45 protein-coding genes, 4 tRNA genes, 3 pseudogenes and 1 riboswitch (1 of these 53 running past the window's edge) are annotated in these 57671 nt (G+C 63.7%); of the genes and pseudogenes, 25 read left to right on the top strand and 27 right to left on the bottom strand.

The window, feature by feature from the left end; translation table 11 throughout:
• From J5Y21_RS05860 to J5Y21_RS05850, 3 genes are all read left to right on the top strand, one after another.
• Window positions 1–337, top strand: partial view of a DUF3566 domain-containing protein gene (locus J5Y21_RS05860; protein ID WP_210573611.1) — the 3' portion only. 5 nt of this gene lie to the left of the window's left edge; 337 of the gene's 342 nt are visible here — the last part of the coding sequence; its start codon lies beyond the left edge, outside the window; its stop codon occupies window positions 335–337.
• 161 nt (window positions 338–498) lie between these two features.
• Window positions 499–575: transfer RNA gene (locus J5Y21_RS05855), tRNA-Ile, on the top strand.
• Window positions 576–587: 12 nt separating this feature from the next.
• Window positions 588–660 (top strand) — tRNA-Ala (locus J5Y21_RS05850).
• A 540-nt stretch (window positions 661–1200) separates the two neighbouring features.
• Here J5Y21_RS05850 and J5Y21_RS05845 read toward each other — a convergent pair.
• Window positions 1201–2079: a polysaccharide deacetylase family protein gene (locus J5Y21_RS05845; protein ID WP_349236954.1), complete on the bottom strand. Its 879-nt coding sequence runs from the start codon at window positions 2077–2079 to the stop codon at window positions 1201–1203.
• 128 nt (window positions 2080–2207) lie between these two features.
• Between J5Y21_RS05845 and J5Y21_RS05840 the strand changes: the two genes are divergently transcribed.
• The 5 genes from J5Y21_RS05840 to J5Y21_RS05820 all read left to right on the top strand — a co-directional run bounded on the left by J5Y21_RS05840 (window position 2208) and on the right by J5Y21_RS05820 (window position 9635).
• Window positions 2208–2280, top strand: a tRNA-Ala gene (locus tag J5Y21_RS05840).
• A 468-nt stretch (window positions 2281–2748) separates the two neighbouring features.
• Window positions 2749–6810 carry a hypothetical protein gene (locus J5Y21_RS05835; protein WP_210573610.1) on the top strand — a complete coding sequence of 1354 codons (4062 nt, stop codon included), beginning with the start codon at window positions 2749–2751 and terminating at the stop codon, window positions 6808–6810.
• A gap of 174 nt (window positions 6811–6984) precedes the next feature.
• Window positions 6985–7080, top strand: a riboswitch (TPP riboswitch).
• Between the two features lie 36 nt (window positions 7081–7116).
• Entirely contained in the window at window positions 7117–8139 is a 1023-nt protein-coding gene (locus J5Y21_RS05830; protein ID WP_210573609.1) for an ABC transporter substrate-binding protein, read from the top strand.
• Window positions 8120–8929: an ABC transporter permease gene (locus J5Y21_RS05825; protein ID WP_210573608.1), complete on the top strand. Its 810-nt coding sequence runs from the start codon at window positions 8120–8122 to the stop codon at window positions 8927–8929. Before J5Y21_RS05830 ends, J5Y21_RS05825 begins: the two co-directional genes overlap by 20 nt.
• Window positions 8922–9635 carry an ABC transporter ATP-binding protein gene (locus J5Y21_RS05820; RefSeq protein WP_210573607.1) on the top strand — a complete coding sequence of 238 codons (714 nt, stop codon included), beginning with the start codon at window positions 8922–8924 and terminating at the stop codon, window positions 9633–9635. Before J5Y21_RS05825 ends, J5Y21_RS05820 begins: the two co-directional genes overlap by 8 nt.
• Before the next feature lie 29 nt (window positions 9636–9664).
• On the opposite strand, the gene J5Y21_RS05815 is transcribed toward J5Y21_RS05820, so the two are convergent.
• Complete coding sequence (locus tag J5Y21_RS05815; RefSeq protein WP_210573605.1) at window positions 9665–11812, bottom strand: YhgE/Pip domain-containing protein; 2148 nt, start codon at window positions 11810–11812, stop codon at window positions 9665–9667.
• Window positions 11809–12597 (bottom strand): hypothetical protein, encoded by a 789-nt coding sequence (locus tag J5Y21_RS05810; RefSeq protein ID WP_210573604.1) that lies wholly within the window; start codon window positions 12595–12597, stop codon window positions 11809–11811. Before J5Y21_RS05810 ends, J5Y21_RS05815 begins: the two co-directional genes overlap by 4 nt.
• 90 nt (window positions 12598–12687) lie before the next feature.
• Here J5Y21_RS05810 and J5Y21_RS05805 point away from each other — a divergent pair, with 90 nt between their 5' ends.
• The gene (locus J5Y21_RS05805) at window positions 12688–13284 is read left to right on the top strand and encodes a TetR/AcrR family transcriptional regulator (RefSeq protein WP_210573603.1); all 597 of its coding nucleotides are present in this window, start codon (window positions 12688–12690) and stop codon (window positions 13282–13284) included.
• Here J5Y21_RS05805 and J5Y21_RS05800 read toward each other — a convergent pair.
• Entirely contained in the window at window positions 13281–13955 is a 675-nt protein-coding gene (locus tag J5Y21_RS05800; RefSeq protein WP_210573602.1) for a hypothetical protein, read from the bottom strand. The two genes, J5Y21_RS05805 and J5Y21_RS05800, sit on opposite strands and share 4 nt — an antisense overlap.
• A 342-nt stretch (window positions 13956–14297) precedes the next feature.
• On the opposite strand from J5Y21_RS05800, the gene J5Y21_RS05795 reads away from it, so the two are divergent.
• Both J5Y21_RS05795 and metE read left to right on the top strand, forming a co-directional pair.
• Complete coding sequence (locus tag J5Y21_RS05795) at window positions 14298–15266, top strand: methylenetetrahydrofolate reductase (protein ID WP_246874995.1); 969 nt, start codon at window positions 14298–14300, stop codon at window positions 15264–15266.
• Window positions 15267–15285: 19 nt separating this feature from the next.
• Complete coding sequence (gene metE / locus J5Y21_RS05790; RefSeq protein WP_210573601.1) at window positions 15286–17532, top strand: 5-methyltetrahydropteroyltriglutamate--homocysteine S-methyltransferase; 2247 nt, start codon at window positions 15286–15288, stop codon at window positions 17530–17532.
• Between the two features lie 269 nt (window positions 17533–17801).
• Here the strand turns inward: metE and J5Y21_RS05785 are convergent, their stop codons facing one another.
• The 3 genes and pseudogenes from J5Y21_RS05785 to J5Y21_RS05775 form a co-directional block, all read right to left on the bottom strand.
• Entirely contained in the window at window positions 17802–19028 is a 1227-nt protein-coding gene (locus J5Y21_RS05785) for an acyl-CoA dehydrogenase family protein (protein WP_210573600.1), read from the bottom strand.
• A gap of 29 nt (window positions 19029–19057) precedes the next feature.
• Window positions 19058–20233: a CoA transferase gene (locus J5Y21_RS05780; RefSeq protein ID WP_210573598.1), complete on the bottom strand. Its 1176-nt coding sequence runs from the start codon at window positions 20231–20233 to the stop codon at window positions 19058–19060.
• An 81-nt stretch (window positions 20234–20314) separates the two neighbouring features.
• A pseudogene (locus tag J5Y21_RS05775) lies at window positions 20315–20461 on the bottom strand (aminotransferase class III-fold pyridoxal phosphate-dependent enzyme); the annotation flags it as partial.
• A gap of 141 nt (window positions 20462–20602) precedes the next feature.
• Between J5Y21_RS05775 and J5Y21_RS05770 the strand changes: the two are divergent.
• Window positions 20603–22075: a PucR family transcriptional regulator gene (locus J5Y21_RS05770; RefSeq protein WP_210573597.1), complete on the top strand. Its 1473-nt coding sequence runs from the start codon at window positions 20603–20605 to the stop codon at window positions 22073–22075.
• Window positions 22076–22110: 35 nt separating this feature from the next.
• Here J5Y21_RS05770 and J5Y21_RS05765 read toward each other — a convergent pair whose 3' ends face one another.
• The 3 genes and pseudogenes from J5Y21_RS05765 to J5Y21_RS05755 all read right to left on the bottom strand — a co-directional run bounded on the left by J5Y21_RS05765 (window position 22111) and on the right by J5Y21_RS05755 (window position 24456).
• Window positions 22111–22797, bottom strand: coding sequence for a methionine ABC transporter permease (locus J5Y21_RS05765; protein ID WP_210573596.1), 687 nt, complete (start codon window positions 22795–22797; stop codon window positions 22111–22113).
• A gap of 70 nt (window positions 22798–22867) precedes the next feature.
• A pseudogene (locus tag J5Y21_RS05760) lies at window positions 22868–23614 on the bottom strand (ATP-binding cassette domain-containing protein); the annotation flags it as partial.
• A 14-nt stretch (window positions 23615–23628) separates the two neighbouring features.
• Window positions 23629–24456, bottom strand: coding sequence for a MetQ/NlpA family ABC transporter substrate-binding protein (locus tag J5Y21_RS05755; protein ID WP_210573594.1), 828 nt, complete (start codon window positions 24454–24456; stop codon window positions 23629–23631).
• A gap of 135 nt (window positions 24457–24591) precedes the next feature.
• Here J5Y21_RS05755 and J5Y21_RS05750 point away from each other — a divergent pair, with 135 nt between their 5' ends.
• Window positions 24592–25116: a peptidylprolyl isomerase gene (locus tag J5Y21_RS05750; protein WP_210573593.1), complete on the top strand. Its 525-nt coding sequence runs from the start codon at window positions 24592–24594 to the stop codon at window positions 25114–25116.
• Window positions 25117–25764, top strand: coding sequence for a rhomboid family intramembrane serine protease (locus tag J5Y21_RS05745; protein ID WP_210573592.1), 648 nt, complete (start codon window positions 25117–25119; stop codon window positions 25762–25764).
• A gap of 6 nt (window positions 25765–25770) precedes the next feature.
• On the opposite strand, the gene J5Y21_RS05740 is transcribed toward J5Y21_RS05745, so the two are convergent.
• The 10 genes from J5Y21_RS05740 to J5Y21_RS05695 all read right to left on the bottom strand — a co-directional run bounded on the left by J5Y21_RS05740 (window position 25771) and on the right by J5Y21_RS05695 (window position 36728).
• The gene (locus J5Y21_RS05740) at window positions 25771–26427 is read right to left on the bottom strand and encodes a hypothetical protein (protein WP_210573590.1); all 657 of its coding nucleotides are present in this window, start codon (window positions 26425–26427) and stop codon (window positions 25771–25773) included.
• An 83-nt stretch (window positions 26428–26510) separates the two neighbouring features.
• The gene (locus J5Y21_RS05735; RefSeq protein ID WP_246874994.1) at window positions 26511–27104 is read right to left on the bottom strand and encodes a hypothetical protein; all 594 of its coding nucleotides are present in this window, start codon (window positions 27102–27104) and stop codon (window positions 26511–26513) included.
• Between the two features lie 343 nt (window positions 27105–27447).
• Complete coding sequence (gene crgA / locus J5Y21_RS05730) at window positions 27448–27726, bottom strand: cell division protein CrgA (protein ID WP_210573589.1); 279 nt, start codon at window positions 27724–27726, stop codon at window positions 27448–27450.
• A gap of 160 nt (window positions 27727–27886) precedes the next feature.
• The gene (pknB, locus tag J5Y21_RS05725; RefSeq protein ID WP_210573587.1) at window positions 27887–29806 is read right to left on the bottom strand and encodes a Stk1 family PASTA domain-containing Ser/Thr kinase; all 1920 of its coding nucleotides are present in this window, start codon (window positions 29804–29806) and stop codon (window positions 27887–27889) included.
• A gap of 21 nt (window positions 29807–29827) precedes the next feature.
• On the bottom strand, window positions 29828–31315 hold the full coding sequence (locus J5Y21_RS05720) for a serine/threonine-protein kinase (RefSeq protein WP_210573586.1): 1488 nt from the start codon (window positions 31313–31315) through the stop codon (window positions 29828–29830).
• Window positions 31315–32778, bottom strand: coding sequence for a penicillin-binding protein 2 (locus tag J5Y21_RS05715; RefSeq protein WP_210573585.1), 1464 nt, complete (start codon window positions 32776–32778; stop codon window positions 31315–31317). Before J5Y21_RS05715 ends, J5Y21_RS05720 begins: the two co-directional genes overlap by 1 nt.
• A complete protein-coding gene (locus J5Y21_RS05710; RefSeq protein WP_210573584.1) occupies window positions 32779–34110 on the bottom strand; it encodes an FtsW/RodA/SpoVE family cell cycle protein in 1332 nt (443 codons plus the stop codon).
• Window positions 34110–35447: a protein phosphatase 2C domain-containing protein gene (locus tag J5Y21_RS05705; protein ID WP_210573583.1), complete on the bottom strand. Its 1338-nt coding sequence runs from the start codon at window positions 35445–35447 to the stop codon at window positions 34110–34112. Before J5Y21_RS05705 ends, J5Y21_RS05710 begins: the two co-directional genes overlap by 1 nt.
• Window positions 35444–35902 (bottom strand): FHA domain-containing protein, encoded by a 459-nt coding sequence (locus J5Y21_RS05700; RefSeq protein ID WP_210573582.1) that lies wholly within the window; start codon window positions 35900–35902, stop codon window positions 35444–35446. The genes J5Y21_RS05705 and J5Y21_RS05700 overlap by 4 nt, the downstream gene beginning before the upstream one ends.
• A gap of 16 nt (window positions 35903–35918) precedes the next feature.
• Window positions 35919–36728 carry a DUF3662 and FHA domain-containing protein gene (locus J5Y21_RS05695; RefSeq protein WP_210573581.1) on the bottom strand — a complete coding sequence of 270 codons (810 nt, stop codon included), beginning with the start codon at window positions 36726–36728 and terminating at the stop codon, window positions 35919–35921.
• 161 nt (window positions 36729–36889) lie between these two features.
• Between J5Y21_RS05695 and J5Y21_RS05690 the strand changes: the two genes are divergently transcribed.
• From J5Y21_RS05690 to J5Y21_RS05670, 5 genes and pseudogenes are all read left to right on the top strand, one after another.
• Window positions 36890–36973 (top strand) — tRNA-Leu (locus J5Y21_RS05690).
• Between the two features lie 84 nt (window positions 36974–37057).
• Entirely contained in the window at window positions 37058–37705 is a 648-nt protein-coding gene (locus tag J5Y21_RS05685) for an aquaporin (RefSeq protein ID WP_210573580.1), read from the top strand.
• A gap of 24 nt (window positions 37706–37729) precedes the next feature.
• Window positions 37730–38983 (top strand): annotated as a pseudogene (locus tag J5Y21_RS05680) (glutaminase); the annotation flags it as partial.
• A 416-nt stretch (window positions 38984–39399) separates the two neighbouring features.
• Entirely contained in the window at window positions 39400–40596 is a 1197-nt protein-coding gene (locus J5Y21_RS05675) for an alpha-amylase family protein (RefSeq protein ID WP_210573579.1), read from the top strand.
• A 157-nt stretch (window positions 40597–40753) separates the two neighbouring features.
• Window positions 40754–41824 (top strand): HNH endonuclease signature motif containing protein, encoded by a 1071-nt coding sequence (locus J5Y21_RS05670; RefSeq protein WP_349236953.1) that lies wholly within the window; start codon window positions 40754–40756, stop codon window positions 41822–41824.
• An 81-nt stretch (window positions 41825–41905) separates the two neighbouring features.
• On the opposite strand, the gene J5Y21_RS05665 is transcribed toward J5Y21_RS05670, so the two are convergent.
• From J5Y21_RS05665 to J5Y21_RS11785, 3 genes are read right to left on the bottom strand one after another with little or no spacing between them, the layout of a single operon-like run.
• Window positions 41906–43408, bottom strand: coding sequence for a succinic semialdehyde dehydrogenase (locus J5Y21_RS05665; RefSeq protein ID WP_210573578.1), 1503 nt, complete (start codon window positions 43406–43408; stop codon window positions 41906–41908).
• A 56-nt stretch (window positions 43409–43464) separates the two neighbouring features.
• A complete protein-coding gene (locus tag J5Y21_RS05660) occupies window positions 43465–44823 on the bottom strand; it encodes a M20/M25/M40 family metallo-hydrolase (protein ID WP_210573576.1) in 1359 nt (452 codons plus the stop codon).
• A complete protein-coding gene (locus J5Y21_RS11785; protein ID WP_210573574.1) occupies window positions 44820–45740 on the bottom strand; it encodes a hypothetical protein in 921 nt (306 codons plus the stop codon). Before J5Y21_RS11785 ends, J5Y21_RS05660 begins: the two co-directional genes overlap by 4 nt.
• A 50-nt stretch (window positions 45741–45790) precedes the next feature.
• Here J5Y21_RS11785 and amn point away from each other — a divergent pair, with 50 nt between their 5' ends.
• The 3 genes from amn (at window position 45791) to J5Y21_RS05640 (ending at window position 49451) form a co-directional block, all read left to right on the top strand.
• Complete coding sequence (gene amn / locus J5Y21_RS05650) at window positions 45791–47173, top strand: AMP nucleosidase (RefSeq protein ID WP_210573572.1); 1383 nt, start codon at window positions 45791–45793, stop codon at window positions 47171–47173.
• The gene (locus J5Y21_RS05645; protein WP_210573570.1) at window positions 47170–48138 is read left to right on the top strand and encodes a Sir2 family NAD-dependent protein deacetylase; all 969 of its coding nucleotides are present in this window, start codon (window positions 47170–47172) and stop codon (window positions 48136–48138) included. The genes amn and J5Y21_RS05645 overlap by 4 nt, the downstream gene beginning before the upstream one ends.
• A gap of 74 nt (window positions 48139–48212) precedes the next feature.
• A complete protein-coding gene (locus tag J5Y21_RS05640) occupies window positions 48213–49451 on the top strand; it encodes a glycosyltransferase 87 family protein (protein WP_210573568.1) in 1239 nt (412 codons plus the stop codon).
• 11 nt (window positions 49452–49462) lie between these two features.
• Here J5Y21_RS05640 and J5Y21_RS05635 read toward each other — a convergent pair whose 3' ends face one another.
• Window positions 49463–50542 carry an ROK family transcriptional regulator gene (locus tag J5Y21_RS05635; protein ID WP_210573567.1) on the bottom strand — a complete coding sequence of 360 codons (1080 nt, stop codon included), beginning with the start codon at window positions 50540–50542 and terminating at the stop codon, window positions 49463–49465.
• 147 nt (window positions 50543–50689) lie between these two features.
• Here J5Y21_RS05635 and J5Y21_RS05630 point away from each other — a divergent pair, with 147 nt between their 5' ends.
• Window positions 50690–52342 carry a DUF885 domain-containing protein gene (locus J5Y21_RS05630; RefSeq protein ID WP_210573566.1) on the top strand — a complete coding sequence of 551 codons (1653 nt, stop codon included), beginning with the start codon at window positions 50690–50692 and terminating at the stop codon, window positions 52340–52342.
• A gap of 10 nt (window positions 52343–52352) precedes the next feature.
• Here the strand turns inward: J5Y21_RS05630 and J5Y21_RS05625 are convergent, their stop codons facing one another.
• A complete protein-coding gene (locus tag J5Y21_RS05625) occupies window positions 52353–53408 on the bottom strand; it encodes an AbrB family transcriptional regulator (RefSeq protein ID WP_349236952.1) in 1056 nt (351 codons plus the stop codon).
• Between the two features lie 26 nt (window positions 53409–53434).
• Here J5Y21_RS05625 and J5Y21_RS05620 point away from each other — a divergent pair, with 26 nt between their 5' ends.
• Both J5Y21_RS05620 and J5Y21_RS05615 read left to right on the top strand, forming a co-directional pair.
• Window positions 53435–54184 carry a TSUP family transporter gene (locus tag J5Y21_RS05620; protein ID WP_210573565.1) on the top strand — a complete coding sequence of 250 codons (750 nt, stop codon included), beginning with the start codon at window positions 53435–53437 and terminating at the stop codon, window positions 54182–54184.
• Between the two features lie 76 nt (window positions 54185–54260).
• Window positions 54261–54587 (top strand): hypothetical protein, encoded by a 327-nt coding sequence (locus J5Y21_RS05615; RefSeq protein WP_210573564.1) that lies wholly within the window; start codon window positions 54261–54263, stop codon window positions 54585–54587.
• Here the strand turns inward: J5Y21_RS05615 and J5Y21_RS05610 are convergent.
• Together J5Y21_RS05610 and J5Y21_RS05605 are read right to left on the bottom strand one after the other, a co-directional pair.
• Complete coding sequence (locus tag J5Y21_RS05610; RefSeq protein WP_210573563.1) at window positions 54562–56043, bottom strand: amino acid permease; 1482 nt, start codon at window positions 56041–56043, stop codon at window positions 54562–54564. The two genes, J5Y21_RS05615 and J5Y21_RS05610, sit on opposite strands and share 26 nt — an antisense overlap.
• Before the next feature lie 47 nt (window positions 56044–56090).
• Window positions 56091–57671, bottom strand: a 1581-nt coding sequence (locus J5Y21_RS05605) for an ATP-dependent helicase C-terminal domain-containing protein (RefSeq protein ID WP_210573562.1), incomplete at its 5' end; no start/stop codon positions are given.

Raw genomic sequence — 57671 nt, 5'->3', positions numbered from 1 at the left:
CGCACGCAACGTCACCGTCACGCGCATCCGCGCCGGGAGCGCCTTCAAAATAGGCATCCTCATGGCGCTCATCGGGTTCGCCGCGTGGCTGATCGCCGTCTCCGTGCTCTACTTCGCCGTCGATGCCGCCGGTGTAGTGGAATCCATCAACTCCCTCATCGGCGGCGTGGGCGGGGAGACCATCATCGACTTCCCGCTCGTGATCGCTCTCGCCGCCCTGGCCGGCGCCATCGGCGTCGTGGCCGTGGCCATCATGGCCCCGCTCACCGCGTTCATCTACAACGCGCTTGCGGACCTGGTCGGCGGCCTCGGCGTCGAGTTGACCGACTACCGATAAACAGCCTGGTCGGCCCCGCCTAGGCGGCATGCCCCGTCTGGAACGTGTTCGAACGATTTCCAGACGGGGTTTCCTTTGCTTTACGTCATCTTGAATCGGGGCGTGACCAGGCGATTTGGTTTTAACGTAGACTCGTGGGTAATGTTCTAACAGTTCCGAGCGGGCCTATAGCTCAGTCGGTTAGAGCGCATCGCTGATAACGATGAGGTCGCAAGTTCGATTCTTGCTAGGCCCACCAGTTCGGAACAAAGGGGCATTAGCTCAATTGGTAGAGCGCCTCCCTTGCAAGGAGGAGGTCAGGAGTTCGATTCTCCTATGCTCCACAGCATAAGTACAGATCAGACCCTCTTTCCGGAACAGGAGAGAGGGTCTTCTGCTTTTCTGGTGTGCTCCCGGTGCACACTGTGATTACTTCTCCCGCAAAGTCTGACTTTGATTCACACTTTGACATTTAGACTCATAAACCGCAGGTCAGCGAAGTGAGAAACTGAGAAAATGGTTCCTTATTTCACACTTTGATTTCGCACTTTCGGAGGGTGAGGGTGAGATCCAGTGGGGCAGAGGTTTCAGATCTCCGCGTGACCGGCGGGCTATCGATGGAGAGGCGCCGGTGAATTTGTTTACATTTCGGTCTTTTCTTCAGGTGACGGAAAATGCGTTGAACTAGTGATATAAGAAGCCTTGAATGTGGCGAGTGTAAACAGATTCACTCCTGGCCGCGGCTCACCTTCCAGGACCATCAGCTCGGTCCATTAGGAGTGTCGAGCTTTCGCGCTTTTGATGTGCACATTCGCACTTTCGTAGTTTGGATTCGCACTTTCGCAGCGTAAGTGTGAGTTGCAGCGGTCGTGCGGATGTCAGTGTCAGAGGTCTGCGGGAGCGGTGCCGTCGACGAAGACGAAGCGGTGGGTGCCTCCGCGCATTTGCTCGAGGGCGGCGCGGACGCCGGCTGCGGTGCCGGATGAGGGCTGGTTCATGTGCGCGAGGACGATCGTGCCGTCGGGGGCGTCCATGATCGCCGCGGCGACTTGATCCGCGGGGGAGGTGGCGCCGTAGTCGGCGTTGACAGTGAAGCCGGCGATCTTCACTCCCCGGTCCCGGGCTATTTCCACCGCGACATCGTCGTAATGTGCGGTGCCGGAGCGGAACCAGTCGGACTCGACGCCGTAGGTGCGCAGCAATTCGCGGTTGTCCTCTATTTCAGCGATCGCCGCGGCAGGATCTGCCGTGCCGGCAATTCCGTAGGCGGATTGGCCTGTCACAGATAAAGGAGCATGCAGGGTGCCGTGGGAGTGGATGAGGAAGAGGGGGTCGTCGATAAGCGATTGCGTTTCGTGCGGGTGAACGTCGATCCAGCGCGAATTGAGGAAGAGCGTCGCGGGGACGCTGAATTCGCGGAGCGTATCGACGAGCCCCTGGTCCACCCCTGAACCCGTCGGCCCGCCGCATGCGTCGAATGTGAGGGCGACGGTCGTCGTGCCGGGCGTGGTGGGGACGGTGTCGGTGATGCCGTCCATGTGAAGGCCGAATTCGCGCGGGACGCGGCCTTCGTAATGTTCCGCCGGCGGTGGGGGAGGGGCAGTGGTCGTTGTGGTGCTGCTTCCGGGCTGTGTGCCCGTGGTTGTTTCGCTGGTCGTGCTTGAGTGTTCCTCGCGCTGCTGCGTGCAGCCAGCGAGTAAGGCTGAGCCAGCGACGGCGAGTGCGCCGGTGAGGAATTGGGCGCGGGTGAGGTGGTGGTCCACGCGACGTATATTTCCGTGCCGGGCGTGTGGCCGCAACAGGAGCAAACCTTGGTGAAACCTGGCCACCCGTGGGTGCCCAGGGAGTTTTGCTCACACGAGTGACAGGCGTAACGTCATAAAAGCCTTCAGGGGCATTAGCTCAGTTGGTAGAGCGTCGCGTTCGCAATGCGAAGGTCAGGGGTTCGATTCCCCTATGCTCCACAAAAAATGCTCTTATCATGCCTTTTGCATGCTTTCCGGGTCCGTTCTTGGTGACGGGCCCGGTTCTTTTTTGGCGACATGGAATTACGTTGCGGACATGTCACCAAGCCTATGAATACCCCCTAATGGGGGTAAAAATCATGTCCGAATATGCCCGTTTGTTGAGCTGACCACAAAACCGTTCCCGAGAAAACGTTAAGGATTGCGTGTCGCGGCAACCAGTGAAATTTCAAGTTTCGTCCAGAAACCGGTCAACGGATACTAAGGAACGCCTCATAAATCGGTCTAGCTTATGCAAAAAGCACTATAGGAAAATCTACCTATCTATCGCCTACTGTTCTCCGACGGGTTCGAACTCGTTCCCCATTGCTGGGCAGTGGACTGCCCCGAAAGTCCCCTTCGGGCAATTAGCGAGCAATGCGAAGGACGCCGTCACACGACGGCCATCAACGAGGAGATAAAGAGAAATTGGCTCACATTAGCCTGAAGAAGAAAGTCATGGCCGCGACCATCGCCATGACCATGGGTCTCGGCGCAACCACGGTGGTTGCGCCTGATGCTGGTGCGCAGACACTGCAGCTGCTGCAGTCTAAATCCCCAGAGGTCCGCGCGGCTTATGAACCGCTGCCGGACGACGTCAAGCAGCAGACTGAAGAGGCGCTGCTTGCTCGTAACAACGAAGAGAACAGAGGAGTCAACCTTCTTGGCTCTGGCAAGGGGCCGGGTTGGTGCATCGACTTCGCGATTCCTTCGCCGTCGAATAACCCGGCTGACTATGAGCTGCGTAAGCTGACCGGTCAGTCCGGCAACTACGGCGATAGCATCTCGATCAACGAGGACATCGAAACCGCAGCGATCCACGTCGCGAAGATGATGGTCAAGGAATATAACCTTCCAGCCACTGAGCGAAACAGCGGGAAAATCCAGAAGCTCAACTACGTTCTTCAGGCATTGCTGACGAATAACTTGTCAGCGCTGAATCAGGTTCGCGCGGATATCAAGGAAGGCAAGTATGTCGGTACTGCCGATTTCCGCGAAATCACCGGTTTTGATATCAACTACGTTCGCGTAGCCCCTAAAGACCGTCGCAACGGTCTTGCCGACTACCGTTTGGTGAAGAATGATGCTGCTTTCTCCAAGGTGGCGCAGGACGTTAGCGATGCCGAATACGTGACGGTCCTCCTGCCCAAGGATTACACCCTTAATCCGAACAAGATGGACAATTTCACGACGCAGCGTCTCTTGACCGTCGAGCAGCCGGGCCTGAACCTCGAGCCGAAGCCGTCCGAGACGCCGACGCCGCAGCAGAGCACGACTCAGGAGCAGCCGGCACCGGCACCGAAGCCGACGCCGGAGCAGTCCACCGAGCAGACGACGTCGGAAAGCACGACGACGGAGACTACGACGGAAAAGTCCTCTGAGCCGTCCACCTCCAATGAGACCACCTCCAAGGAGACCACTACGTCGAAGTCTTCGGAGCCGACTTCGGCGAAGGAGACTACCTCCACGGCGACGACTACTCGCACCGAGGTTAGCCGTGTGACTGAGGTCAACCGTGTGACCGAGGTCGTGAAAGAGTACCACCACCACTACACCTACATTTACAACTACAACGAGTACGAGAGCACGATCGACGTCAGCTCGAACGTCTCCGGTAGCTGGAAGTTTGAGGTGAAGGAGGGCGGCGACCTCGCAGAGGTCGTCAAGGAAAACGGCAAGCTCGTCATCAAGCCGAAGCCGGGCGCCAAGGGCACGGTGACCATCGTGGTCACTGACGCTAAGGGCACCACCCACGAGTACACGGTGGACGTCGACTACACCGACATCAACAAGAATGACTCCAACCACAATGTGGTCGTCAACGGTGGCGGCTCCAATAACCGTTCGGTGACGATCACGCTGCCGTCCGACGGCAGCCACAAGGTCGTTCGCGGTGGTGAATGGGCCTCTGTTAAGGAAGAGAACGGCAAGCTCATCGTCACCCCGAAGCCGGGTTCGAACGGTAAGACCGTTGTCGTCGAAATCCTCGACGGAAACGGCAACACCGTTGACACGGTGAACGTGAACATCACGGTCAACACGAAGACCGAGACCCACGTTGAGAACATCGTCGCTGGCGGCAAGATCCGCATCGAGAACAAGGGAAGCTTCGAGTTCACCAAGGGCAAAGACCTGGTCAACGTCGAGGAGAAGAACGGCGAGCTGATCATCACTCCGAAGCCGAACACGAAGGGCCAGACTGTCCTCGTGGTCACTGATGAGTGGGGCAACAAGGATCAGTACACGATCAACGTCGACACCAAGGTGAACGTCGATGAGCGCACGATCACGCTGCAGGACGGCGGTAAGTCGGAGATCACCATCTCCGGCGATTGGACCCACCGAGTTGTTTCCGGTGACGACAACGTCAAGGTCACCAAGAACGGCAACACTCTCGTTGTCGAGGGTGTGCCGGGCAAGAACGGCCAGGCCGTCATTGAGATCCTCGACGAGAACAACCAGGTCATCGGCCGTTACACCTTTGTGGTCACCACGACTAAGCAGAAGGTCACCACCAATGTCGTGCGTAAGTCGATCGATGATCTCACCGATTTCTCCATCACCCCCGGCGCCTCGAGCAACACCCTGAAGATTGTTCAGGGCGGCAATCTCGTCACCACTGACGAGAACAACGGCAAACTGTTGGTCAAGCCCAAGCAGGGTTCCAAAGGCACGGTCGTTGTAGAGGAGCGCACGTCGGATAATCAGCTTCTGACGAAGTGGGAGATCACGATCACCCCTGCCGACATTCCTGAGGAGCGCAGGGAGATCACGGACAACGGGTCCATCACGATCACCGGTGAGAACCTCACGGTCACCAAGGGTGAAAAGCTCGTCAACGTCACGAAGGACGGCGATAAAACGCTCTTCAAGCCCAAGGCCGGAGCTAACGGCGAGTTCGTCATCGAGGTTCGTGACGAAGAAGGACGCACCACGCACCGCTTGATCGTCACGGTCAAGCCGACCCAGCCGAAGACCACCGATATCAACGTGAAGCTCGAAAACACGAGCTCGAGCAGCGCGACTATCACTGTCGACCAGAACTCCAAGCACACCGTTATCGAAGGCGAGAAGAAGGTCGAGGTCACCCGTGAAGGCGGCCAGCTGATCATCAAGCCGAAGAACGGTGAGACCGGCAAGGCCGTCATCGAGGTCAAGAACCCAGATGGCAGCACGACCAATTACAAGGTCGACATCACGGAGGGTAAGGTCCCGCAGCGCAATGTGACCATCGTCAACACCAGCGGCGACAGCTCGAACGGTCGCGTCCAGTCCGGTGAGCTCACCGTCGACGTCAAGCCCGGCAACGATGTGAAGGTCGTCGAAGGCGACAAGGACCTGGTCGTCATCGACAAGCAGGACGACAAGGTCGTTGTCCGCCCGAACGAGGACAAGCCGGGTCAGTCCGGCAAGCTCATCATCGAAGAGCGCGATCCCAACGGCAATCCGGTCAAGCGCTACGAGATCGTGATTGAGGGCAAGACCCCGAGCAACAACGATGGCGACCAGTCCGGCACCATCACCGTGACTGACAAGGACCCGAACAAGGGCACCCTGACGATCGAGACCCCGGGCAAGGGCGGCGAGATCACCATCAAGGATGGCAACGGCAAGGACGTCACCGGTGAGTACACCGTCAAGGACAACGGTGATGGCACCTACACCATCATCCGCAAGGACGGTAAGCCGCTGAACGGCAAGCTGGACATCACCTGGACCAGCGAAGACGGTAAGAACACGTCCAGCACGGGCACCATCGTCATCGAGGGCAACGGCGACAAGGGCGGAAACGCTGGCACCATCACCGTGACCGACAAGGACCCGGAGAACGGCATCGTCGAGATCACGGCTCCGGGCAAGGGCGGCGAGATCACCATCAAGGACGGCGACAAGGATGTCACCGGTGAGTTCGATGTCAAGGACAACGGTGACGGCACCTGGACGCTGACCCGCAAGGACGGCAAGCCGCTGAGCGGTAACCTGACCATCAGCTGGACCAGCCCGGACGGCAAGACGTTCACCAACAACGTGAACATCACCGTCAACACCGGCAGCAGCAAGGTCCGCGGTGGCGGCTCCTCCAACCCGGCTTGCATCGGCGCGATCTCCCTGCTGTCCCTGCCGCTGCTCCTCGCTATCCCGGCAGGCATCCTGTCCCAGGTCCAGGTCCCGGGCTTCGAGCACGTCAGCGCACAGCTGAACGCTGCGATCCAGCGAGCTAACACCGATCTGCAGAAGGGTCTCGGTATCTTCAACGAAGACCGTGCAGCGAACGCAGCAGGTATCGATGCCGCTGCATCTCAGATCGCACCGCTGATCGGTGCCGGCGCAGCAGCAGTCGCAGCTATCGCTGTCATCGCCGGTATCGGTGCAGGCGTCCTGCACGCATGTGAGGTTGTCGACCTGAACGAGGCTTCCTCCAACGGCTCTAGCTCTAACTCCAACGGTGGCTCCAGCTCCAAGGAAGCCGCCAGCTCCCGCGAGCAGTAGTCGAATCTCCGATTGAGAGCCTGAAGCGGGCGAACTCCTTTGATGGGGTTCGCCCGCTTTGCTGTTTGTCGTCAAGGAATTTTGCGCTTTGAGGGGGATGGAGAACCAGGGTTGTTTTTTCGTCGATAAGCGGAAGCCCTTAAGAACCTGGAAACCACCCTGGTATACCCTTAAAGGCGTGACACGGGGTGCCTTCGACGAAGGCTGAGATGACACCCGTTGAACCTGATCCAGTTAGTACTGGCGGAGGGATGGTCGCGAAGAATGCATGCACCTATGCCTCCGCCCGGAGAAAGGCCGAGGTAAATGGGCATTAGCAAGAAAATCGCCGTTTTTCTGACCGCGTTGGCATCGACGATGATGCTTGCGGCGTGCGGTGGCGGCGCTGATGATTCGGACGGCATGACTAAGGTCCGTTTCGCACTCGACTGGACCCCGAATACGAACCACACGGGCCTGTACGTGGCCATGAATAAGGGCTACTTCAAGGAAGCGGGCCTGGACGTGGAGGTCGTGCCGTACAACGACAGCAACCCGATCCTGCTGACGGACTCCGGCAATGCCGAGTTCGCCGTCGACACGCAGGACCGCATGACGATGGCCAAGGCGGCCGGCGCAGATGTGCGTTCCGTTCTGGCGGTCGAGCAGACGTGGACCACCGAAGTCAGCGTCCTGGCTGAGCGCGACGACATCAAGAGCCCGGCCGACCTGGACGGAAAGACGTTCGGCGGCTTCGGCTCCCCGTCGGATCACGCGATTTTGAAGGGTGTCATCCGCGGTGCCGGCGGCAAGGGCGAATTCGAGGAAGTCACCCTGGGTACCTCCGCATACGAGGCGCTGTACAACCACGACGTCGACTTCACCGTCCCGTACGTCGCGTGGGAGGGCATCGAGGCCGCCGACCGCGGTGTCGAGCTGAAGAACTTCGCCTACACCGACTACGGCTTCCCGGACTGCTACCAGATGCTCGTCGTGGGCAGCAATAAGTGGATGGAGGAGAACCCGGAGGACACCAAGAAGTTCGTCCAGGCCATCCAGCGCGGCTACCAGGACGCCGTGGATAACCCGGACGAGGCGGCGGAGATCCTGCAGAAGGAGAACCCGGAGATCCTCACCGACCTCGAGTTTTTGAAGAAGAGCCAGCGCATGCTCTCCGAGCAGTACATGCTCGACGAGAACGGCAAGTTCGGTCACCAGACCGAGAAGCACTGGGCGGACCTGGGCCAGTTCCTCTTCGACAACGAGCTGCTTGTCGACGATGCCAACAACCCCCTGAGCGAAGCCCCGGACTGGAGCACCTACTTCACTAATGAGTACATCTCCGAGTAGTCCCGCCGCCGGCGGCGCCCGCGGGCTGAGCAGCAACCTCTGGGTGCCGCTGCTCTTCGTGCTCGCCGGCCTCGCTGTGTGGGAGGCGGCCGTGCGTGCCACGGGCGTGCGTCCGCAGGTGCTGCCGGCGCCGTCGCAGGTCGCGCGCTCTGGATGGGCGCAACGCGAAATCCTGGGCACACACGCACTGGCGACCTTGCAGGTCACGCTCATCGGCTTCGCGTTGTCGCTGGTGTGCGCGTGGATCATCGCCATCGCGATCGATTTCTCCCCGACGCTCAAGCGTGGGTTGACCCCGCTGCTGGTGGCGTCGCAGACGATCCCGGTGGTGGCCATCGCCCCGCTGATGATCATCTGGTTCGGCTTCGGCCTGCTGCCGAAGACGCTGGTGGTCGCACTTGTGACCTTCTTCCCCATCTCCATCGGCCTGATCGAAGGCTTCGCCCGCACCGACCGCGAGGCATCGAACCTGCTGCGCAGCATGGGGGCGTCGAAATGGCGCGAGTTCTGGATGGTGCGCCTGCCGTCGGCCATGCCTGAATTCTTCACCGCGCTGCGTATCGGCATCACGTATGCGGTCACCGGCGCGATCTTCGCTGAATACGTCGGCGCGAAGAAGGGCCTGGGCATCTACATGAGCGTGCAGAAGAACGCCTTCCGCACCGACCTCGTGCTCGCCGCGGTGGTGGTCACGGCCATCATCAGCGTGGCTTTGTACCTGTCCACCTACCTCATCGAGCGTGCGGTGATTCCGTGGCACATCAAGGAAAGGAAGGCCGAGCGTGCTTGAGCTTAACCAGATCAGCCGCGCATTCGGCGACCGCCAGGTGCTCGACAGTGTGAGCTTCGACGTCGCGCCCGGCGAGTTCGTTTCGCTCATCGGCCCGTCCGGCGCGGGCAAGTCGACGCTGTTCAACATCATCGCAGGGCTGGACAAGCCGGACTCGGGCGAGCTGCGTTTCGACGGCACCACCGCCTACATGCCCCAAAAAGACCTGCTCTTTCCGTGGCGCACCATTGAAGCGAACGCCGCGCTCGGCCTCGAGGTCCAGGGCGTGCCCAAAAAGGAAGCGCGCGCCCGCGCGCGTGAATGGTTCCCGCAATTCGGCCTCGAGGGATTCGAAAAGTCCCTGCCGTTCCAGCTTTCGGGCGGCATGCGTCAACGCGCCGCGCTTTTGCGCACCGTTGTGCAGGAAAAGAGCACATTGCTTCTCGACGAGCCGTTCGGCGCCCTCGATTCCCTCACCCGCTCCGAATTGCAGACGTGGCTGCAGGGCATGTGGGCCGAGCACGACTGGACCGCCATGCTGATCACCCACGACGTGCGCGAGGCGATCATGCTCTCCGACCGGATCGTGGTGCTCAACCCCCGCCCGACCAGCGTCCGCGAGATCATCGACGTGGACCTGCCGCGCCCCCGCGGTACCGAGGTGCTCAGCTCGCCTGAGTTCGGCGGATTGGAGCGCCGTATCCTCGAGCACCTGCAGGCCCGGTAGTCCGGGGGTGCGCCTGCTGCACCCGCCCGCTAGACGTCGAGCTCGGGGTGGATGTCCTTTTCCATGAGCACGCGCTCCTTCCAGAAGCCGAGCATGGCTAGCAGGAAGGATGCCACGCCCAGGGCACCGAGGACTGCAACGGCGATTCCCACGCGATTGTCGCCCGGCAGGGTGCCGAACAGCGTGTGGCGCATCAGGTCGACGGAGAAGCGCATCGGGTCCCAGGAGTGGACCCACTGGATGAAGTCCGGCTGCACCTCCGGCGGGTACAGGCCGTTGGAGGCCACGAGCTGCAACGACATCAGCACCATCGTGATCAAGCGGCCCACTGATGGGCCGAAAAGCGAGTAGATCGCCAGGATCGCGGTGTTGAACACAGCGGCGATGAAGCCCAACGCCAGCAGCATCTGGAACGGGTGCTGCGGATTCACATCCAGGACGAAGTGCTGCACCGCCCACAGGTTGAATGCCTGCACTAAGCCGACCAAGACGGCGGGGATCCAGGAGCCCATCACCACGCGCGCCGGGTTGGTGCCCGAGTCGATGGCGCGGCGTGAGATCGGGTTGAAGATCATGAAAAGGATCAGGCCGCCGAACCACAGGGATAGCGACAAGAAGAACGGGGAGAGACCCTGGCCGAAAGTGGTCAGGTCGTCGCCGGTGTTCTGCATGCGCACAGGGGCACCGGCCACGTCTGCGGCCTCGTCGAGCTTGCTGCCCTCGAAGCTGGGGACTTGTTCGGAGCCCTCGGTGATTTTCAGCGCCAGCTCGCCGGAACCGTCGTCGAGCTGGACCAGGCCGTCGTTAAGCTCGTCCATGCCCACGACGAGCTGCTCGGATCCGTCGGCGAGCTGGGTGGTGCCGTCGGCGAGTGTGCGTGCGCCGACGACGAGCTTGGACGTGCCGTCGGTGAGGCGCGCGGTGCCGGCAACGAGCTGGCCCGAACCGTCGTGCAGCAGGTGCAAGGCGTCGGAGAGACGCTGCGCGCCGTCCGCTGCGTCGTTGATGCCGGTGACGAACTGGGCAGCCGGGTTGTTCAGCTCGTCCGCGAGCTGGGCCGCGCCGTCGCGCAATTCCTTGAGCTGGTCGATCGTGGCCGGGTCCAGTGCAGTGTCGATCATCTCCTGGGTCTCTGGGTCGACGACGGAAATTCCCGCATCGTCCTGGATTTGGCGCAGGCGGTCAACCAGACCGCGGGCGGCGGGGCCGCCGACATTCTCCAGGTCCGAAATGGCCTGGTCGATCGAGGAGTTGAGGCGGTCGTTCGCCGCCTGGATCTCCTCCAGCGTGTCGCCGATGCCGGTCACCTTGTCCACGCCCGCGGACACGGCGGCGGCGCCGGCGCCGAGGGTGTTCACGCCGTCGCGCAGGCGGCCCATGCCGTCGGCGAGCTCGTCAGCACCGTCAGAGGCCTCGCCGAGACCGTCGTTGAGGCGGTTGGCGCCGTCGTCGAGATCGGTCGCGCCGTCGTCAAGCTGTTCGATGCCGTCGACGAGCTCTGGCGTTTTGTCCTTGGCCTGCTGGAGACCGTCGTTGAGCTTGCCCGCGCCGTCGCCGATCTGCTCGCCGCCGTCCTTGGCTTTGCCCGCGCCGTCGTGGAGCTGATCCGCGCCGTCCGCGGCCTTGTCCATGCCGTCGCCGATGGTGTTGAAGCCCATGAAGAGCTGGCGTGAAATCTGCTCGCCCACCGTCTCACCGATCACCGACGTCATCACACGCGTGACCTGGTTGCCCAGCATCGTGGGGATGAAACCGTTCGTGTTATTCAGCGTGACATTGATCTTTGCCGGGTGAGGGTGGTCCGAATTCACGCTGACGGACGACTCGGAGAAATCCTTCGGAATCTCCACGCCGAGGTAATACTTGCCCTCGGCAATGCCTTGGCGGGCATCCTCGGCACTGACCTCGACGAAGTTCATCGGCTCAATTTCGAGCAGTTTCTCCGCCACCTGGTCGCCGGCGTGAATCTCCTCCCCGTCGGGCCCCTCGGCACCTTCGTCGGAATTGACCAGCGCCACCGGAATCTTATTCAGGTTGCCCAGCGGGTCCCAGTAACTCCACACGAACAAGCCGCCGAACAGCAGCGGCAGCAACATGACGGCGATGAGCGCCAGGGGTGGCAGCTTGCCGTTCAAGAGCTTGCGGAAGTGCGAGCCGATGTGAAGTCCGGAAATCATCGGGAGACCTCCTCAATCTCTTCGGTGTCGGGGTTATCTGGGCCTGTGCTTCTGTCCTGGCTGTCTTCGTCCTTGCTCCACGGGTCCTCGGCCGCGGCGGCGAGAACGGAGTCTTCGTCGAGCTCGGCATCCGGGGCGGGCCCGGCACCGTAGCGCAGGTCGATGATGTGGTCGACGTGGCCTTCCTCGTAGTCGTTGACGGTGGTGGCCAGTACCGGAACCTGCTGCGAGAGCGTGGCCAGGTCCTCGATGACCTCGTTGCGAAGCTTCACGCTGCGGATCTGGTCCAGGTCGTCGACGATGACCAGGTCGGCGTCCGGCCGGGCGATGAGCGCCAGCATGACGCGAAGGCGGAAACGGTCCTCCACATTGAGCTTGCCCACGTCCAGCGACGGCTCCAGGTGAGTCAGGCCGAGCGGTTCTAACCACGGCTCCACCTTCGGGTGGTTGAGAATGTCGCGGCGGACCGGGATGAAGAACATCTGGCTCCACGCGACCTGCTCGCGGATGAACTCGCGGACATCCACCTGGCGCTCGAGGCTGTCGATCAGATCCACGCCAGCCAGCGCGACGCGCTTGAAACGCTGGCGCGGGGAGGTGGTCTCGCCGCCCAAAAGCACCTCGCCGCCCATGGGGCGGAAACGACCGGCCAGCGCCATATTGCGGGTCGACGCACCGGACTCACGCTCCGCGATCAGGAGCGTGAGCCCTTCATATACGTCGAAGCTCAATGGCGCGTCCCCGCGGCGAACAACGAGGTCACGGGCACTGATAATTGGTTCCACTGGGGTACCCCTCGGTTAAGTGGAGGTTAGACTATCGTTTATTCCTAGCGTATGGTCCCCTTTGACGGGCAATTAGTCAAGGCGGAGACCATGAGATCAGACGCGAAAATCAGGCGCGAGCGGATTATCGACGCTGCTTGCGACCTCTTGCGCACGACTCCAGAATCTTTAGTTACGTTGGAAAGTGTAGCGGCGCGCGCCGATGTCGGCATCGCCACCTTGTACCGCAATTTCCCCACCCGCTCCGATCTCGACGTCGCCTGCGGCTTGCGGTTGCTGAGCATCTTGGGGGAGAGGATCGAGAAAACACGCACGCTTATCGACGCCGACCCTAAAACCCACTGGGACCACTTCGTCTGGGGCCTCCTCGACTACGGAGTCGGGCCTTTAGTCAACGCCATTACCGCCGAGCACTGGCATAACGACCCTGAATTGGCCGCCAAGCGCGAAGAGACCATCGAGGCTTTCCAATCCGTTCTGGACAAAGCCGCCCCCGCCGGTCTCGTCCCGCAGGGACTCGACCCCCTCGACTTCGCCGCTGAGGTCTTCGTGGTCACCCGCCCCCTCGACGGCAAGCTCGTCCAGCACGCCCCCGGGGTCCAGCGCCGCCTCCTCGGTCGCCTACTTACCGCCTGGCGGTGCGAAAGCGAGCACGAACTGGCCGGCCTTTCTGACGCTGCTGTTTAGCGCGGGTCGGGGCCGCCGCGCTGATCGTCGTCAAGCGTGTCCAGCGTGGACAGCTGCTCGTCGATGGAGGTGAGCAGCTCCTCGTCGCGCTCGGCCGGCTCCTCGCTCAGCGGGCCGTGGTCGGCGGCCGTTTTGCTCGTGGTCACCGTGGTCACGCGGGTAGAACCCTTTGTGGGCGGCTGGGTGCGCTGGACGTTCGGCTTCGTCGTCGTGGGCGCGGTGTTTTTCTTAGTCTTTTTGGCCGCGGCGGGGGAGTCCGTGCCGAAGAGGAAGTAGTAGACGCCGCCAGCGACCGCCGCGAGCAGAGCCAGAATCAGAGCGCCGAGAGCGATGCCGCCCTTCTTCTTTTTCTTGGCGGACTTCTTCTGCTTCTTCAGAGTCTTCTCCAGCTCCTTCTTCTCTTTCTTATCCAGCTGGTCAGCCTCGAACAGAGCGCGGCGGCGGTCCAGGCGCGCGTGTGCCGCGCGGGTGATGTCGCCGGCCTGCAGGCGGGCATCGCTGTAGTTGGAGGTGTCCTCTTCCTCGGCGTTCGTGCCTTCACCCTCGCCGCCACGGGCCATGATGCGGACGGCCTCGTACACGTCGCGCTTCTGCTCGTTATTCAGCTCGCGGTAACGGTTGAACAGGGTGCCAGCCACCTTGGAGGCGAGGCGGATATTGCGGAGATTCATGTGCGTTCAGGCCTTTCTTCTTTGTTCGGGTCGGTGTCGTGCAGGGCTGTGGTGCCACCCACAGTAGTGAAGTGAGCGTCGGCTGGCGCGGGCTTTCGGCGGTACGTGATCACACCCCACCGCTTGGTCCGCCGCCGCGCGCAAAAAGTGGACAGCTCGGTTCATTCGCGGCGAATTTTCGGCTTTTATATTCACGAGACGTAGCGCTGTGAGCTGCAGAAACAATGTATGAAATAGCGCAAGTGATTGAACCTTCAAACGAGCCCGGGTTACATTCCAACCAGTTTCCAAGTGCTGAGCCCAGCCAATCCATGAAACCGACGAGACGAAAGGACTCCTTCGTTGACTGAAGGACACTTTTCGTCGAGGCTGTCGGCGTCTGCGCCCTTGGACCACCTCGACGAAGCACCCGACACCGGTGCCCGCCCCGCTGTGAAGCGGCAGCAGAGGACCGCCCTGAGCTTCGAGCTCATCCCGCCCCGCCACGACGCGGACGAAGCGAAGCTCAACGAGCTCATCGCCGGGCTCGCCGATTACAACCCGGACTACGTCGCAGTGACCAGCTCCCGCCGCTCCGGCTGGCTCGAAGGCACCGCCGACTTCATCTCCCGGCTCAACGAGTCCACCAACTTGCGCACCATCGCGCACCTGTCGTGCACCGCTGGCCCCGTCGACGAGCTCGCCGACTGGATCCGCACCCTGATCGACTCCGGCGTCCGCGGCTTCCTCGCCCTGCGCGGCGACCTCCCGGAGGGGGAGACCAGCCTGCCGGAGGGCTACCTCCAGTACGCCACCGAGCTGCTCACCCTCATCCGGGAGATCGAGGACGAGAACGCATACCGCCTCGCCGCGGGCAAGCTCGCGCTGTCCGTGGCGTGCTACCCGTCGGGCCACGCCGAATCGCCCACGCCCGACCTGGACTTGGACGTCCTGCTTTCGAAGCAGCGGCTCGGCGCGGACTTCGCCATCACGCAGCTGTTCTTCGAGGCAGACGACTACCTGCGCTTTGCCGAGCAGTCGCGGATGGCGGGCGTGCGCATCCCCCTGATCCCCGGCATCATGCCTATGACAAGCCTGAAGCGGGCACTGCGCATGGGCGTGCTGTCGGGGATCGAGGTGCCGCAGCGTGTCGTCGATAAGCTCTCGGCGGCGCGCGACCCCGACGAAGAGTACGAGGTGGGCATGCAGCTCACCGCGGAACTCGCGGGCACGCTTCTCGACGCCGGCGTCGGCGGCCTGCACATCTACACCCACAACAACCTGGCGGTGACGCAAGACCTGCTGTCGCGGCTCGGAATAGAACCCAAATAACAAACCCCAAGGAGTAACAGTGAGCACTTTCCCTAAGGCCACGATCGAGGGCTACCCGCGCATCGGCGCGAACCGCGAGCTCAAGCGCGCGCTGGAGTCCTACTGGGCTGGGCGTATCGACGCCGAGACCTTCCGCACCACCACCCGTGCGCTGCGCATTGACACCTACAACCACCTGCGCGACCTCGGCCTGGACGAGGATTATGCGATTCCGGCAGACGTCGCCTACTACGACCAGGTGCTCGAGACCGGCCTGACCGTCGGCCTGATCGCCGGCGGCACCGACCTCGACGAGGAATTCGCCCTCGCCCGCGGCAACGACACCCGCGTGCCGCTCGAGATGACCAAGTGGTTCGACACCAACTACCACTACCTCGTGCCCGAGGTTTCCGCTGGCCAGGACATCACCCCGGCGCCGGAGCGCATCGTCCGTCTCGTCGAGGAAGCCCGCGAAGCCGGCCACAAGGTGCGCCCGGCACTCGTCGGCCCGGTCACCCTGCTCGCCCTGTCCAAGCCGGTCGAGTGGTCCCTGCTGGACAAGCTTGTCGACGCCTACGCTGCCGTCTTCGCCGCCCTCAAGGACGCCGGTGTCGAGTGGGTCCAGGTCGCCGAGCCTGCCTTGGTCGCTGACCTGTCCACCCCGGATGCTGAGCTGGCGAAGTACACCGAGCAGGCTTGGTCTGCGCTCCTCGGCGCCGAGAACCGCCCGAACGTGTACGTGACCACCCCGTACGGTTCCGCCCGCGAGGGCCTGAACGCCCTGGCTGCCGTTGCGCCGGAGGCCGTCCACGTCGACCTGTCCCCGTGGACCCTCGACGCCGACGCCGACTACCCGGCACGCGTCGCTTCCGCTTTCGACGGCAAGGACACCACGCTGGTCGCCGGCCTCATCGACGGTCGCAACGTCTGGGCCGCCAACCTGCGCGACAAGGTCGAGGTGTTGAACAAGCTCGGCACCGCCAGCGTCTCCACCTCCACCTCCCTGCAGCACGTTCCGCACACCCTGAACGCTGAGAAGAACCTCCCGGTCGACGTCGCGCCGTGGCTGTCCTTTGCCGACGAGAAGATCGAGGAGATCACCGCTCTCGTCGCCGGTGAGTCCGAGGCCCCGGAGGCATTCGGCCGCTCCGACCGCGCCGTGCGCACTCGCGCCGAGTCCACCCGCATCCACAACGCGGCCGTCACCGATCGTGTGGCCAAGCTTCCGGAAGGCGCCGTCCAGCGCCAGCCGGAATTCGCGGAGCGCCAGGAAGCACAGAAGGCCCTCGGCCTGCCACAGCTGCCGACCACGACGATCGGCTCCTTCCCGCAGACCACCGAAATCCGCAAGGCCCGCGCCGACCACCGCGCAGGCGAGCTCACCGACGAGCAGTACAACGAGGCACTCAAGACCGAGATCAAGCAGGTCATCGAACTGCAGGAACGCCTCGGCCTCGACGTGCTCGTCCACGGCGAGCCGGAGCGCAACGACATGGTCCAGTACTTCGCAGAGCTTCTCGACGGCTTCGTCGTCACCGAGAACGGCTGGGTCCAGTCCTACGGTTCCCGCTGCACCCGTCCGCCGATTGTCGTCGGCGACGTCTCCCGCCCGGAGGCCATGACCACCGAGTGGTCCGCCTTCGCGCAGTCCCTGTCCGAGCACCCAGTCAAGGGCATGCTCACCGGCCCGGTCACCATCCTGGCCTGGTCCTTCAAGCGTGACGACGTGCCCCTGTCCGTCTCCGCCGACCAGATCGGCGTCGCCCTCGCCGACGAGGTCGCCGACCTGGAAAAGGCCGGCATCAAGGTCATCCAGATCGACGAGCCTGCCCTGCGCGAGCTGCTCCCGCTGCGTGCCGACGCCCGCCCGTCCTACCTCGACTGGGCCGTCCGCGCCTTCAGGTTGGTTTCGTTGAAGGCTCTGCCTTCAACCCAGATCCACACCCACCTCTGCTACTCCGAGTTCGGCCAGATCATCGATGCCGTCGCCGGCCTGGACGCCGACGTCACCTCCATCGAGGCCGCCCGTTCCAAGATGGAGCTGCTCGAGGATATCGACGAGACCTTCCACGCCGAGATCGGCCCGGGTGTCTACGACATCCACTCCCCGCGCATCCCGTCCAAGGAAGAGATGGTCGAGCTCATCAAGGCCGCCCTGGACAACGTCCCCGCCGACCGCCTCTGGGTCAACCCGGACTGTGGTCTGAAGACGCGCGGCTACTCCGAGGTCGAGCCGGCCCTGGCCAACATGGTCGCTGCCCGCGACGAGGTCGTCGAAGGTCTCTAAGGTCTCAGCCCCTAAGCCTCCGAGGCTTACAGCCACCTCGCGCCAGGTAAAGAACAACTAGCCCCGGTCAGCCACGTCGGCTGCCGGGGCTAGTTCTGTGTGTTGCCACGCGGCCCGGTTCGCTCTGGATCTAGATTCACTTTGGTCGGGCGCCGGACGCAAAACCCCAGGTCAGTTTTGCTTGCTGTGACAATGATTTCATCTTTATCCAGCGGTCATGTAGGTGGGCCAGCGAGAAGGGCCCGAGGCCACCACCCCGGGCCCGATCCCTACGCAAACGCGCCGATGCCCGTCATCTTCTGGCCGAGGATGAGGGTGTGCATCTCGTCTGTGCCTTCGTAGGTGCGCACGGACTCGAGGTTGGCGGCGTGGCGGATGGGGGAGTAGTCGTGGGTCACGCCATTGCCGCCGAGAATGGTGCGGGCTTCGCGGGCGATCTCGATGGCGGTGCGGGTGTTCTGGAGCTTGGCCACGGAGATCTGGGAGATATCCAGGGTGCCGGCGTCTTTCTGGCGGCCGACGTGAAGGGCGAGCAGGTAGCCCTGGTTGAGGCTGACAGCCATGTCGACGAGCTTTTTCTGGGTGAGCTGGAAGCCCGCGAGCGGTTTGCCGAACTGGGTGCGCTCCTTGGCGTAGGCGAGGGCGCATTCGATGGAGTCGCGGGCGGCGCCGAGGACGCCCCAGCCGATGCCGTAACGGGCCTCGTTAAGACACATGAACGGGGCTTTCAGGCCGAAGCGGCCGGAGAGGATCTTGTCTTCACCGACTAGAGCGTCCTTCATGTAGATGTGCGCCTGGGTGGACACGCGCATGGACAGTTTCTTGTCGATCTGCTGGGGGTCGAAGCCCGGGGTGTCCTTTTCAACGATGAAGCCGGCGATGGTCTCGTCGCGGCCCTCGGGAATCCCATCGAGGCCAGCGGCCTCTAGGTCGGCGGTGGAGACCTTGGCCCAGATGATGGTCAGGTCGGCGTAGTGGGACAGGCCGATCCAGCGCTTCTCGCCGTTGAGGACCCAGCCTTCGCCGGGCTTGTAGGTGGCGCGGGTAGTCATGGAGGCGGGGTCGGAACCGGCGGTGGGCTCGGTCAGGCCGAAGGCACCGAGAAGCTCGCCGGCGGCCATCTTGGGCAGGTACTTCTCTTTCTGCTCCTCGGTGCCGTTGAGGTGGATCGAGGTCATGGCCAGCGAACCGAGGACGGAGAAGATGGTGCGCAGACCGGAGTCGGCTGCTTCGACCTCGAGCATGGCCAAGCCGTAGTCTACGGCGGAGCGGCCCGGGCAGCCGTAGCCGGTGAGGTGTGCGCCGATCATGCCTTTTTCGGCGAAGCGGGGGATGAGTTCGAAGGGCACGTGGGCGTCTTCGTACCACTGGCCGACGTGGGGTTTGATCTCGCTTTCGACGAAGGAGCGGATATCGTCACGCCATTCGATTTCGTCGCGGGAGAGCAGACTGTCGAAGTTGATGAGGTCGGTGGCGAGGGGAGATGCGGAGGTCATGAGGAGGTTCCTTTCGGGGGTTGAAGAGGTTATTTGGCGGGGGTTTGGGCGATCCATTCGAGGACGTCGTCGCGGTCTTCGTCGAGGCCAGGGGCGGCCTTGGTGTAGGTGATACCACCGGAACTCATGTCGAGAGGGTTAGAGACGAAGGGGACGCGGTCGGTGCCGTCCTTGGTGGTGATTTCGACGACGGGCTCGAGTTCGAGGTCGTCGGCGAAGTCGATGGCTTCACGCACGGACAGGATCGGCGCGATGGGAAGGCCCTTAGCGCGGAACAGGTCGATCCATTCGTCGGCGGTTTTCGCCGCGAGCAGTTCGGTGAGGATTGGGCGCAGTTCTTCGCGGTTGACATTGCGTTGCTCGTTGGTGGCAAAGCGGGGATCGTTGGCGAGGTCGGGGGAGCCGAGGCCGTCGACAAGCGTTGCGAACTGTTTGTTGTTGCCGACGCAGATGACGAGCTCGCGGTCCTTGGCGGAAAACGGGCCGTACGGGAAGATCGACGGGTGGTCGTTGCCCGTGCGGGTCATCTCGGCGTCGGAGGCGACGGCCGCGGACGTCATGTTGACCATGGATGACAGCGCCGCGGACAGCAGGTTGGTGCGGATGGTCTCCCCACCGCCGCCGAAACGCTCGCGGCGCAGCAGCGAGGCGAGGATGCCGACGGTGGTGTGGAGGCCGGTGAGGACGTCGATAAATGCACAACCTGCTTTTTGCGGCGGGCCGTCGGGCGAACCCGTCATGGACATGAACCCGCTGGATGCTTGAATGAGCATGTCGTAGCCCGGCAGCTGCGCCCCGGCACGCGAGCCGAAGCCTGTGATTTTCGCGTGGATGAGCTCCGGCCACCGCTTGGTCACGGTCTCTGGGTCGAGTCCGAATTTATCCAGGCTGCCGACGCGGAAATTGTCGATCAGCACGTCCGCCCGGTCGATGATCGCGTACGCCGTCTCCAGGTCGTCCGGGTCCTTCAAGTTGAGCTTGATGGAATTCTTGTTGCGGTTGATCGACAGGTAGTACGTGCCCACATCGCCGCGCTTCGGCGGCACCCATCCGCGGGTGTCGTCGCCGTTCGGCCCCTCGACCTTGATCACGGTCGCGCCGAGATCCGCGAGCAGCATCGTCGCGTACGGCCCGGCGAGCACGCGCGAAAAATCCGCGACGACAATGCCTTTCAAAGGGCCGGCTTGTGGTTGCTGTAGTGCCATTTTCTTAAGGTCTCCTTCTTAATTTCGCTGTGCGCTTATCGACGACTCCAGGTCCTGCTTCAGCTCTCCCATGAACTCGTGGGTATGACTGAATTTCTGCGCAGCATCCGCCACCGCCGCCGACACCCGGGGATTGGAGACACCGACCGAGGTCACGGCGATGCCGGAGGCGAAGTCGATGAGGGAGTTACCGTCGACGTCGATAAGCGCGCCCCCGTTTCCGTCGACGAAGGTGAGGTCCTGCATGATCACTCCTTCAGGCAAGAAAAGTATTTGTTGACAAAACAGTATGCATCGAAGAAGGTGATCCGCGTCATGTACAGTGTGGCGAAATAGGGACGCACTGTTATACAGCACGGAGACTGCGCAATGTTTTCCTTCGCATTTCTCGCCGATAACCAGCACCTCGGCCTGACCGAGATCGTCGCGCCGCCGAAACCGTCTTTCACCGTCGTGCAGATTAACGAGCTGGAAACCCCGGGCTCTTTCATTCAGCCGAAATCATTCGTGCTCACCGTCGGCGCGGCATTCCGCGACAACCCTGATGGCCTGCGCGGACACATCGAGCATCTCGCACAGCAGGGGGCTGTGGCGGTCGGCTTTGGCATCAGTACCGTCTTCGGACGAATCCCCGATGCCGTCGTGGACGCCGCGCGAGAGAACAACGTGGGCTTGTTCGAGGTGTCGCGGCCCGTGCCGTTCGCCACGATCTTGAGTGCGGTCCACGAAGAGCAGCACCGCCGCACCACCGCGGAACAAGAAAAGCGCGCCTACCTGCACCAGCAGCTACTCCAGGCCCAGGAAAAACTCACGCAGACGGCCACCGCGGGCGATATCAAAGCCCTCACGCGCGACGCCGCCACCACGCTCGAGGCCCGCGTGACCATTAAAGACCCCAACGGCCTCCTGATCGCCGAGCAAGTCTCGCGGGCCTTCAACGCCATGAAGAAGACCTATTCGAGCTCCTACCGCATCAGCTCGTCTGCCACCGCCGGGCGGCCGTACACCGTCGACGTCACCTCCACGCGCACGCTTACCGACGAAGACCGCTCCCTCATCCGCCACTACGCCGGCCTCGCGGCCACCCTCCTCTCCAGGCCCGCTCACCTGCGGCGGATTCATAACCAGCTCAATTCCTTCGCGCTGCGCATCCACCTCGGCATCACGGAAAAGGAGGAGATCTATTCCGGTGCCGTGGACACTCCCGTCGACCGGGAAGGCTTCACCCGGCCGATCGTCATCGCGGCGCAATCGCCCCGCGGAATGCAGGCGGTGGTGGAGGGGCTGGACAGGGAGGCGTCGAAAAGCGATCGGCTCCTACATGTCCTCGATGTCGATGAAACGACCTTCCTGATGGTGGTGCGCCCTGATGTGACCGTGCGCGATGTGCTCGGCGCCCTCGGTGAGTACCGCGACCGCGTGCGCATCGCCGCAGGTAGTCCGATGCTTCTTGGCCGGCTGACGCTGGACCACGTGAATCAGCTCGTCTCCCGAACGCGCACTCTGCGGCCCGGCGATGTGGCTCGCGCCAACGACTCGGGGCTGCCGTGGCTGCGCGATCCCACCGTCGCCCACGCGCTCGCGGCCAGACGCGAAGAGATCTTCGGCCGGCTGATCAGCTTTGATGCCGCTCACGGGACAGATTATGAGACCACCCTCGCCGTGTTTCTTCGTCATGGTGCACGGCTGGGCGAGGCCGCCGAGGCTTTGGGTGTGCACCGCCATACTGTGCGTACCCGGATGGCCAAGATCGAGAAACTGTGCGAGATCGATCTAAATAACCCCGCCCACTTCAGCGAGGCCTACCTGGCCATGACTGCGTTTGAGGACGGGGCGGGGTGAGGGGCCGGATCTAGGTCCAGGACCCCTTAGTCTCGTTATGCCCGTGCGCGACGGGCGAGCGTGTTGCCCACGGACTGGATGGCCTGAACGATGATGATCAGGAGCACCACCGTCGTGAGCATCGCGATCGAGTCGAACTGCTGGTAGCCGTACGAGATAGCAAGGTCGCCGACGCCACCGCCGCCGATCGTGCCGGCCATCGCCGTGGCGGAGATCAGGCCGATCGTTGCCGTGGTGACGGCGAGAATGATGGACGATTTCGCCTCCGGCAGGAGGAAATACCTGACGGTCTGGAAGAGGCTGGCGCCCATGGAATCAGCAGTCTCGGTGATGCCGGGGTTGACCTCCAGCAGGGACTGCTCGATGAGGCGGGCGATGAACGGGGCAATGTACAAGGTCAGCGGGACGAGCGCCGCGGTGGTGCCGATGGCGGTTCCCGCGATCACGCGGGTGAACGGCGAAATAGCCACCAGCAGGATGATGAACGGCAGCGAACGGATGATGTTCACGACCACATTGAGAACGCCGTAGATGACCTTGTTGGGTTTCAAGCCGCCCGGCCGGGTGATCACGAAGGCAAGCGCCAGCGGAATGCCCAATAATGCGCCGAGGAACAGGGAAATGCCCACCATGTAGAGGGTCTCGCCGAAGGAATCGAGGTACATCTCCGGAGTGACGCGGGAGCCGGTGGTGTCGCGCCACCACGTGTTGAGCTGGTTCATGCTGTTACACCTCGCTGTTCTTCACCAGTGCGCGGGAGAGAGCCTCGCGCGCGGTGGGATCGAGTTCGGGCGGGATTACGGTGTCCACGAATTTCTGGGTCAGTTCGTGCTGCGGGTCCGCGAAGACCTGTGCCACGGGGCCGGATTCCACAAGACGGCCCTCGGAGAGCACCGCCACATTGTCGGCCAGGCGGGCAATCATGTCGATCTGGTGGGTGATGATCAAAATCGTCACACCGAGTTCTTCGTTGATATTGCGGAGCAGGTCGAGGATCTGGGAGGTGGTGATGGGGTCGAGGGCGGAGGTCGGTTCGTCGCAAAGCAGCATTGTGGGCTCCGTGACGAGGGCGCGGGCGATGCCCACGCGCTGACGCTGGCCACCGGAGAGCTGCCGCGGCTTGTGCTGGGCGCGGTCGGTGAGTCCGACCAGCTCAAGCACCTCAGCGGTGCGGCGTTCGATCTCGCTCTTCGGCGTCTTGGTCAGCTTCAACGGCGTAGCAACGTTTTCGGCGACCGTCTTCGTCTCCAGGAGGTTGACGCTCTGGAAGACCATGGCGACTTTCCGGCGGAGCTCACGCAGCTCGGACGTGCTTAAGGAAGCCGGCTGCTGTCCGTGCACGGTGACTGCGCCGGAGCTCGGGGTCTCCAGCCCGTTCACCATCCGGAACAGCGTGGATTTGCCGGCACCCGAGGTGCCCACGACACCGGTGACACTGCCTTCGGGGACAGTGAAACTGATGTCGTCGAGGGCGGCGAAGGAACTATCCCGCGTCGGGAACACCTTGCCGACATGGTCGAATACGACAGCGTCAGTCATGGAAGTCCGTTCACTTACTTCAGAGAGTCGGGCAGGAACCAGTAGTCGTTCTCGTTCTGGGAGTCGAAGTGCTCCTTGAACTCGTCAGAACGATAAGCCTCAGCGACAGCCTTCGCCCACGGAGCGTCCTTCTTATCCTCGGTAGTGACCGCGACGAGGATCAGCTCAGGGCGCAGGTCCTCCTGGAAGACCTGCAGGTTCGGGTCGAGCTTGGCGGAGTAGCTCATCGAGCCCGGGATGACTGCCCAGTCGAGGTCCGGGAGGGAGCGCGACAGGTTGGCGGAGTCCATCGGCTTGATCTCGAGGTTATGCGGGTTCTCGGCGATATCCGATTCCGCCAACAGCGCCTCGTCGGCGTCGTCGCGGAGGGTGATCCAGCCAGCGTCGACAAGCACGTGGAGTGCGCGCGACTTATTGGAGCCGTCGAGCGGAACGCCGACCGTCTGGCCGTCAGCGACATCGTCCTGAGACTTGTGCTTCTCCGAGTACAGGCCCGCCGGGACGGTCGGAACTTCGGTAATGGAGGCGAGGTTGGCTCCCTTTTCCTCGTTGAACACGTTCATCCACGCGGTGTGCTGCTCGACGTTGAGGTCGGCGGAGCCTTCCGCGAGAGCCGTGTCGGCCTGGGTGAGGTCGGTGAAGTTCTGAACGTCGACCGTGTAGCCCTCTTCCTCCAAGATGGGGGCGACACCGTCCTGGAAGAGCTCAGAGTACGGGCCCGGGGAGGTTGCGACGCGGATGGTCTTGTCGTCGCCCGCATCGGTGCTTTCGCTAGAGCCGCATGCGGTGAGGCCAAGAACGAGGGAGCCAGCTGCCACGGCGGCCGCGATCTTCTTGAACATTCTGTGGTCCTTTCACGTTTCTAAAAGTGCTGTAGCTGAATGCTAATACTAAACCGTACGGTATGCCTAAACAAGACCGAGCTGTCTAACTTGGTGCTGGCACGGTCGCCCGAGTTGACGCGTATCCTGGACTGCATGACTCAGAAGACACAGACGATCACCTTCCATACCAACCACGGCGACATCGCCGTCGACCTGTTCGGCAACCACGCGCCGAAGACGGTCGAGGTCATCACCGGCCTGGCTAAGGGCACCCAGGAGTACTCCACGAAGAACGCCTCCGGCTCCAACGAGGGCCCGTTCTACGACGGCGCGATCTTCCACCGCATCATCCCGGGCTTCATGATCCAGGGCGGCGACCCGACCGGCACCGGCACCGGCGGCCCGGGCTTCCAGTTCGCCGACGAGTTCCACCCGGAGCTCCAGTTCGACCGCCCGTACCTGCTCGCCATGGCTAACGCCGGCCCGGGCACGAACGGCTCCCAGTTCTTCATCACCGTCGCGCAGACCCCGCACCTGAACAACCGCCACACGATCTTCGGCGAGGTCACCGACGAGGCATCCAAGAAGGTCGTCGACGAGATCGCGAACGTGCCGACCGGCCGCATGGACCGCCCGGTCGAGGACGTCGTGATCAACTCCGTCACCGTTTCCGATTAATTGAAGCGCGTCCTTTACGGCGCCCCCGCCACGGCGACCATTGCGTCGCTGTGCGTGGGGGCGTTCCTCGTTGCAGCGTTCCAAGCACATTCGCTTATCGACGTCATCTGGTCCTCCCACGCCGGCACCTCCACCGTCCTGTGGGGCCCTTTTGTCGCAGGTGAGCCTTTTGGTCTGCTCCGTGCTGTGACCTCCGGGTTCATGCACTTGGACATCACCCACCTGACGGTCAATGTGCTCATGCTCGTCGCGGTCGGTGCGGCAGTGGAACGAGCCGTGGGCACGGGGCCGTTCGTGCTCGCGTACCTCGCTGGTGTTCTAGGCGGGTCCGCTGCCGTGCTCATCTTCGGCTTCGACCAGCCCACCGCCGGTGCCTCCGGCGCGCTGTACGCCCTGATGGCGCTGCTCGTCGCCGTCGCCGCTCGCAGTCACGCCGACCTGCGTGCCCCGCTCGTCCTGGTCGGCGGTAACTTGATTTTCACGCTGATCACGCCGAATGTGAGTCTCTGGGGCCACCTCGGCGGACTCATCGCGGGGGCTTTGATGGCGGCACCGCTGACCTCGGAGGACATGCGCGTCCGGTGGGGTGGGGCAGCAGGTGCGGTCGCAGTGGCAGCCGCCGCAGTTGCCGTGCCGGTGCTGTCCTAGCTCCGCCTACTCTTTCGACTTGTCGTAGCGAGCTGTGTCGACGATCTCCAGTGCCTCGTCCTGGGAGAGCCCCGAGTCGCGCAAGCTCATCATCTCCAGCGTCGACACATTGCCTGTCTCCCGGTTCGCAGCCGAGAGGAATAGTCCATCCCACGGGTCGCCGTCGTCGTCGATGAACTCAAAATAGGCGATCTGGGCGTCGTCCGCGCCCTCCACCTCGACGTCTTCCACACCCCGCGGCTGAATCTCATTGTCTTGGGCGAAGAGATTTCCGTAGAGCGCAATCTGGTTGGTCGCGTCCGCCTCGGGAGCTTCCCCTGTATCGCGGGTCATGCGGATCTGCACGGCTGGATCTTCGCTCATCGCACCCACGACCCACCGATCTCTGATCACGTCGTCGTCTGTGTCGAGCTTCTCCCAGTCCTTCGGCACATCGATCGTCAGCGGACCGGAGCTGATCTCCATCGTCTCCCCACTCTCGCTGCTTGAGGAGCCAGATTCAGATTCGTTCGTGTCCTCCTCACCGAAGATGCCGCCGCAACCAGCGAGACTGAGCGGCGCTACCAGTGCGGCAGCGACGAGGACGGTCTTGAGGCGAGATGTCCGCGACGACGCGCGCCGATCGGTGTTCGTTGTGATCCAGGACATGGTGCGTCGGTTCATGTACCTCAGGCTACATCGGCGGTGAACCACACGATGGTGCCGAGACACGGTTGGGATACGGCTGAGACACAGCCGAAACCCATCTATTCGTCCTCGAGGGCAAGCTCGAAAACGAGGCCGCTGCAGAGCACGCGGGCGTTCGCGGTGCCGTTCCACTGAGGGGTGAAGCCGACTTCTTTCAGGGCACTGACGAGCGCTTCGCCGATCGCCACGTCCTCATCCGAGCCCGGGTTGTCCATGGAGCTGAAGCCGAAGTGCAGCTCGCCACTGTGAATGAGACCGTCCACGTCCTGGGTCGTGCAGTAGGCGTAACCGCGGTGGCCGGCATCAGTGGCCTTGTCTGCTCCTTCTTCCGCGGCCTCGCCTTTGTCCCAGCCCTCGTCGAAGGAGAAGGAAAGGTCGCGCTGGGAGAGCGCGTCACGGAGAGCGTCGATACGCTGGGCGTCTTCGGAGGGGCCGGTGATGAGGCGGGCGTATTCAGCGCGGACTTCCTCGATCAGGGCGGGAAGGTCTGTGTCGCTGATGTCGCCATCCATGTCATCTTCGTACCCCGCGGTGATTTCATGGACGCTCCAGCCGTGGCAGAGCATGAGGGAAATGTCGTTGGGACGTTCTTGAGGTTCGTAGAGGTTGAAGGACGGTGGGAATGTACTGGTCAGCATTGCGTGTGAAGCCATGCCCCGAAGTGTATGTGCGAAAGTGTGGGATTAGCGCGGAAAAGTTATCCACAGGGTGTGGATGAACCTGTGCATAAGTCACTTCTGTCCCACTTTGCACAATCTGTGGATAAGTGGAATTCATCTCCCTGAACTGGTGTTTTCACAAATCTTCGCCGGTTTTGTGCACAGGTCTGTGGAAAAGTTCCTGTAGGTTTCCGGCTGGGGATAGTTGGGGATAAGTCCGTGAACAACACGCCGCGATATCCACACGTTCCACAAAGTGCAGGGCAGCCGGGCATGAAAAAACCGGCGCCCGCGTCAATTGCGGTGCGCGCCGGTGAGGTGGGGTGGGGTGGGTGGTTTAACGCCAACCCATGGTCATCAGCAGGCCGATGACCAAGCCGCCGAAGCCGATGGCATAGTTCCACGGGCCGAGCTCGTTCATGAACGGGATCTGGTTGCCGGCGAGGTAGTTGACCACGAGCCACAGCAGGCCGATGATCATGAAGCCGAACATCAGGATCTTGTACCAAATCGGGGTGCCGCCGGTATTGATCTTCACCGGGGTGCGGTTGACACCGGTGGAAGTAGTGGTCGACGGGGTGCTGACTGTGTCCTTAGTGACCTTTGCCTTAGGCATGATGCACGTCCTTCATCGTGTGCTCCTCCGCGCGCGAAGTGGAGACCCCCAGTGGGGCGGCGCAGGGTGGAGAGGTATATCTACGGGTTTCTTCTGTGCGGTGACTTTACCAGCAGGCTCGCACTGGACCTAGATGGAACCTGCTGGGTGGCGGTCGGCGCTAGGGGTTGGGGAGAATGCTCTCCACGCCGTCGCGCAGCGCGTTCTTCCAGATATCGACGGTGATGTCCGCGTCCTTGCGGACCTCGGCGCCTTCGGCGGGTCGTTGGCCCGCGATGAGACCGTGGTCGTTGATATCCGGGGTGTCCACCGAATGCTCCGTTTTCAGATTTCCGGTCCAGCCCTCCTTGCGCAGGGTCGCTTCAGCCTGTTCCGGGGACTGGCGCACGAGCTTCGGCATCTTGAACAGCATTCCGTTGGAGGTACGCAGCTCAATCGTGGTGCCGCGGTCCACCTCTTCGCCCTTACCGGCGACAGCGAGGACCTCGTCCTTCGGCTTCAGGGAATCCACCTCGACAGTCGTGGACTCCAGGCCCAGAGACGACAGGACAGACTCCGCCTGAGCGAGGTTCATGCCCTCCAGGGACGGCACCTTGACCTTTTCGCGGCCGTCGGAGACGGTCACGCTCACCTTCGACCCCTTCGACAACTGGGATCCGGCAGCCGGCTGCTGCGACATGATCACGCCCTCGGGGACGGTGTCGGAGTGCTCGCGCTTGATGTCGTCGTCAAGCTTGAGCCCTGCTTTTTCGAGCTCGGCCGCCGCGTCCTGCGGGCTCATGTCCGTGAGATCCGGCACGTCCGTGATCTCGCGGCCCGACGAAACGGTCACCGTGATCGGCGTGCCCTTCTGCAGCTGCGAACCCTCCGTCGGGTTCGTGCTGAGCACCTCGCCGCGCGGGACCTCCGGATGCGGCGACTCATTCACCGTGACCTGCAGCCCCAGCTTCTCCAGCTCCTGGACAGCCTCCTCGCGCTTCTTGCCCACGACCTTCGGCACGAAGACCATGTCCTTGGCCGCCTCCTGAGCGCGGTCGTTGCGCACCTTGTTGAACGCGAACGCGCCGCCGCCGAGCAACATGACTGCCGCCATCAAAATGGCGAGAATCTTCATGCCCGTGTTGCCCGTCTTCTGCGTCTCGCGCCGGTGCTGCTCATAACGGCTCTGCTCGGCGACAGGCTCCGGCTCGTCCTCGAGCTCCGCCTCCGCCAGATGATTGCGTCCGGCCTCCGTGACCGCGCCGCGCTCGAGACGCTCCAAGTCATCCGCCATCTCCAGAGCCGACTGGTAGCGGTCCGCCGGGTGCTTCGCCATCGCCGTGAGAATCACCGCGTCGACATTGACGGCCTCAGACTCCGTCAAGTCCTCGATCCGCGCGCTCGGCGGCTCCGGATCCTCCTGGACATGCTGGTACGCCACCGCGAAAGGCGTCTCGCCCTCGAACGGCGGGGTGCCCGTGACCGCCTCGTACATCACGCAGCCCAGCGCGTAGAGGTCACTGCGGGCGTCGGCGTTCTTGCCGCGGGCCTGCTCCGGCGAGAGGTATTGCGCCGTGCCGATCACCGCGGACGTCTGTGTCATCGCCGCCGTCGAATCATCCAGCGCACGCGCGATACCGAAATCCATCACCTTCACCTCGCCGGTGCTGGTGACCATGATGTTCGCCGGCTTCACGTCGCGGTGAATGATCCCGGAATCGTGGCTGGCCTGCAACGCCAGCGTCACCGGGAACAGCATCGCCGCGGCTTCCTCCGGGCGCAACGGTCCGTCCTCGCGCACGATCGCGCGCAAATCACGGCCCTTGATGTGCTCCATCACGATGTACGGGATGGAAATGCCCTCCACGACCGTCTCGCCCGTGTCGTAGACCGCGACGATATTCGGGTGGTTCAGGCGCGCAGAATTCTGGGCCTCCTTGCGGAAGCGCTGGCGGAAATTCTCGTCGCGGGCCATGTCGATCTTGAGCATTTTGATCGCTACTTCACGGCCCAGAAGGGTGTCCGTGGCCACGTAGACGTCGGACATGCCGCCGGTGCCGATGGAGTTACCGAGCTGGTAACGGTCGCCGATGAGAGTCATGTGTCGATTGTCCTTTGTGGTTTACGGATTAGGCAGTCCCGGGATCTCCAGGCTGGGAATTGGGTCGCCGTCAGCCGGCGGCTCCGGCTGCGTGGCGGGCGGTTCCGGTGGCTGCTGCGTCGGGCGGGACGGCTGGGAGGGCTGGCGGGACGGCCGGTCGTTCGGTTCCGTCGGTTCCTCGCTCGGCCGTTCGGTTTCCGGCGAATTGTACAGGGTCGACGGCGACGATTTCGTCGGGCGCTCGCGAGACGTCGTCGTTTCTTCCGCGGTGCGGGTCTCGGTCACCGTCTCTGTCGGGGCGGAAGACTCAGTTTCGGGCGCCGTGGTGCTGGTCACCGGGGTGGTGGGCTCTTCGCTGCCGCCGGTCAGCTCCTTGAAGAAACCGGAGGTATAAGCCCACACCGCCGCGCCGACGAGAAGCAAGACTAGGAGGGCGACGAGGAGACCGGTGCCGAAGGCGCCGTTGCCGGACTTTTCTTTCTTGGGCGCGGGCGCTGTCTGCTGGGGGCGCCGCGCCGGGCGCGCCGCCGCGATAGGAGACTCCTGCAGCGGGGTTTCCGGGTGCAGGGTGGTCGCCTCGGTGACGGCGGCGAGCTGCGCGGTGGATTCCTGCGGGGGCGGCTCGACGGGCACGGCGCGCTTGGTCGTGGTGGTGACCGGGCGCTTGCCGTCGCGGGCGTCGGCAATGGCGTGCTGGAATTCTGCGCCGTTGTTAAAGCGGGTGTTCGGATCCTTGCGCAGGGCGATGCCGATGAGCTCGCGCGTCGGGGCGGAGATCGTGGTGGACATCGGCGGCACTTCGCTGGAGACGTGCGCAAGCGCGACGGACACGGAGGAATCGCCGGTGAAAGGGCGCTGGCCGGTGAGCAGCTCGTAGCCGACGACAGCCAGGGAGTACACGTCGGAAGCGGGGGAGACCTCGAGTCCCTGTGCCTGCTCCGGGGAGACGTACTGCGCGGTGCCCACGACCATGCCGGTGCGGGTCAGCGGGACGGCGGCGGCAGCCTTGGCGATGCCGAAGTCGGTGATCTTCACCTTGCCGTTCTGGGTGATCATGAGGTTGCCGGGCTTGATGTCGCGGTGCACCAGACCCAGCTGGTGGATCACGGCGAGGCCGTGGGCGGCCTGCTCGAGAACGTCGAGGGCCATTGCCTCGTCGAGCTTGCCTTCGCGGGCGATGAGGTCTGCCAGGGATTCGCCGCGGATGTATTCCATGACGATGAAGCAGACGTTGAAGCCTTCGCGGGAGGAGACCTCGCGGTAGTCGTAGGTGGCTACGACATTGGAGGAGTGGATGCCCTTCGCGGCGTTGGCTTCATTGCGGAAGCGGGTGAGGAACTCTTCGGTGCCGGCGAATTCGGGGCGGAGCACCTTGACGGCGACTTCGCGGTCGTTGGCGGTGTCGTCGGCGAGCCAGACGGTGGACATGCCACCGTGGCCGATGATCCACTGGAGTTCGTAGTCGGGGCCGATGAGCTCCTGGAGTTCAGCGCGGTTGTCGGTGTGCATTACTCAGCGCCTCCTGCGGTTTTCTCGTCCTGCTTGTCGTCTTTCGGGGCTGGGGCTGTGGTGAGGATGGTGCGGCCGATGGGGGCCGAGACCTGCCCGCCGGTGGCGCCTTCGCCGTGCCCGCCGCCGTCTTTGACGACGACGGCGACGGCGACGTCCTTATCGGGGTCGAACGCGACGTACCAGGCGTGCGGGGGAAGGTTCTCGCCGTGCTCGGCGGTGCCGGTCTTGGAGGCCAAGCTGTTGCCGTTGTAGCCGTAGGTGTTGCGCTCCGACTTGAACATCAGCTCGGTGATGGTCTCGGCTTCTTCCTTGCTCAGCGCTTCCGCGGCCTGGCGGGGGCGGATCTCTCGGACGGTCTTCATCTCGGGGTTGACCACGCGGGAGACCACGTGCGGCTCCATGCGGCGGCCTTCGTTGGCGACGGTGGCAGCCATGACGGCGGCCTGCAGGGCGGTCATGGTGACATCGCGCTGGCCGATGGAGGACATGCCCACGGCAGCGAGGTCCTCGAGGTCGCCGAGGGAGCCAGCGGCATTGGGCAGGCCGAGGTCGTAGTTTTCGCCGATGCCGAAGGCGGTGGAGGCCTCGCGGAGCGGACCGTCGCCGAGTTCGGTGGCCATCTGCACGAAGGCGGTATTGCACGACAGCGCGAAGGCGTTGGCCAGCGTGGTCGTGGACCCGCCACAGGGGCGGCCGCCGTAGTTGGTCAGCTGCACTTCGGTGCCGGGCAGGGTGATGGCGGCTTCGCCGGTGAGCCTGGAGTCAGGGGTGTAGCCGTTTTTCAGGCCGGCGGCGGTGGTGATGATTTTGAAGATCGAGCCGGGCGGCAGTTGGTCCTGGGTGGCGTGGTTGAGGAGGGGCTGGTCGGGGGCGTCGTTAAGCTGCTCCCATGTTTTTTCGGCGGTCTCCTCGTTGACGACGGAGTTCGGGTCGTACGACGGGTTGGAGGCCATCGCAAGGACTTCGCCTGTCGACGGACGCAGCGCCACCACCGCGCCCTTGTATCCGTTTTTCTCCAGCTGGTCGTAGGCCGCAGCCTGGGTCTTCGGGTCCAAGGTCAGCTCGACGGAATCACCGACGCGGCCGTCCTGGCTGGTGCGCAAGAAACGGTTGCCCTTCGCGCTGGATTCGCCGTTGAGATCGGCGTTGAAGCCGGATTCGATGCCAGCGGCGCCGTAGCGGTCCGACAGGTAGCCGACGACCGGCGCGAAGGAATACGGCATATTCGGGTAGCTCCGCGAGAAGAAACCGTCGCCGGCCGGCGTGGACTCGGCGAGGATCTGGCCGCCGGCGTTGATCTGGCCGCGCTCGACCTTCTTGGCTTCGATGAAGTTGCGGGAGTTGAGCGGGTTGCGCGCGTATTCCTCCTCGTGGAAGCCCTGCACCCAGGTGAGATTCGCGAGCAGCAGGACAGTGAGAAGGATGGAGCCGAAAGCGCCCCAGCGTATCGACGTATTCATCTAGCGCACCCCCACAAGTTCAGGTTGGCCAGCGTTTTCGGTGTCTTCCACTGGCCGGTTGGCGTTGTTGGAGATGCGCAGCAGCAAGCCGAGCAGGATGTAGTTCGCCATGATGGCGGAACCGCCGGCGGACATGAACGGCGTGGTCAGACCCGTCATCGGCAGCATCGCGGAGACGCCGCCGGCAACCACGAAGATCTGCACGGCGAGTGTCAGTGACAGCCCCGAGGCGACGAGTTTGCCGTAGGTGTCGCGCACAGCGAGTGCGGTGCGGAAGCCGCGGCTGATGATGATGGCGAAGATGATGAGCACCGCCGTCAACCCGACGAGACCGAGCTCCTCGCCGATGGCGGCGAGAATGTAGTCGGCGTGGGCGACGGGCACCATCTCCGGGTGGCCGAAGCCCAGGCCGGTGCCGGTCACGCCGCCCCAGCTCAGGCCGAACAGGGCCTGGGAGGGCTGGTAGCCGGTGGTGTCGTAGTTGGCCAGCGGGTCGAGGAAGTTCGCGACGCGGTCCTGGATCTTCGAGGAGACGTTGTACACGGCGAAGCCACCGACAGCGACGAGTCCGAGGCCGATGACGAGCCAGCTGACGCGCCCGGTGGCGAAGTAGACCATGCCGAGGACGGTGGCGAACAGCAGCAGCGCCGGGCCGAAGTCGTTGGACACGCCCATGATGACGATGGCGATGGCCCACACCATCAGGATCGGCGCGAGGTCGCGCAGGCGGGGGAACGTCAAGCCGAGGAAGCGGTAACCGGCAACGGTGAATAGGGAACGCTTCTGCGCCAACAGCTGCGCGAAGAAGAGCAGCAGGAGGATCTTGGAGAATTCGCCGGGCTGGATGGAAAACGGCCCGAGCCAGATCCAGATGCGGGCCTCAGCGTCCGGCGGCTGCGGCCACACGAGCGGCAGGGCGAGAAGCACCAGCCCGAGGAGTCCGAGCAGGTAGGAGTAGCGGGTGAGCTGCCGGTGGTCGCGCACGATAAGCAGCGTGGCCACGAGGAATAAGATGCCCACCAGCGACCACATCATCTGGCGCGGGGCCAGCCCGAAATCCGTCGCGAGATCGAGGCGGTAGATAATCACCAACCCGAGCGCATTCAGGGTCGCGGCCAGCGGCAACAGGACTTGGTCGGCGTGCGGCGCGGCGTAGCACATGGCCACGTGCGCGATCGCATAAACGCCGATGAAGCCGCCGACGAGCCACAGCATGTCGACGGTCAAAGCGTTGCCCTGCGACAGTTCCAGCCCGACGAGCATGAGTAGCAAGAGGGCGGCAGAGAGCACCAAGAGGAAGAGTTCGCGGCCGCGGGAGAATAGCTGGCGCATTACTTCACCTCCCGGCAGGTGCCGCCATCGGGGGCGTCGACGCAGGTGGGCAGGGCTTCGTCGGCAAGCGAATTGAGCTGGTCCGTGATATCCGCGTACGACCCGCTGCCGAGATTGTCCACGCGGCTCCGCGTGGATTCAGGCAGGTCGGACAGCGCGAAGGCTTTGCAGTCGTCCGGCACGTCGTTGGTGTCGACGAGACGGATCTGATTATCGTCGTTGATGCACACCTGCTGGACGGGTTCGTGCATGTCACGGCCGAAAACAGCGGTATTCATGCCTTGCTCGATGACGAATTCATCGCGGTCGTTGACAGCCACGAAATACGTGTCGCTGCGCGCGGAATCGAACCACCACAGGCCGCCGAGCCCAACGAGCGCGACCGCGAGAACGCCGATCACCCACGGCCACACAGAGCGAGCGCGGCCTCGGTGATCCTCCTCATCGTCGGATGCGGGTTCCTCTTTTTTGCTTATCGACGCCCCCTTGTCCCCCCTTTGCGCCCCCATCAGCTTCGCGGCGCGACCCGCGGCGGTGTCCGGGTGCGTCGACTCTTCGCCAGTGAGCAGGGCACCCGCCATGACGGGGGCGGTGGGCAACTCAGGGCTGTCTGCGTCGTCCGTGTCGACGACATCGGCCACGACCACCGTGACATTGTCCGGGCCGCCGGAACGCAGCGCCAGTTCGATGAGTCGTGTGACTGCTTCTTCCGGGGTGTCCTCAGCCAGCATGGACTCCATCGTGGAGTGGGTGACGGGGTCGGACAGTCCGTCGGAGCACAGCATGAAACGGTCGCCCGCCTTGACCGGCAGCAATTCCAGATGCGGCTCGACCGGGCGGCCCGTGTACGCCTTGAGAATGAGGGATTTCTGCGGGTGGGAGGACACGTCCTCCGGCTTCAGCTTTCCTTCGTTGACCAGGGACTGGACGAAAGTGTCGTCTTCGGTGATCTGGCTGAGCTCGCCGTCGCGCAGGCGGTAGCCGCGGGAGTCGCCGACGTGAATGAGCCCCATGTTCTCGCCGTCGAACATCAGCGCGGTGAGCGTGGTGCCCATGCCGTTTTGCTCCGGGTTCTCCTCGATGGAGGCGGAGATCGCGGCGTTTGCGTCGTCGGCAGCCGCGCCGAGCAGCGCCAATGTGTCGGCGTCTTCCGGGTCGCGGTCGAGGTGTTGCATATGCTCGACCATGAGTTGCGAGGCGACTTCACCAGCGGCGTGGCCGCCCATGCCGTCAGCGAGCAACAGCAGGTGAGGACCGGCGTACGCCGAGTCCTCGTTATTGTCGCGTACCAGCCCACGGTCGGAGGCGGTGTGGAAGTTGAGCTTCAGGTTCGTCATGGCATCAACCTCACAATCGTGCGCCCCATTTTGATGTCGGTACCCACCTGGACGCGCTCAGGTTGGTCGATGCGGATCCCGCCGACAAACGTGCCGTTACGAGAATCCAAGTCTTCCACGAACCAGTCCGATCCACGCCGGAACAAGCGGGCGTGGCGCGAAGAAGCGAAATCGTCTCCCAGGACGAAGTCGTTGTCGTCGGCGCGGCCCAGCGACAGGTCTTCCACCGTCGAGATATTCATGTGGGAGCCGCGCAGCGGGCCTTCCACCACGACGACCTCCTGAGCCTTTTCGCGGCGCGTCGACGCAGGCGCCGGCGCCACACTCGCAGTCCGACGCTGCGCCACCTCGGCTGATCTGATGTCGCGGCGCTGCACAGCCAGAACCACGAAGATGAACAGCCACAGAAGAATAAGGAGGCCGAAGCGGGCCCCGAGCATCAATGCAGAATCCATGGGTCAGATAGCCACCTTACTGCGCACCCGCGCCGTCGGGGCCAGGGTAAGGGCGAGTGCCCGCGATGCGCACCTCGATATTCGAGTGACCCACCGTGATCACGTCCCCGTCCGCGAGTTCCCAGTTGTCCACCGGCTGGTCATTGACCGTCGTGCCGTTCGTGGATTGCAGGTCGACCAGAAACGCCGCCGTGCCGTCCCAGATGATCTCCGCGTGCTGGCGGGACACTCCCGTGTCCGGCAGGCGGAAATCACAGTCATTGGAGCGGCCCAGAATATTGGACCCTTCGTGCACCGGGTACGTGCGCGACGACCCGTCCAACAGGAGCAGACTCACAGCGGGGCCGTTAGGTGCGGCCATCGCGGGGGGCTGGTTCATGGCGTGTGCCTCCTGGGCGTGTGGGGAACGGTCGGACAAAATCGCGTCGAACCCGCTCTCGACATCCGGCTCCTCGTCCACGTACGACGACACGCGCAGCTGCCCGGTCCGCAGACCGGATTCCTCCGCCACGCGCACGACAACGGGACCGTACAAGCCGATGTTCTGATTGCGGATGAAACGGGTGAGCTGCCCCGCGAGATTGGTGGGCAGGTCCGGGTCCTGCGACAAGTTTTCCAAGTCCTTGCTGGACACGCCGATCGCGAACACATTCGGCGTGATCGTCTCGTCGTACTCGTTGTTGAACAGCCCGTCGTGCATCTCCTGCTTCAATAGCTCCTCCAGCTCCGCCGGAACAACGCGTCCACCGAAGACAGCGGCGAAGCCGTTATCCAGCCCGCGCTGCAGCGAACTGTCGACTTTAGCCAACCGGTCCATCAGCCCCATCTGCCCACACCTCCTCTCATGCGTGCACTCCCAGCAGTAATGTTTCGACAGATAGTATAGGGTTCCTGGTTCCCACAACATAGCTGTAAAGCCGAAAACTGGCGTCTGCCAGTGAATTTGGAGGATTTGGGAGGGTGCGTGCTATGTTTACTTAGTCGCCCGCCCGGGTGGCGGAATTGGCAGACGCGCTGGCTTCAGGTGCCAGTGTTCGCAAGAACGTGGGGGTTCAAGTCCCCCCCCGGGCACGAACGCAAGGCCCGTCGATAAGCAAAAGCTTTAATCGGCGGGTCTTGCGCTATACCTATGTCAACCTGCTGAAAGAAAACTCAATGAACGATATCGCGCGCAAGGCAGGCGCTGAATTCCTGGCCACCCTCCTGTTTGTCTTTTCCATCATTGCCGCTGTCTCCCAGGCCGGCGACTTCGCCCCGATCGCCATCGGCTTCGCCCTGATGATCCTCGTCTACGCCACCGGCCACATCTCCGGCGGCCACGTCAACCCCGCTGTGTCTCTCGGTGCCTGGATCCGCGGCGCAATGACCGCCACCGAAATGCTCATCTACTGGGTCGCCCAGGCCCTCGGCGCAGTCGTCGGCGCTCTGATCTGCCGCACCGCTCTGCCCATGCCCGAGGAAGCAGCCCAGATTCAGACCGGCGAAGCCTTCATCGTCGAGGCGATCTTCACCTTCTTCCTCGTCTTCGTCGTCCTCAACGTCGCCACCGCAAAGGCGAACGACGGCAATTCCTACTTCGGCCTCGCCATCGGCGCGACCGTCATGACCGGCGCTTTCGCCGTCGGCCCGATCTCCGGCGGCGGCTTCAACCCGGCTGTCGCTCTCGGCCTGTCCGTCAACGGCAACTTCGACTTTTCCAACCTGTGGGTCTACGTCCTCGCCCCGTTCGTCGGTGCCGCACTTGCCGCACTGTCCTTCCGTGTCCTCAGCCCCGCTGACCACGAGCACGACCTGAAGGCATAACTTCGCGGCGTTTGCGCCATTACACTGGCGCGCATGCCGACAACCCCCATCCCCGGATACCTGGGCGCCATCCTCGACGAAGTCCGCGACATCACCGACGGCGAGAACGCCGACTACATCGAGACGCTGCGCACCGCAGACCCCGACAAGCTCGCGCTCGCGCTGTGCACACGCAGCGGCAACCTCTATTCCGTAGGGGATGACGAGTACGAATTCTCCATCCAGTCCATCTCCAAGCCGTTCGTGTACGCGATCGCGCTTGACCAAGGAGGGGTGGACAACGTTCACAGCGTCGTGGGCATGGAGCCGTCCGGCGAGGCCTTCAACGAGCTTTCGCTTGACGACGACACCAAGCGCCCCACCAACCCCATGATCAACGCCGGGGCCATCGCCGTGAACCAACTCGTCGCCGGCACCGACGCCTTAGTAGAAGAGCGCTCCGCCATGGTCTTGGATGTCTTTTCCAAGCTGGCGGGGCGCCCTTTGCGTTTCGACGAAGAGATCATCACCGCCGAACTCGACACCGCCGACCGCAATATGGCGCTCGCGCACATGCTCCGCGTCTACGGCATCATCGAAGACGACGTCGACGACGCAGTGACCAGCTACATCCGGCAGTGCTCCATCATGGTCACCGTGAAAGACCTGGCTGTCATGGCTGCGACCCTCGCCAACGGCGGTGTCCAGCCCGTCACCGGCGAGAAAGTCCTCAGCTCCGAAGCCTGCCGCCTCACTCAGTCCGTCATGGCGTCGGCCGGCATGTACGACGGCTCGGGCAAGTGGATGTCCACCGTCGGCATCCCCGCGAAATCCGGCGTGGCTGGCGGCCTCATCGGTACTCTGCCCGGCCAACTCGGCGCCGCGTCCCTGTCCCCGCGCCTGAACGAGAAGGGCAATTCCGTCCGCGGCGTGGAGATCTTCCGCCGCCTCTCCAAGTCCCTCGGCCTGCACATGATGGGCTCGCACTACTACTCCGCGCCGGGCATCCGGTCGGTGCGCCGCGAGGGCGACACCCACGTCGCGGAACTCCAGGGCATGATCAACTTCACCGCCGCCGAGCAGATCCTCCACGAGCTGGTGGAGCGCGACCTCGTCGGTGACGAGCTCGTCCTCGATTTCTCCCACGTGACGTCGTTCAACTTGGCCGGCCGCCGCATCATCAAGGAAGGTCTTCGCCAATTCCGCGAGGACGGCTTCGACGTCGCTGTCTACGACCCCGACAACGCCATGCCGGACTACGAGTTTTCCGACGGCACCACCGTCGAATCCATCCAGGATTTCACCGACTCTTTCACGGTTTCCGCTTCCCGCAAGGACGCTTTCAGCGTCGTGTCCCAGCCCAAGGACTGGTGGCAGGACGATGATGCCGGCGAGTTCACCGTCGACCAAGACGACGAAGCCCAGCGCGTTGTTCTCCATAGCGAGCCCACCGGCGAGGATTTCATCTTCGACTTCGACGAAGACGAAAACGGCAGCACCCGCGTCCACCTCACCCACCGCGGCCTGCGTCCCAACTTCGAGGAAGCTGCCGAACGGTGGCACGAACGTATCCGCCAGCGCCTCGAACCGCTGATCAACCGGGGAGACTAGCTGTAGGCGCGACCGGCAGCCGCCGCCGTGCCCCCTGTTCAACCTTGGCGAGAACACTAACATCGGGTTGGAACACGTCGACGCCGCTACAGGCAGGAGGAATCATGCTGGACAGCACGATCTGGTGGCATATCTACCCACTCGGCGCCACGGGTGCCCCGATCCGGGACCGCGACAGCGACAACGGCAACAGCGCCGAAGATGCCGCACCGCGACTCCGCCAGCTCGAACCTTGGCTCGATTACCTCATCGAACTCGGCTGCGACGGTCTGCTGCTCGGCCCCATTTTCGAGTCCGTCGCGCACGGCTACGACACGCTTGACCACTACCGCATCGACGCGCGCCTGGGCTCCAACGAGGACTTCGACTGGCTCATGGACGCCTGCAGGCAGCGCGGTATCAAGGTGATGCTCGACGGCGTGTTCAATCATGTGGCGGTGACCCACGCGGCCGTCGATAAGGGCCTTGCTGGAAGCACGAACTGGGAGGGGCACGACGAGCTGGCCACGCTCCACCACGACGACGAACGCGTGCGCGACATGGTCGTCGACATCATGAAATTCTGGCTCGCGCGCGGCATCGCCGGCTGGCGCCTCGACGTCGCGTACTCCGTTCCGCCCGAATTCTGGTCCGACGTGCTCGCCCGCGTCCGCGCGGACTACCCCGACGCGCTCTTCCTCGGCGAAGTCATCCACGGCGACTACGTCCAGATCGCCGGCGACGGCACACTCGACGCCGTCACCCAGTACGAACTGTGGAAAGCCATCTGGAGTTCGCTTCACGACGCCAACTTCTGGGAGCTCGACCACGCCCTTTCCCGCCACCGCGACGTGTCCGCCCAGCTGCTCACCAACACGTTCATCGGCAATCACGACGTCGACCGCATCGCCAGCAAAGTCGGCCAGGACAAAGAAATCCTCGCCTTAGGGATCCTCATGACCCTGCCCGGCATGCCCAGCATCTACTACGGCGACGAGCAAGGCTTCGAAGGCACGCGCGGCGACGGCTTCAGCGCCGACGATGCCGTCCGCCCAGCCCTGCCCGCGACCCCCGCCGAGCTTGCCGACCTCGGCTCGTGGATCTTCCGCGAACACCAGGCACTCATCGGTCTGCGCCGCCGCAACCCGTGGCTCACCCGCGCCGACATCGAGGTCCTCGACAAGACCAACGAGACCATCAGCTACCGCGTCTTCGCCGACAGCGAGCAATTGCTTATCGACGCCTGGCTCACCCCCGCCCCCGGCATCCGCATCCGCTCCGCGGATCCCGCCGCCGAGACCGTCTACGAGTGGACCCCCTAAGCCCGCTGCTCAAACCCGGTCGACTAGGCCGCGCCTGCCCCGCCCTCCTGGTTTTCGCCCGTTTTTCACGCCCTGTGACCTGCTTGTTTAGGCGATGTCTACTGAAGTAGACATCGTTTCGTAGACGACGGGTTGCGGGGCGTTTAACGTTTGTGCTGTGAACGATTTTGACGCGTTTCTAACAACACTCGGCAGTCCCATGGACATCCTGGCCGGTTTCGACCGCCAGGCTGCTCAGGCTGCCGGCGTCAAACCCACCACCTACATCGAGTGGGAGAAAGCCCACGAGGTGTACTTCGGCACCACCCGCTCCACCCGCAAGCAAGCCCACGCGGTACGCATCGCTCGCGAAACCGGGAAGTCGTTGGACCAGATCCTGTTCATCGAACAGCAAGTGCGTTCGTTGGGTACGGAGAAGGAGAAGTGGAAGATCCGCCTGGCGTTGTTGTCGGTGCGTGGGAACTACGAGACGTTGAAACGCCGCGCCAAAGACATCGTCCCCGAACCAGACACGCCTGCCCCTGAGTCGGCGGTGCGGTTCGGCAAGGAGCGGAAAGGCAAACGCACTTTTAGTGCTACTGGTGATGCGAGTGATATCGCCGCCCTTGAGTACGCCCTGCGTCAAAAACTCGACGCTAACCGTCCTGAGGGTCCGCAGATGTACGAGGCATTCCACGACCTGCTGCACAAGGATGGTGCTGTTGCTGATGCTGTCCCACGCCCGCTGGTGCAAATCCCGCTGGCGGATTACATCTCGATCCTCGGCGGCCAAGGCGATGACACCATCCTGGGGCTATCTGATGGCACGACGATGACTGGTGCGGAGTACCTGATGCACCATCACTCCAAGGACCTTGAGGTGGCACTGTTCCACCCGCAGGCAGGTCCGGTGAACCTGTACAACACGAAACGGTTCGCCAATAAGAAACAACGCGACCTCGCCCGAGCAACACTGACGACGTGTCCGGTGCCGGATTGTCGGCATGCTGCTGATAACTGCGAGGTCCACCACATCGAACCCTGGGCCCGCGGTGGACAGACGAATATGAACAACTTGTCGGTGTTGTGCAGGTATCACAACCGCACCAACGATGATGACCCCGACAGACACAGCAGGGGTCGAATACAGGTGCGCGATGGGACACCGACATGGGTTTCACCGCGCGGAACACCAGTACCGAACAGGACACACCAATACGGTGCCATGCACCTACTGTTCGGGAAATAGCGAAAAGGCCGCAGACACAGTCTGACCACGCTCATCGCGTGAGTCAGGCATGTCCACGGCCAGTTCGGCGCGCCTGAAAAACTAGCGCATGAGGTCGCGTCCGTATTTGAGCGCGAAGGTCAGGGCCTGTGCCCACCGCTCGGGGGCGATGCCGTCGGGGCCGGCAATGGGAACGATGCGCTGCTCGGAAACCGTGCGGGACTCGGTGTACTTGAGCAGGCCGCCGTCGCCGTGGCGGCGCCCGACACCGGAACGCTTCCAGCCGCCCATCGGCGCGCCGATGGAGGACCAGCCGGCACCGTAGCCTTCATTGATGTTCACGGTGCCCGCCTGGAGCTGGGACGCGATCTCGTGGGCGGTGGACGGCTTACCGAAGACGGAGGCGTTCAATCCGTACTCGGTGTCGTTCGCCTTGGCGATGGCTTCTTCGTGGGAGTCGACGACCTCGATGTAGACGACTGGACCGAAGACTTCTTCGCGGTACAGGCGCGCATCTTCGGGCACGTTGAGGAGAACGGTCGGGGCGTAGAACGCGGGCCCGAGGTCGGTGAGGCGCTTGCCTCCGGTGGCGACGGTCGCACCCTTGCTCACGGCGTCGTCGACGAATTCAGCGACGGTGTCAGCCTGGTCTTCGTTGATGAGGGAGCCCATGTCGATGTCCCAGTCGTGGCCGCCGCCGATACGCATCTTTTCGACGCAGCGCACGAACGCCGGAATGAACTTGTCAGCCACGGCGCGATGAACGTACATGCGCTCAATAGAGATGCACAGCTGACCGGTGTTGGAGAAGCAGGCGTGGCGGACACCGCTGACGACCTTGTCCACATCGGCGTCGGCCGTGAGGATCAGCGGGTTCTTGCCGCCGAGCTCGCCGGAGAATCCGATGAGACGTTCACCGGCCTGCGCAGCCAGTTTCGCGCCGGTGGCAGAGGAACCGGTGAACATCAGGTAGTCGGTTTCTTGCACGAGCAGCTGCCCGACTTCGCGGCCGGAGCCGGGCACGACGTTGAGAACGTCCTTCGGCAGGCCAGCCTCGGCGAACAGTTCAGCGGCGCGCAGCGCGGTCAGCGGGGTAGAGGAGTCGGGTTTGAGCACGACGGTGTTGCCGGCGAGGATCGCGGGGATGGCGTCGGAAAGGCTGAGCACGAGCGGGTAGTTCCATGGTGCGATGATGCCGACAACGCCGACGGGCGCATGCTCGACGCGGGTCTTCGTCGCGATCGGCAGGGCGACTTTCGCGCCCTCGCTCTTGAGCAGCTTGCCTGCGCGGTATGCGTAGTGCCGGGCGGTCAGCGCGCTGTCGAGAACTTCCTCGAAAGCGGAGCGGCGGTTCTTGCCGTTCTCGTCCTGGATGAGGTCGAGCAGTTCCTTCTGGTGCTTCAGCACGAGGTCGTGGTAGCGCAGCATGATCTTTTTGCGCTCTTTGACCGGGGTGGCGGCCCATTCGGGCTGTTTGGCGCGGGCGCGCTCGATGTACTCGCGGGCGGTCTCCGCACAGTGGTAGTTCGTCGTGCCGACGATGGTGCCGTCAGCAGGGTTTTTGATGGTTTTGGTCGAATTGTCCTGGTTAAGCAGCGTCGTCATAGTCCCCAAAGATAATGCACGGGCACCACCCCGCACAGGTCCTTTGGTGAGAAAAATTAAACGCCCAGGAAGCGCCGCACAAGGCTGCGGTATGCGCGTGCGGTCAGTTCGACGTCCTCGACGTGGACAAATTCGTCGTGGGAGTGGAGCTGGTCGAGCACTTCACCGAATCCGCGTCCGGCGGCGTGGAGGGCGAAGCCGTAGCCGACACCGCCGAGTCGTCGACCGAAGCGCAGGTCGGAGCCGCCGGCGGCAATGGTGGGCACGATGTCGGCGGTGGGGAAGAATTCGCGGTAGGTGTCCACGATGGCGTCGTAAAGCGGGCCCGATGCGGGCGAGACGGTCGCTTCTTCGGTGATCAAATGCTCGATGTGGGCGCGTTCGGCCAGGTCGCCCAGAGCTTCACGCAGCAGCTTATCGACGTCCCCCTGCCCCTGCCCCGGCAACGGCCTGATATCCAGCTCCACATATGCGGCAGATGGGAGCACGTTGATCGCGCCGCCGGCACGCAGCACGGTGGGGGAGACGGTGAGGTGGCTCATGGCGTGCGAGTACCGCGCCAGCGGGCCGAATGCCTCGTAGTTCTCGCCCGCGATGAGTGCCGCCTCGGTGGCGGGGTCGAAGCGGAAGGAGCGGACGTAGCCTTGCCAGAGGTCGTCGGACACGACATCAGGTTCGATCGCCGCTAATCGACGCGCCACCTCACCGATCAACCCCACCGTGATCTCCCGGCCGTACGGCGCCGAGCCGTGTCCCGCGTCCCCGTGAATGGTGATGCGCCTCTGAGCTGCGCCTTTCTCACCTACAACGACCACAATCGCGTCGCCGCCGTCCGAATCCTGCACCGGGATATGCGATCCTCCCGTTTCCGAGAGGCAGTTGCGCCAGCTGAAGGCCTCGGGCTCATTCTTCGCGATCCAGCCCGCGCCGAGACCTCCGCGCGCCTCCTCGTCGGCGCAAGCAACGAAGGTAAGCGTGCCGCGCGGCGGATTTCCAGCCTGTGCCTCAAGTGCGACTTCCCTGGTCACAGCGGCCATCGACGCGGTGATGAAGAGCATGTCGGTGGCGCCGCGCCCGTAGATCCGTGAGCCGTCTTCCGCCTCGACGACCTCGGCACCGAAGGGATCTTGAGTCCACTTTTCCTCGTCGACGGGAACGACATCGGTGTGGCCGAGCAGCGTCAACGGTTCGGCATCCGGGTCACTGCCGGGAACGGTGAAAGCGACGGAGACGCGGCCGGGGTGCGGCTCGAAGCGGCGCACCTCAACACTATCGCCGGCGTCCGCGAAGAAATCCTCGAGGGTCTGCGCATTACGCACCTCATTGCCCGAATCCGCGGTGAGATCGTTGACGCAAGCGTTGCGGATGAGCTGTTTCAGCAGCTCGATCGTCGTGTGCTCTAATCCTGGTGTCACTCGTTCTCCTCGTTCTGAATCATCGGCATTTCTTTCATTCCTTCACCGAGTTGGGCCTGGTCGCCCTGCTCGCCTTCGGCGCCCTTTTTCAGATGAAGCTGGTCTGTCGACTCGGCGAGCAACGCAGCCAGCTGGTTCAAGGCCTCCTGGCAATCCTGCTCGGAACCGAGGACGGAGCGGGCGGCGATGGCGATGCCGTAATCGGTGCCGTCGATGGTGAAGAAGCCGAGCTGGCGGACGTGGAAAGAAGCGTCGTCGGCATCAGACCAGCCGCCCTTGAACGGAATGTCGGCGATGGTGCCCAGCCCGTAGCTGTGCTCGGGGTTGATCTTATGCATCTCTTGGATGACGGGGTTGTCGTCGGGCACAGACGCCAAGTATTGGGCGTAGCGGGCCTGAGCTGGGACGGGCCACGTGGTCACGCCGAAAGCAGGTTCGACGTGGACAGACACACCAGCCTTGGCGATCTCCTCGCCGACGAGCTGGCTCGCCTCCGCGTCGGTGCCGAGGCAGCGCCAGAGGTAGTAAGCGGCGTCATTATCCGACCACTCGATGGCGGCGGTGGTCTGCTCGAGGACGAAGTCCCTGTCGGGGCAGTGCTCTAAGGCGGTCAGGGCGATAGGGACCTTGATGGTGGACCAGGCGGGAAGGGCGCCGCCGGAGCCGGAATTGGTGGAGGAGGAGCCGTCGAAAAGCGAAAAGGTTGTTTGCGTGTTGGTGGCGGCCTCGATCTCGGCGACCTTTTCGTCGATGCCGTCGAGGTTCGGCCTCGCATCCTCGGGCGCGGGTGCCTCGGCGGGGGCGGACGGCGGAGCGGGCGCAGCGGGTTCTGACGGCCCAGAGCACGAGGCGAGAACCAGTGGAAACAGGGCGAGCAGAGATGCCAAGCGGGGTTTCCTAGATGCGGTGTTGATCACAGCAAAGAACTTTAGCCCGTCAATTTCTGTGTTTCAGTAGGGTTGGGCGCATGGGAGCGTTAGAGGTTGTGGGAAGCGTTGACGGGGCCGTCGATAAGCTGATCGAGCTGTATGCCGCTGCCTGCGAACGCGCGCGTGGCGGCGGGGATTACGCGCAGGTGCTGTATCCCAAGATCGCGGTCGAGATCAAAGAATGGAAGCCGATCGACCGCTCCGAACCGTTCGGTTATGTCGACGAAGCGGGCGTGTATTCGGCGGCGTTGTCGCGGCCCGACCTCATGTCGAGCTACCTCCGCCATCAACTGCGGTGCCTGACAGATAATTACGACGCGGAGATCTCGGTCGGTTACTCCGACATCGGGATCGCGCCCGAGTACATCCGCGGCGCGAAGCGCGGGACCGACGCGACAATTCCGCGCCCCACGCTCGACGATGTCCACGACGCAATTATCGACGGCGACTGGGATGCCTTCCACGGCCCCGAGAAGCCACTGTTCCACTTCGGGCCGCAACGTTTCGACATCGCCTGCGCGCGCATTGAGCATTACACCGGCATCGAGGTCGATTCGGTGCAGAAATTCATCCTTTTCACCAACTACGAGATGCACACGCGCGAGTTCGTGAAATTCGGGTTGAGCCAGCTTGCCGACGACGCAACGCGCTACAACGCCCTCATCCTCCCCAACGGCACGCGCATCGAGCGTGGCGACGTCGACGGCATCGACGCTTTGGCCATGAACCTCGCCTCGAAGTACCAGATGCCGCGTTTCGATCTCGTGGCCGACGGCAATAGCGGCGTGACCATGATCAATATCGGTGTCGGCCCGTCGAATGCCAAGACGATTACCGACTGCCTGGCTGTTCTGCGCCCCGAATGCTGGATCATGATCGGCCACTGCGCAGGCCTGGACGCCCGCATGCGCATCGGTGACCTCATCCTGGGCAACGCCTACGAGCGTCGCGACCACGTGCTGCACAGCCACATCGACCCCGAAACGCCCATTCCCGCCGTGCCGGAAATCCAGCGCACCCTGGAGAAATCCGTGAAGAGGATCTACGGCGAAGAAGAGCAGTCGCTCATGCGCACCGGCACGGTGCTGTCCACCGACGACCGCAACTGGGAATGGCAAGCCCCGCGCGACCTGTGGGAGTGGCTGCGCAATTCGACGGCGGCGGCCGTGGACATGGAATCCTCCACCATCGCCGCGAACGGGTACCGCTACCGCGTCCCGTACGGAACACTGCTCGCCGTGTCGGACCTGCCGCTGCACGCCGTGCCGAAACTGCCGGCAGCCGCCCAGGCCTTTTACTCCAACTCGAAGGAAGCGCACGTCATGTGCGCGGTGCGCGCCGTGGAGCGGTTGGCCAAGCACCCGGAGCGCCTGCGCACACGCAAACTGCGCCGCGCCCAGGGCGAGGTCCCGTTCCGTTGACGCCCCGCAAGGAGGACGCCTCGTTCCCCGAGCCCGAATTCACGGACCCCGCGGTCGAGCTCGCGCACCGCAGCGCGATTCGCTCCATCGAACGCGTCGTGCACGAGACCGCCACACCGACGCCGCCGCAGCAGGCGCTCGACTTTGTCGCGGACCTGTTGCGGAACGGTCCGGCGCTGGTCGTCACGGGTGCAGGGGTGTCCACGGCGTCGGGCATCCCGGACTATCGCTCCCCGGGCGGGCGCCTATCGAAGGGCCGCCCAATGACGTACCAGGAGTTCGCGCATTCGCGGGCGTCGGTGCGCCGCTATTGGGCGCGCGCGTTCGTCGGCATCCGCCAGATGCGCGCGACCTCGCCGAACCGCGCGCATTTCGCGCTCGTGGAGCTGGAGCGAGCCGGGCTGATCAGCGGAATCATCACGCAGAACGTTGACGGACTCCACACCCAAGCCGGCTCGCGCAACGTCATCGCCCTCCACGGGGACATGGAGCATGTCGTGTGCCTCGATTGCGGTTTCAAAGAAACACGCACGCTTTTCGACGCCCGCCTTGGCCGCGCCAACCCCGGCTACCTGCAAACAGTCCTGGTCGATGACACCATGATCAACCCCGACGGCGACGTCGAGCTGCCCGAGGAAGCAGTCCGCGCCTTCACCATGGTGGAGTGCTCGCAGTGCGGGGGGTGGCGCATGAAACCGGACGTGGTGTATTTCGGGGAGAACGTGCCGAGGGGGCGTCGTCAAGCGGTCGGCGAGTGGCTGGATGCGTCGACATCGCTGATCGCAGTGGGCACCTCCCTTGCTGTGATGAGCGGGTACCGGCTCGTGCTCGACGCGCGCGCCGCCGGCAAACCCGTCGCCGTCATCAACGGCGGGCCCGGACGCGCCGACACGAAAGCCGATGCCGTGTGGCGCACCGACCTGGGCGACGCCCTCGACGCGATTTTGGATGCCCTCGACATTTAGCGCGCCGTCGACCCATATCCCGGGCGTGCCGGGGTAGCGTTCAAAGAGTGAAACAGCTGGCAGGACGTATGACCGTGATCGCAAGCCTAAGTGTGCTTGTGGTGCTCATCGCGCTGCGCTACGCAGCCAACTTCGCTGTCCTCCAGAGCGTCTTCAAAACCGACGTGCCGCTCGACCTGTGGATCTATATGCGCGGCGGCGAACGCGTCACCGACGGCGTGAACCTCTACGAAGGCAATATCTTCAACGATCTCCCCTTCACGTACCCGCCGTTCGCCGGCATGATCTTCGCCTGGGTGAGCATGCTTGACGACGCCTCCGTCACCCTCATCTGGCACACCACCACCATCGCGTGTGTCATGGTCGTCATCTGGATGGTCCTGCGGCGCCTCAAAGTGGATATCAACCCACTGTCCTTCCTGCTCATTATTCCGCTGCTCGCCGCGTTTTTCCTGCTCGGCACCGAGCCGCTCCACGCCACCTTGTTCTGGGGCCAGGTCAACGTTGTGCTCATGCTGCTCGTCTGCCTCGACTTCCTGCCGCTGAAGTACCGCCTGCCCGGCATTGGTGTCGGACTCGCTGCCGGAGTGAAACTCACCCCAGCGTTTTTCGGCATTCTCTTCCTCATCCAGCGCCGCTGGTGGGCTGCCGCCGGAAGCTTCATCACATTCCTCGTCACCGTCGGCCTCGGCTTCCTCGTCGTCCCCGACGCCAAAGCCTTCTGGACCGACGCCATCTTCAACTCCAGCCGCGTCGGCGACCACTTCAACTCTGGCGCCCAATCCCTGAAATCCGTGCTGGTGCGCAACCTCGGCATCGAATCCGACGACAAGTGGCTTCTCACAGTTCTGCTCGCCATCGCCGTGGTCGTTTTCGCCGCATGGTTGGCCGTCAAACTCGACTGCCTGCCCGTCGCCGTCGGTATCACCGGCTTCGGCGCGTGCCTCGTCTCCCCGTTCACCTGGTACCACCACTGGGTGTGGATCGTGCCTATCGCCGTGTCTGTCTTCGTCGCCGCGAACCAGGCCGCAGCTCATTTCGCCAGGGGAAACGCCGCGCGCTGGCAGTTCGCGGGGCTGCTGTCCGTCGGTGCCCTCGTCCTTGTTTGTTTGCCCTTCGTTGGTATTAGCGTCGCCGCGAACCTGCTGTGGGAATTCAACCCCGAGCGAGGCTTCTCCTGGATGTACGTGCCCGCCGCGCTGGCGTTTTTGGCGATCTTCATCACCTACGCCCTCGTGGAAAAGGCGCGGCGCAACCGCGCACGGACCCGCAGGTGGGCAGAGCTGCAGCGCGCTGAACTCGGCGTGGCTTAGGCAGCGCCGGATTACGGCAGCTGCACCTTCAAAGGCTCGCGAAGCACCAGATCGAGTGCGACGGCGCGGGCAATATCGCGCACCATCTCGCGGTGGGTGGGGATGAGACGCAGGCGGGCGTTCTCGCCGTCCTGGAGGGTCTGGCGGACGGTGCGAGCGAAACGCGCGGGGGCTTTCTGGTCGTCGATGAAGGCGGAGCCGGCGACGACCAGCGTGGACGCACCGTACTGAGTCATCAGACTCGCGGCGACACCGCCGAGGTGTGAAGCGCGGCGGTCAAGGGCAGCGCGGATGTGGGGGTGGGTGTGGGAGAGCTGGATGGCGTCGATAAGCGAAAGCCCTTGCTTGCTGATGTTGCGGAGCAGACCGTTCGTGGTGAGGTCCTCGCGGTCGACGGCGATGGGCACGACGCGTTTGTCTTCGGTGACGGCCGCGCCGATGGAATCGTCGGCGAAGATCGCCATGATGGGCGCATCGCCGATGATTTCTCCGGACTGGATTTCGGAGCCGATGATTGCGGCGACGGCCGACGAGACGGTGACGGGCACCGAGAATTGCTCGTTCAGCTGCGCGCCGATGTTGACGTCGTGCCACCCGAGGTTGGGCGCGTTGACGACGCCGTCGGGGCTGACGGCGCCGGACGTGGTCACGCCGGCGGTCACGAGCGGACGGTCGAGGTCCGCCATGAGGCGGTTGAGCCCGGCCATGATGTGCTGGATGAAGTCGTCTTGGCTGAGATGCGCGACGGGCAGTTCGACGTCGACGTCGCGGATGGTGCGTCCTTTGATGTCGAAGAGCGCGATGTACGTGGCGGTCGTGCCCACGGAGATTCCAGCGAAGACGGGCTCTAATTCGGCGAGCTCGAGCGGGATGATGGGGCGGCCGCGGCCGGTTGATTTCGACAGGTCCATGCGCTCGTTGACGAAGCCGGCGGAGATGAGCGCGGCGATGGCGCGGGTGACCGTGGGTTGGGACAGACCGGTCGCTTCAACAAGCTCGCTTCTCGACGTCACCGTGTTCAGCCTCACCAAATGCAAGCACTTGGCGGCTGGGTTCTGGGGGCGTGAGAACGCAGACCACGACGATTTCATGCATTCCATCTTAGAGGGAAACTAGACCATGTTGTCCACTAGGGTGCCTGAAACTCTGAACCAAGCGGACTATTCGCGGGGTTCTGGCAGCGCCGGACCCGCCTCCCGAATGCGGAAACACCCTCGACACGGTTAGACTCTGCACTCATGAGTGAACGCGCCCCCTCGCTCCTTGACGCGACGTGCGAAGATTTCGTCTACGACCTCGCCGAGCTCTCGCCGACGCTCGCCACTGAGCTCGGCATCCCCGGCCACGACGACCAGCTGCAGGATTTCAGCCCGGAGCACTGGAACGACATCGCGGACCGGATCCGCGACCTCATCGCGGACGTCGATGCGCTTCACGACGGCACCGACGCCTCCGACGACGATGACGATTTCGACGAGGTGGACTACGTCACCGGCGCGATCCTGCGCGACCGCATGCTGGTGGAGTTGGAGCTGCACCACCGCGGCGAGAACCTGCGCATGCTCAATAACGTCACCTCTCCGGTGCAGGTCATCCGCAACGCGCTCACCGTCATGCCGAAGGAGACGGAAGAGGACCTGGACAACCTGGCGGAGCGCATGATGCGGGTGCGGCGTTCGCTGGCGGGCTACCGCGAGTCGCTGGCGGAGGCGGCGGGGCAAGGCGATGTGGCCTCGCAACGCCAGATCGATGCCGTGATCAGCCAGTGTGAGGCGCTCGCGGAAGACGGCTCTTTGCTGGAGTCAATGGGGCTGGAATTCGATTCGGAGCCGGTGTCCCACGCTAAGGGCGCTTTCGCGGAGATGGCGGATTGGCTCTCGACGGAGCTCGCGCCGCTGGCCTCCCACGAGGATTCGGTCGGGCGCGACCGCTATGAACTGTTCTCGCAGTACTTCCTCGGCCGCGAGATCGACCTCGATGAGGCGTATAGCTGGTCGCTGGACGCGCTGGCACAGATCGTCGAGAAGCAGCAAAAGGTCGCGCACGAGCTGTTCGGCGAGGAGTGCACGGCGCGCGGCGCTTATCGACGCCTCGACGAAGACCCCGCCTACACCCTCACCGACAACGATCTGTTGGTGGAATGGATGCAGAAAGTCTCCGACCAGATGATCAGCCGCCTCGACGGCGAGATGTTCACCCTGCCGGAGGAAGTCAAGCACCTCGACTGCCGCGTTGACGCCGCCGGCACCGGCGGAATGATGTACACCGCCCCGTCCGAGGATCTGGCGCGCCCCGGTATTTTGTGGTGGTCCGTCCCGCAAGGTCAGGACGGCTTCCACGCCTGGCACGAGCTCGCCCGCATCTGCCACGAGGGCGTGCCGGGCCACCACGTGCAGCAGGGCATTGCGATGACGCAGCGCTCAACGTTGAACCTGTGGCGCCGCACCCTGAATTGGAATGCCGCCCACGGCGAGGGCTGGGCCGTGTACGCCGAGACCCTGATGGAGGATCTGGGCTTTTTCGACGACCCCGGTTACCGCATGGGCCTGCTAGATTCCCTGCGCATGCGACTGGCGCGCGTGGCTGTCGATATCGGCGTTCACCTGGGCAAGAAGACCCCCGACGGCACCGGCCAGTGGGACGCCTCCTACGCCAAGGCTTTCCTGCGCGACAACACCGCCATGAACGAGCAGAACTTAGGCTTTGAGCTCGACCGCTACATGGGGTGGCCGGGCCAGGCCACCTCTTATGCCCTCGGCTACCGCGACTGGATGGACCTGCGCGAAAAGGCCTGCGAGAAGGGCATGACCCTGCGCGAATTTCACGACAGGGCGCTGCGTCTCGGCTCTATGCCGATGGACATGCTGGCGCGCGAGGTACTCTGCCGCTAGCCGCTAGCCGCTAGCGCCTGTCGATCGCCCGCAGAATTTTCGGCAACGACCCTGCGAAAACCAGAATGCAGAGCAGACGGATGAGCTGCAGCGACACCACGGCGGGCCCGCCGCCACCTTCCGACGACAGTGCCAGCACCGTTTCGATCGCGCCGGGGCTCGTGGCGAGGTAGCCCTCGAAGAAGGTGATGTCCAGCCACACCGACACAACGGCGCCCATCGCGGCGCACGACGCCATGACCACGACGATGAAGGTGACCGTGGCGGGCAGCAGCTTGGCAAAGCGCTTCAGCGCCGGCACGCTCAAACCGCCGCCGCAGGCCCAGCCGATGGACATGAACGCCACCACGGCGAGAGGCTCCGGCGGGGCGATCGGGACGGGGAGCAACGTCGCGATCACAGCGGTGAGGATCAACGGGCCGAACACCGCCGGTGCAGGCAGATGAACTTTCCGCGCAATGGGTTCGCCGATCACGGCGATGGCGATGACGAGCAGCCACATCCACCAGGTCACATCGAGTCCGGCGGAGTGGTTCTCGCCGGGGCGAGGTAGGAATGACGCGACGAGCGGCAGGGTCATCGAGACGGCGAGCAGACGCAGGTATTGGGTGAGGGCGACGTAGCGCATGTCGGCGCCGAGCTCGTCGGCAAGCGACATCATGACGGACGCGCCACCCGACAACATGGACAGGACGCCAGTTTCGCGGCTGACGGTCGGCTCGCCGGCGCGGGCCTTCCGCCCGGCATACTGCGCCAGCGAGAGTCCGCCGACGAAGCCGATTCCGATGATCACGCCAGCTGACGCGAGTCCAGGCAGCAGGTAGTGCACCAGCTCGGCGGGCGGCACGCCAGCCAAGGGGAGGGCGGCGAGCACGCCGATGATGCCGCGGCAGAAATTGTAGAACTTCGCGTTGACCTTCAGCTCGCGGCCTGTGCCCAGCGCGGAGAAGCCGGACACCACGATCGCGCCGAGGATCCACGCGGCGGGCACGTGGAGCCGGGCAAGCAGGTATCCGAGAAGCACTGAAAGGGGTGCGACGATCATCCACCGGCTGCGTTGTTCCACGGTTGGTCATAGTAGCGTGGGGGTCCATGTTCGCTATGTTGGTCGCCGCGGCAGCTCTCGCAGGCTGGGTCGATGCGGTGATCGGGGGAGGCGGGCTCGTGCTCATTCCGGTGCTCATGGCGGGCACGTCGATGCCGCCGGCGGCGATTTTGGCGACGAATAAGCTCGCGGCGGTCTCCGGCACGGCGTCGGCCGCAGTCACGCTCGTCCGCCGCGTGGGCGTGCCCCGCCAGACGTGGGGTTACGCTCTCATCGCAGGCGCACTGTCGGCTGCGGGTGCGCTCATCGCATCGCTTATCGACGCCTCCTTTCTCCGCCCCCTCATCCTCGTCCTCCTCATCGCGGTGGGAGTGTTCGTGGCGTTGAAGCCGGAATTCGGGACGACACAGTCAGTGGACGATGCCCCGGTGCTCACTCCGCGCCGGGTTCTTACTGCCGCCGGATTGGTGGCCGCGATCGGGTTCTATGACGGGACGTTTGGGCCGGGGACTGGAATGTTCCTCATCATGGGGTTCACGGCGATCTTCGCCCAGAATTTCCTGCGGTCGGCGGCCATGGCGAAGGTGATCAACACCGCGACGAATCTCGGTGCCCTGGCGGTGTTCATCGCGGGCGGGTTCGTCGACTGGCCGCTCGCGATCGCGCTCGCCGTGGCCAATGTCGTAGGCGCGCAGATCGGAGCGCGCACGGTGCTCGGCGGCGGAGCGAAATTGGTGCGGTACGCGCTGCTCACACTGGTGATCGTGCTGTCCACGTATCTGGCGTTCCAGCTCTAAAGCCTGCGCAAGCTCTCGGCGGAACCTACACCCGCCCACAGACTTTCCCCAGTCACTGAGATTAGAGTTTCCGGTCATGATCACAACTAAAACGGCTATGGCGGTGACGGTGGCTGCGGATGAGGGGGACAACGCGGCGGCCGTCGATACGCAAAAAGCCGAAGAAATCGTGGACGCTGCCCTGAAATTCGTCGGCGGCACCACCATCGAGCAGCTTCATATTGTCGCTGACTCGGACGCGTTGCCCGCGCTTGCTGTAGCCCTGGCGACCAGGGAGGATCTGCCCGATAACCTGACGCTCGTGGAAGCCGGTCACGAACTGGACAATGAGTTCGTGGTGGTGTCCGCTGAGTTCGTCTTGGCGATGGCGGGCAGCGCTACTCCAGAACCAGAGAGCCGTTGACCAGGCCCACGACCGCGGCGATCGCGCCGAGGACGACCAGGCCGACGACGACCCACTCGAAGGTGTTGAAGATCTTCTCTTCATTGGCGATGCGCGTCCACAGGTACGGGATCAGGCCCGGGATCACAGCGAGTGCGCCGAAGAGGACGTAGACGGGGTCGGCGGCGTAGATCAGCCAGAGCGAGTAGATGAAGCCGACGATGCCGATGACCAGGTGTCGGCGGTTGTCGGAGGAGGAGATGGAGGGGCCGGAGTCGTCGAAACGCTCGCCCGCGTGCGGGTGCGTGAGGCCTTTGCCTCGCACGGTGAGGAGCAGAAGGTAGAGCGCCGAGAAGATGTACGGCAGCAGGTACATGATGGTGGCGAGCTGCACCATAGCGTTGTACGAGGTCTCGTTGGCGAAGAAGAGAATGACGAAGAACTGCACAACGCTGGTGGAGACCAGCTGCGCCACCCACGGCGCGCCCGCTTCGTTCTTCGCGGCGAGGCGCTTGGGCAGCAGGCCGTCGGCGGCCATCATGACGATCGGTTCGGCGCAGAGCATCTGCCAGGAGATGTAGGCACCCAGCACCGACAGGCACAGGCCGATGGAGATCAGCGCGCCGCCCCACGGGCCGACCGCGGCTTCGAGCACGGCACCCATGGAGTTTTCCGGTAGTGCCGCCAGCTCTTCGCGGGTGAGCACGCCGTAGGACAGCGTCGATACGGCGACGAGCAGACCCAGCACCGACAGGAAACCGATGACGGTGGCGCGGCCGACGTCCTGGCGGGATCGCGCCTGCTTGGAGTAGACTGACGCGCCCTCAACGCCGATGAACACCCAGACGGTGAACAGCATGATGCCCTGGATCTGGTCAGACAGGGAAATGCCGGAGTTATCGCCCCAGAAGTCGAGCGTGAATTTGTCCCAGCTGAACCCGATGAAGGCGATGAGCACGATGAACGCCAGGATCGGGACGAGCTTCGCGATGGTGGTGACCAGGTTCATCAACGCCGCCTGCTTCACACCCCGGGTCAGCGCGAAGAAGATCCCCCAGGTGAGCACGGAGACTGTCAGCGCCATGACCCACGGGTTGTCCTGGTCGAAGAAGGGGAGGTAGTGGCCGAGCGTGCCGAAGAACAGCGTCGCGTAGCCCACCTGCGCCATCACGGAGCCGAGCCAGTAGCCCCAGCCTGAGGTAAACCCGATGAAATCGCCGAGCCCGGCACGCACGTACGAGTAGACGCCGGAGTCCAGGTGGGGCTTGCGTCGCGCGAGGATCTGGAAGATGAACGCGATGGACAGCATGCCGACGCCCGCGATCGCCCAGCCGATCAACATCGCGCCTGGGCTGGCCACAGATGCGATGTTCTGCGGCAGGGCGAAGATGCCGGATCCGACGGTGGAGCCGATGATCAAGGACACCAGGGTCCAAATGGTCACCGAGTGCGTGCGTTGGCTTTGGGCTGTGCTCATAAGGGATTAACTTACTGGGAGTTTCCCAGCGGTTGTTAATAATGGAGTCATATGCGGTTCTTCGTCCGCGCTGTGGCTTGGGCCGTCCAGGGATCCTCGGGCCAGGGGTGCTTGGGGTAGCGGCCGCGCATTTCTTTGCGGACATCAACGTAGGGCCCGTCCCAGAAACTCTTCAAATCGTCGGTGACGGCGAGCTCGCGGCCGGCGGGCGACAACAGGTGGAATAGCGCGCGCACGCCGCTGACCTCGGGGGAGGCGGCGAGGCCGAAGCATTCCTGGAGTTTGACGCGCACGACGGGGCGCCCGGTCGAATAATCGACGCGCGGGTGTGAACCGGAGGGCACTTCGAGGCGCTCCGGCGCGAGCACATCCATCTCCGCAGCCTCGGGCCACGGCAGTTGCCGCATGAACGCGGCGTGAAAATCGAGCTTGCTTATCGACGCCCCCTCTGCCAGTTCCCCCACCTCCGGCGAATAGTCGCCGGCGGTCACGTCGGGCCACGGTTCCCCGTGCTGCTCACGCAGGAAATCGAGTCTGTCTTTGAGGCGCTGCGCTTTCTCCGCCAGCGACACGGCGTCGAAGTCGAAGCGGAAATCGGCGAGAGCTTCCTGAGCCTCGGCGGGGGAGAGCTTGATGGGAGTGGAGGTCAGCTCGATGGCGCCGAGGGAGGTGATGAGGCGGGAGCGGAGGCGGCCGTCGATAAGCGATGCTGTTGTTGTTTCTGAAATGCGGTGCGTGGGCAGTTCGGTGGCGGCGGCTGCGCGGATGACGGCGCCTTTCGCGGTGAGCTGGATTTCGGCGGCGGCGATCCAGTCGGCGGGTGGGATCGTGGTGTCGAGCCGCGCGCGTGTGCCGCTGGCCAGCAGATATTCGCGGTCGCCGAGGTGTTTTCCCACCCACTCCGGGTATGCGGCGGCCACGACCTCGCCGGCGGGAACATCGCTGGTGGCGGGCACCATGCGGGCGAATCGCTCGACCTGCTTGCGGGGTGCCTGCGCGCGTGCGAGATCCCCGCTGGTGCCTTCCGCGAGCGCCGCGACCGTGCGCGCGGCGCCGGAACCGTGCTGGAGAAGCGCGGTGCCCAGGCGCGGGTCGAGCGGCATGGCGGCAAGCTTCTCGCCGAGCGTCGTGATGCCATCGTCGTCGAGTGCACCCAAGTCGCGGAGCGTGCGCTGCGCGTCGTCCAGCGCTTTCGCGGGCGGCTGGGTGAGAAGCGGCAGGTCGGGCGAGCCCCACGCGGCGATGGTGAGCGCCGCGGATGTGAGGTCCGCGGTCGTGATCTCCGGGGCGATATCCGCGTTGAAGTGCTGGTAGTCGGACTGCGAATACGCGCGCAGCACCTCGCCGGGACCGAGACGCCCCGCACGGCCCGCGCGTTGATCCGCACTCGTCTTCGCGGAAGACACCGTGACCAAACCCGTCATCGCGCGGGCGGCGTCGCGGCGCGGCACGCGGGACAGTCCGGCGTCGACGACGCGGTTCACGCCCGGCACCGTGATCGAGCTTTCCGCGATGGATGTAGCCACGACGACCTGCGCGTTCCCGTTCAGGGCATCGTCCTGCTCGGCGTTGGTCAGCCGGCCGTGGAGCGGCGCGGCGCTGGGCAGGTGCGCGCACACGGCGTCCAC

Origin of the sequence: Corynebacterium sp. Marseille-P3884, assembly GCF_017942225.1 — a bacterium.
Taxonomy (GTDB): Bacteria; Actinomycetota; Actinomycetes; order Mycobacteriales; family Mycobacteriaceae; genus Corynebacterium.
Note: the sequence above shows the minus strand (reverse complement) of the source record. Positions and strands in the feature narration are given on the sequence as shown.

Coding starts and splice junctions, on each gene's coding strand:
- J5Y21_RS05830 (WP_210573609.1), top strand. CDS start 7,117: ATGGGCATTAGCAAGAAAATCGCCGTTTTTCTGACCGCGTTGGCATCG.
- J5Y21_RS05825 (WP_210573608.1), top strand. CDS start 8,120: ATGAGTACATCTCCGAGTAGTCCCGCCGCCGGCGGCGCCCGCGGGCTG.
- J5Y21_RS05815 (WP_210573605.1), bottom strand. CDS start 11,812: ATGATTTCCGGACTTCACATCGGCTCGCACTTCCGCAAGCTCTTGAAC.
- J5Y21_RS05805 (WP_210573603.1), top strand. CDS start 12,688: ATGAGATCAGACGCGAAAATCAGGCGCGAGCGGATTATCGACGCTGCT.
- J5Y21_RS05800 (WP_210573602.1), bottom strand. CDS start 13,955: ATGAATCTCCGCAATATCCGCCTCGCCTCCAAGGTGGCTGGCACCCTG.
- J5Y21_RS05785 (WP_210573600.1), bottom strand. CDS start 19,028: ATGACCTCCGCATCTCCCCTCGCCACCGACCTCATCAACTTCGACAGT.
- J5Y21_RS05780 (WP_210573598.1), bottom strand. CDS start 20,233: ATGGCACTACAGCAACCACAAGCCGGCCCTTTGAAAGGCATTGTCGTC.
- J5Y21_RS05770 (WP_210573597.1), top strand. CDS start 20,603: ATGTTTTCCTTCGCATTTCTCGCCGATAACCAGCACCTCGGCCTGACC.
- J5Y21_RS05765 (WP_210573596.1), bottom strand. CDS start 22,797: ATGAACCAGCTCAACACGTGGTGGCGCGACACCACCGGCTCCCGCGTC.
- J5Y21_RS05755 (WP_210573594.1), bottom strand. CDS start 24,456: ATGTTCAAGAAGATCGCGGCCGCCGTGGCAGCTGGCTCCCTCGTTCTT.
- J5Y21_RS05750 (WP_210573593.1), top strand. CDS start 24,592: ATGACTCAGAAGACACAGACGATCACCTTCCATACCAACCACGGCGAC.
- J5Y21_RS05740 (WP_210573590.1), bottom strand. CDS start 26,427: ATGAACCGACGCACCATGTCCTGGATCACAACGAACACCGATCGGCGC.
- J5Y21_RS05735 (WP_246874994.1), bottom strand. CDS start 27,104: ATGGCTTCACACGCAATGCTGACCAGTACATTCCCACCGTCCTTCAAC.
- crgA (WP_210573589.1), bottom strand. CDS start 27,726: ATGCCTAAGGCAAAGGTCACTAAGGACACAGTCAGCACCCCGTCGACC.
- pknB (WP_210573587.1), bottom strand. CDS start 29,806: ATGACTCTCATCGGCGACCGTTACCAGCTCGGTAACTCCATCGGCACC.
- J5Y21_RS05720 (WP_210573586.1), bottom strand. CDS start 31,315: ATGCACACCGACAACCGCGCTGAACTCCAGGAGCTCATCGGCCCCGAC.
- J5Y21_RS05715 (WP_210573585.1), bottom strand. CDS start 32,778: ATGAATACGTCGATACGCTGGGGCGCTTTCGGCTCCATCCTTCTCACT.
- J5Y21_RS05710 (WP_210573584.1), bottom strand. CDS start 34,110: ATGCGCCAGCTATTCTCCCGCGGCCGCGAACTCTTCCTCTTGGTGCTC.
- J5Y21_RS05705 (WP_210573583.1), bottom strand. CDS start 35,447: ATGACGAACCTGAAGCTCAACTTCCACACCGCCTCCGACCGTGGGCTG.
- J5Y21_RS05700 (WP_210573582.1), bottom strand. CDS start 35,902: ATGGATTCTGCATTGATGCTCGGGGCCCGCTTCGGCCTCCTTATTCTT.
- J5Y21_RS05695 (WP_210573581.1), bottom strand. CDS start 36,728: ATGGGGCTGATGGACCGGTTGGCTAAAGTCGACAGTTCGCTGCAGCGC.
- J5Y21_RS05685 (WP_210573580.1), top strand. CDS start 37,058: ATGAACGATATCGCGCGCAAGGCAGGCGCTGAATTCCTGGCCACCCTC.
- J5Y21_RS05675 (WP_210573579.1), top strand. CDS start 39,400: ATGCTGGACAGCACGATCTGGTGGCATATCTACCCACTCGGCGCCACG.
- J5Y21_RS05665 (WP_210573578.1), bottom strand. CDS start 43,408: ATGACGACGCTGCTTAACCAGGACAATTCGACCAAAACCATCAAAAAC.
- amn (WP_210573572.1), top strand. CDS start 45,791: ATGGGAGCGTTAGAGGTTGTGGGAAGCGTTGACGGGGCCGTCGATAAG.
- J5Y21_RS05635 (WP_210573567.1), bottom strand. CDS start 50,542: ATGAAATCGTCGTGGTCTGCGTTCTCACGCCCCCAGAACCCAGCCGCC.
- J5Y21_RS05630 (WP_210573566.1), top strand. CDS start 50,690: ATGAGTGAACGCGCCCCCTCGCTCCTTGACGCGACGTGCGAAGATTTC.
- J5Y21_RS05620 (WP_210573565.1), top strand. CDS start 53,435: ATGTTCGCTATGTTGGTCGCCGCGGCAGCTCTCGCAGGCTGGGTCGAT.
- J5Y21_RS05615 (WP_210573564.1), top strand. CDS start 54,261: ATGATCACAACTAAAACGGCTATGGCGGTGACGGTGGCTGCGGATGAG.
- J5Y21_RS05610 (WP_210573563.1), bottom strand. CDS start 56,043: ATGAGCACAGCCCAAAGCCAACGCACGCACTCGGTGACCATTTGGACC.